We start from the raw sequence: 57,671 nt of genomic DNA, 5'->3' as shown, positions 1-57,671 counted from the left end.
AAGAGGAGACGTTTATATCTCTGGTTGATGCTCAGGTGGGGTTAAGAGAGCCTGTTCCCTTACAAGTAGCTAAAACCAAATTACAAATAAATTCAAAGTATTATGGTTTTGCCATACAGATTACTTCGGTCGCTTAGGCTCCCTCGTGGGTGACAGGTTTTCAGCAACTACATCCCTGCCAGCTCAGGTGTCATTGCGAGCAAGTCTTCGAGCGCGGCAATCTCAAACGTGTTGAGGCTAATCTTTAGTTACCCACAGGTTCGGTCCAAGGTCGCCCGGGTGAGGAGCTCCTAAGTAACTACAAAAAAACTGGACCCCGGATCAAGTCCGGGGTGACGGTTAAAGCAAACTATTACTCTTTATCGTCATTCCGGCGAAAGCCGGAATCCAGATTTTTTCTTGTTCCCAGGCTCCAGCCCGGGAACACCTTTTTTTGTGGCTCCAGCCACATTTTGAAGAAGCGGCTGGAGCCGCAAGAGTAAGACGTTCCCAGGCTGGAGCCTGGGAACGAGCGGTGTAAGTTGCTCACAGGCTCGCTTCCCGGCCTGCCCGGGTGTGGCGCTTCTATCTAACCATACCATTATTGATAATATCCTGAGAGATTTGTCTCGCATTTATGATTTGAGTGCAAAATACGTTCAGAAGTTCAACAGACCCTTCCCAGGTATCATTTTCTCCAATTTTTTCCAGCAAGCCTGCTGTTTTGCATGCCTCAACATCTCCAAACATGTTAAATGAGGATTTGAAAGAGTGCGCCACTCTTTTAAATTCAGATCCGTTTCTAATTTTACAAGCATCAGCCAAAGCTTGCATATAGGCAGTGCTGTGCTTGAGAAAACTTTGACACGCCTTGTGAATCAAGGCTGGATCTCCATTAAAAATTTTGTCCAAATTTTCAAAATAGTCATTTTTTTTGTTCATGGCAGCTTTTATCCTGTACAGTAACAGATAGACTGTTTTAAAAAATATTTTGTATTATTCAAGGCAGATTGCACGAGACAATTCACTAATGATTTTTATTGAGAAAACTTTAGGGATTTTTTGGGGCATCTTGGTAACCGGACAATCAAAAAATGATGTAGATACCAATTTTTATTATTTTTTTTGGCAGATAGATAAGTCTTTCGGGTCAGACGAGGTATCTATCCAAATATATTATTTGCACTTCATTCAACCAGGAACAGATAACCAGGGACATCACCGAACGCTGAAGTTGAATAAAAATTGCAAAAATCTTTACAAAATTACTTGATCTTTATCCATAAAAAATATTAACAGAATTTTAAAAGTTTTTTCAATATCCATGCCATACATCATGATTAATGAGTTACCATAGGGGGAACATTACTCGTTTCTGAAAAGTCAATTGGGGAGTTCCGGTGTCGTGCTGTCACAAATTGGGATTTAACCCCAAAAAAGCCATGACATACAACTCAAATTTACAGTTTTCAGAAATTCGTAATGGTCACGAAAGGATAACCCTAAACGCTTGATACAAGGATTGTTTCAGCTATTTTTCAAAAAAAGTGTATGCTTCCTAATGAGGGCTGTGACCACAACCCAACAAAAAAGATATTTTAACCGCCCGTTGGAAGATTTACCCTGAATATGGCTTTGCCGTAGACCGAAGGTCTATTCAACCCCAGTAAAAAACACCAGGGGGGACCCCGGTTTTACGGGGCAAGCCGGGCGAGCTCAAGACGCCCAGTTAAACCCTGCTGCGCAGGAACGCTTTCAGCGTTGTTTAACCGGGCAGGAAAGGGCGCAAAGTAAGAAATATCTTCTTTATTGTCTTTAACTTTGAGTTCTTCGCGTCTTTGCGATTCAAATTTTCGTAATAGTTTATCCATTTGCATGTGGCACGGGGACTGGCTCTTCCAGCCCTTGTTTTATTAAGTCTGTGTTTTACATCAACAAAAAACAAGGGCTGGGGTGCCTGTCCCCTGCTTTCCTTAGAAAAGGGCTAAACTATTACAAATTTTCTTGTTTTTACGACAGGGTTTCAGGAGTAAACTACTAAACCATGTGCTGAGAATACTGCTAATTTGCATCTGTTACAGGGGGAGGCGTGTTATGTCAAGACTGGATGTGGATTATGTTTTATTATTTGCCGAGGCTATTGCGGGTAGACAGGACACTGTAACAGTTTTGCATAATGCTTTGCCTCTGTTGAGAGATATTGCAGACTGTCAAGTCATAAGTGTATTTGAGAAAAAAAATGGCAGCTTCATCAGGGTAATGACTTTTCCCGAGATAGCAGGAAGGTGTAGCCTGACGCAAAAATCATGCGACGCTTCTTTTGATGAAGATCTAAAGGAAGGTAAAGATTGCGGTTATTATTACTCATCATCCTGTGGTGAATTGGAACGATATGGGTTCAGACTTGGCAGTTATGGGCAAATGGTAATGTGTCTGCAACACAGGCTCGATGTGAACTTTCTGGAAAATTTCATTCCTTTAATTGAAATTTTGGGGATCTGTTGCTCAAGGCTTGGTCATATCCGCAAAAATAATAATCAATACAGTCCGGGAAGGATGTCTGAAGCGCAAAAGACCAAAGCTCTGATCAATATAAATCATTTGATGGAACAGGAAGTATTAGAACGTAGAAAGCTGGAAATACAGCTTTCTCAGAGCAGACAAACGCTTCGTTCTGTTCTGGATGCTACAGCCCATCTTGTGTTTTTAATTGATTGTGATGGTGATATTTTGGCTGTGAATAAAAGTGGTGCTGCATCGTACCATGAAGTACCAGAAAAACTTGTTGGAAAAAATGTCAAATGCTTATTGCCCTGGAGGCGATTTGAATTTTTTATAAATAAGGTATGGGAGGTCATATGCTCACAAAAAGCAATTAGTTTTGAAAAAAAGATTGGAAGGGCATTATACAGCATTCAGATATCCCCTGTTCCTGCCTCAACTGGGAAAGCACATCATGTAGTTGTTGTCTTAAATAATATTTCTGAAATCATAAAGGCCCAAAAAGCTATTCAAAAGAGCGAACAGCGTCTCAGACTTCTGGTGGATAACCTTCCTGTTATAATTCACGGCCACGATGAACAAGGTAATTATACTTTCTGGAACAAAGAAAGTGAAAGGATTCTGGGATATACCTCCCGTGAGGTGCAGAAAAATTCTGATATTTTTCTTCGTCTTTATCCAGATAGGGTAAACAGGCAAAGAGCCAGTATGTGCAATGACACGAAAGTTCAAGGGGTAAATGCCTGCGAGGTTGAGGCAGTGACCAAGTCTGGCAAGAAAAAGCTTATTAGGTGGATTAAGCTTTCTGACAAATACCCCATTGCCGGATGGACTTCCTGGGAGGCAGGGATCGATATTACAGAATCCAGAGCTAATGAGAAAAAGCTTGAATCAGCCCTGGATGAGGTCAGGCAGGCCAGTGAAGCCAAAAGTCGATTTCTGGCCAATATGAGTCATGAAATTCGTACTCCTTTGAGTGGAATAATCGGGCTTGCCAGACAGGCATCTGCAAATGACAATCCAGTATATGAGAAGCAGCAGCAGACTCTGAAGAAGATACTTAACCTCTCTGAACATCTGCTTCGAATTATCAATGAGATCCTTGATCTTGCCAGTATTGAAGCAGGACGTTACAAGCTGCGGATCAGAGATTTCAATCTTGATGAAGTTCTGCATAAACTCCATGACGCGCTTTTGCATAAGGCTGAGGAAAAGAACCTGCATTTTTCCTGGTGCAGGGAGCGTGATGTTCCTGTTTTGCTGCGGGGAGATGACTACTCCCTGACACGTATTCTTTTCAACCTGGCAGGCAATGCAGTAAAGTTTACTTCCAAAGGTCGCGTGAACGTGGCAGTCAATATTGAACAATATGAGCAAAACAAAGTATTCCTGCGCTTCACAGTTGCAGATACAGGTATTGGCATTTCCGAGGATATGAAAGAAATAGTTTTTGAACAATTTACTCGAGCTGATGAAGGTTATGCAGGAATTTTCCCGGGGACAGGACTTGGACTGGCCATCTGTAAAGAGCTTGTATCCATTATGGATGGGCGGATTTGGGTGGAAAGCGTCCCTGGGCAAGGCAGCAGATTTATCTTTGCTGTGCCTTTTGAAAGGGGCAGTTTTAAAGAGATTGAAGATGATATATCAGGTGATATTCAAAAGCCCTTGAATCTCAAAGTGCTTCTTGTAGATGACTTTGAAATTAATCAGGAAATTATGCATGAAATTCTAATCCAAAAAGGTTGCACTGTTGACATAGCGGAAAATGGAAAAATTGCCTTAGACATGATTACACGAGGATATGATCTGATTTTTATGGACTTGCACATGCCTGTCCTGAATGGCTTTGAAGCTGCCAGAAAAATCAGACAGCATTCTGACCCGGCCATTTCGCAAGTGCCAATTATTGCACTGACCGCTTACACTGATGAAGTCCATGAACAAAAGGCGATAAAAGCTGGTATGAACGGTTATCTTATCAAGCCTGTAGGTCCTCAGGTCTTGATGAGGACCATAACAGATATTTTTACAGATGTTTGATTGATATGGAGTGTTTTTTCAAGAGCTCATATAGTCTGGCCCTGGAAAGTCCGGACACTTTGCAGGCCGTATTAAAATCCTTGGAAGTCAGGAGCAGCAAGTCTTTCAAATATCTGGGTTCCATTCTGTCCACAACATTCTTTCTGGACTGCTTGTAAGTAGGATATTTATCAATAGGTTTTGTCCTTTCCGAGCCTGATGTGACTGCTTCCTGATAGGGTTTGACTGCTTCTGGCTCAGGGGCATGTTTACAATCATGCCTGGTGTGCATCTTGGTTTTTGCCAGATACACTCTTATTTCCAAAGGTAAGTGGTATTGAAAAATGGTATCGTCGTCCAGAGCAGTGGAGCAGACAATATTTATGGTATTGACAAATTCTCTGACATTACCGGGCCAGTCATACCTGTAACATGCCTCAAGAAATTCGTCGGATATTTTTTTGGGAGCAATGTCCATTTCCTCACATATTTTCGGGATGTAGTGCTCCAGGAGCAGAGGAATGTCTTCTTTACGTTCCCGCAAAGGTGGAAGATGTATGTTCATGGTTCGCAGCCTGTAATACAGGTCCTTGCGGAATACTCCATCAGTGATCATTTTTTCCAGATTTCGGTTTGTAGCTGATATGAGTCGAAATTTACTTTCCTTTTCATCTTTTGATCCCAGAGGGCGAAACTTCTTTTCCTGCAATACTCTTAAAAAAGATTTCTGAACCGGCAGCGACAAATCACCGATTTCATCAAGAAAAAGCGTACCCTCATCTGCCTGCAGAAAAAGTCCGCTATTTGTAGTTGTAGCTCCAGTGAAGGAACCTTTCTGATGCCCGAACAACAAGCTTTCTGCCAGAGTCTCGGGGATGCTTGTGCAGTCAGCTACAATAAATGGCTTGCCTGATCTTTTGCTGTTGTTGTGGATGGTCTTGGCAAAAACTTCTTTACCGGTTCCAGTTTCTCCAGTTATAAGAACGTTAATATTTCCTGCAGCAGCCTGGGCAACCAGTGCAAGGCAGTCCAGAATTTTCGGACTTTTGCCGACTATGGAATCTCTATTAAGCTTTCTGGTATTTTCTGAATGGTGTTTGCTGAGTCTGTAGCGAAGTACTCTGGAGATAGTCAGTTTGATTGTGTTTACTGAAGCTGGTTTCTCGATATAGTCCCATGCACCGTTTTTGAGTGCTACTTCAGCGCCTTCGGGATCCCCAAAACTGGTTATAATGATAATTTCTGGAGCTGAGGGAGAGTTTTTCAAGGTCTGTATTTCCCTGAGTCCATTACCATCCGGCAAGGTCACATCAAGAAAAATTACATCATAAAGATTGGTCCGTGCCTGATTTATGCCCTTTTGCAGCCTGTCAACGGTTTCACAGTCATGCCCGAGGGAGTTCAGCTGTTCCTGCATCAATTCATTGAAAATAAGATCATCATCAATAACAAGAATATACGCCATGACATTTACCTGCAGACCTGTCTGGGTACCAATGAAGCCCTTTAAGTCAAGCAAAAGACACTCCGGCATTCAACTTCGCCAAAAAAATCTGACGTGAGTTATTGCCGATTTGAACACCTTATTGTCCTTGCGCCAGATGTACAGGACTTGATTGTGACCTGCTTGGAGGGTCGGTTTCAATGTGTGAAAGTAAGGTTGATCTAACCGCGTCCATATTTTATGGAATAATCGTGCCATCTTACTAACAAGATCTTCTATCCTGCCTATTGACTTGCCCCTTAAACCTTTCGCGTCTTCAATAAATTTTATTCCTTTTAAAGCGATTAATATTTTTTCGATAACTTCTTTTAATTTCCATGTCTACAGGAATTTCTGAAAAAAATGGAAAAAATCGCAATGTATAATCCATGTGATGTAACACAGGGAATGGTTCCTCCCGAACCTACGTGCCTCAGAATAGGCACGATTAACACATGGGTTATTGCTTAAGTGGGGCCCGGAGCTCCTGTTTCCTGTTTCCATAAAAAAGGTCTAAACTATTACAAAACAACTATCCTTAAGAAAAATATGCTTTAACTTGCTGAAATTTATGAGAAAATTTTACAAGGTCCGAAAATTGTAAACAAATTTTCAGGATAAACTTCAGGCATTCACAAAAATATCCATAAAAGAAAGACTAACTATCCAGGGCAGTCAGCCAGATTTTTACAGTAAAAATTTTCAGGGCAGTTATTCAATAATTGACTTGAGTGGCGGTTTGCTTTGGAAGCGTATGCCAAAGATTGAACATTTACGAATCAGGGAGGAACGAAGGATGAAAAGGATACTATTTGTTATGTATTTATTTGGAATGTTATTTTGCTCACTTGCCTGGGCCGATAATGAAAACCAGCAATACTTGTTGTCTCCAGGAGATATGCTTGAAATATCAGTCTGGAATGATGAATCTTTGTACCGTGAAGTAATGATCCGTCCCGACGGCAGGATTTCCTTTCCATTAATCGGAGACATGGTGGCAGCAGGAAAAACCGTAGAAAATGTTCGTATAGAAATGGAGGAAAGTATTGACAAATATGTACCAGGCACACCGGTGACAGTGATCTTGAACTATATCAGTTATCCTGTAGTGTATATTGTGGGCAAGGTGGTAAATCCCGGTCTCTATCTCATGGAGAAGGATACTACTGTGATTCAGGCGCTGGCCATGGCTGGAGGTTTGAATCCATTTGCTTCCAGAAACAATATTCTGATCATAAGACAAAACAGTAAAGAACAGCAGATGTTTAACTTTAGATATACGGATGTGGAAAATGGCAGATCTCTGGAACGTAATATCGCACTAAAAGATGGTGATACTATTGTAGTTCCATGAGATGTGATGTTTGGCTTCCTGTATCAAGCAGTAATGATCAGCACTGGAGCATAAGAAAATGAGCAGCAAGATCATCATGACAGCCCGGGCCCTGGTTACGGCAACGTTTATTACTCTGGCCATGCCCAGTTTTTCTCTGGCTGGGGACTGGACCATAACTCCTGAGATTTCCCTGACTGAAACTTATGATGACAATCTCATGTTCAAAGATATTTCAGACTTTGAGCATCGCATAACCCCTGCGCTTAGAGCTCAAATGAAGTCAGAGCGTTCAAGGCTGGACATTGGGGCCAGGGCTGATGTGATCAGGCTTTATGAATATGATGAGTTTAACAGGGATAATCAGAATTATTTCATAGGCGGTGAATACGATCTGACTGAAAGGCTTACCCTGAAAATGGGTGGCAGGTTCAGGGTGGATTATGCTTTTGATACCGAACTTGAAGAGTCAGGCATTGTGGCTGACAAAAGCAGAAGGACCCAGTTTCATGTTCTGCCGGGCGTAACCTGTCTGATTGATGAAAAAAACCGGATCAATATGGATTTGTGGTATACCCAACGGGATAACAAAGCCGAGGATAAGGCCGATTTCTGGACAACCGGAGGTAATGTTTTCTGGTCCAGAATGCTCAGGGATGAAAGGACCAGTATTTTGGCGGGAATAGGGGTTGAGCACGTGGACTTTGATTATAAAGCTAGCCAGGGTCAGCATACTGTGTACAGCTTGAGTACGGGATTTAACTGGGATTTGAACCAGAGGATAAGCATGAGTATTAAGGCTGGGCCATCCTGGACTGTATCCAGATTTGAGAGACAAGGTGAGAGAAAAAGTAAGGATGAGCCAGGTTTTATGCTGGATTCCGGGCTTAACTGGAAAATTATGGAAAAGACTGCTTTGGTTGTGGGTTACAATCATGGACAGTACCAGAGTATTTATGCTGAAAATAATATACGTGATCGTTTTCATGCCGGGTTGTCTCACCGCCTGACCGAGAGATTGAGCATGAGCCTGGATGGTACGTATATCCATACCAGAACTCAGGGCCTGGTGCGCAGAGAAAAGGTGCATAGCTGGCAGGCAGGTTTGTCGGCAAGTTACAATATCAGAGAAAATGTACTGTTTACAATGGGGTACAGATACCGGGAAAACCGAGACAGAATTCTTAAAACCAGAGAAGACGGAAACAGAGTTTATGTGCAACTGACTTTCCGATTTCCAAAAACTATATAAAACTGCAATGACACACCTTAAACCAGAGAAATTTAAAGTTTATGCAGGAAAAAAATATGGATACCAATACCAATGACCTGATCTATTTACAAGGCGTGCTCAAAAGAAGAAAGCTGCATTTTCTTGTTCCATTTGTCATCATCATTTTTATTGCAGCAGGAGCAGCTGTCATGCTTCCGTCAATCTACAGCTCCAGAGCGACCATTCTCATTGAGACGCAGAATATACCTGAAGAGATGGTCAGGTCTACTGTTACCGGATATGTAGAAGAGCGATTGCAAAGCTTGAGTCAGATAGTTCTAAGCAGGGTGAATCTTGAAGATATAATCACAAGACTTAACCTTTATCCGGAACTCAGGGAAAAAGAATCCATGGAGCAACTGGTAGTCAGAATGCGCAACAACATTAAAGTGACTCCCATTCAGGCTCAGGTAGCCAACCCAAGGATGGGCAGGACCATTACAGCCACCATTGCGTTTAACATAGCATATCAGGACAAAGATCCTCAACAGGCTTCCAGAGTGGCCGGAGCTTTAACCTCCCTTTATCTGGAACAAAATCTCAGGGCCAGAGAAGAAAAGGCTGCCGGAGCAGTGAATTTTTTCAGGCAGCAGCTAAGTGAACAACGCAAGGAAATAGATGCCAGGGAAGAAGACATCGCCAGATTCAAAGAGATGCATATTCTGTCCCTGCCTGAACTTTTGCAGTTTAATATGCAGATGTTAGAGAGGACCAAAAATGAAATTGATGCCAGACAAAAAGATGTTCAGAGTAGCATGAACAGGCTGATTTATCTTCAGGGACAAATGGCATCCATAGAACCGGTCAGGTTCAGATCAGGACCCAATGGTCGTTCAGCTTCTCTCGAAGATGAACTCAGATTTCTTAACAACCAGTACCTGAGCCTTAAGGCAGTCAAGACTGAAAACCATCCTGATGTTATTAGGCTCAAGAATCAGATAAACAGCCTGGATCAAGAGGCATTACAGCGTCATCACATAAGAGATCTGGTTGTCAGTCTGGAGGAAAAACAAAATGAACTGACTCTTCTGCAGCAGAGATATTCAGAGAATCATCCTGATGTAATCAGATTATCACGAGAGATAGGTAATCTCAATTCATTACTGGCAGATAAGAATACAAGCTGGTCAATATTGAGGGACATTGATAACCTGGAACAGGAAAATCCAGTTTATATTAATCTTCGAACTCAGATTGCATCAACCAGGCTGGAAATTGACAGTAACCAGGGCAAAATAAGGGAATTGGAAAGACATTTTGCCGACTATCAGCAAAGAATAGAAAATTCACCTGCAATTGAGCAGCAATTTAAGTTGCTGCAGCGTGATTACCAGAGTGTTCAGCAGGCATACCAGGAAACAATGTCCAGGATGCAAGCCGCCTTGGAGGCCTTGGAACTGGAAGAAGGTCAATTGGCGGAAAAACTGACAGTTATTGACCCCCCACAGGCTTCCAAAGTCCCTGTTAAGCCAAACAGAAAGGCCATTATTATGCTGGGATTTGTTCTGGCTTCAGGTTTAGGCGTGGGATCTACGGCCATGGCTGAGTATTTTGACTCAACTATACGTGATACAGGTAATTTGGCCAGAGTAACTGGACAGCCTGTACTTGGATCAATCCCCCCCCTCTTGAGCAAACGGGATATAATTATTAACTGGTTGTCAAGACTTGCCTGGCTTGTCCTGGTCTTATCCATGTGCGGTCTTGCTCTTGGGATGGTGCATTACTTTTATCAGCCGCTGGATAATATATGGGCTAAGCTGTTGGGGCTTATATTGCAGATAACAGCTCAGCCTCCATGGATTGAAGGTATCACTCCATGAAGGCTGATGGTTGAAACAACGGTAGAATTGGGAGCATTACGCGTTTCTGACAAATGAAAAAAATGATGTGTTTGTCACAGCTTTTTTGGGTTAAAAGCGGTTTATCATGGCTTGGAACGGCTCCCTGCCCGGAGGCTTACAGCCCGGAGGGGGACTGTCCCTGGCTTCAGGACTGTCCCCAGATGGCTTTTCAGAAACGCGTAATGCTCCCGTAGAATCGTTGCAGTGTTATTTATTGTCTATTTTAAATTATATTTTAAATCAGGAGAACAATGATGAGCAAGCTGGGCAAAGCTTTAGACAGGGCTCGGCAGGAGAGAGGCGGCTTCTCTCTTGGTCATGGAACAGTAGTACATGAAATAGATCCACAAAAACAGAAGAATGTTTATCAAAGCAATACAGGATACAAGTGCGCTGGTGAACGCTCCATGCCTGGATTTGTAGCTGAGCCCATGACAGAGATGGATGCAAAACCTGATTATACCTGTACCTCTGTACTGGATCCAGGTCGTGACTTTCCCATGAGTCAGAGATTAGTCAATATAATTGATAAAGCGGAAGTCAGGGACAGCTATGATTATTTGTGTACTCAGATTTTGCAGCGATGCAGGAAAAATAAATGGAACAGCATAATGATCAGCAGTGCCAGAGCGGGTGAGGGGAAAACTCTGACCTCAATTAATCTGGCCATGACCATTGCGAGAGAAGTGGGCAGGACTGCTCTGCTTGTGGGGGCAAACATCAGAAATTCCAAAATTTGTGAATATATGGGCATAAATGAAGAGATGAAGGGGTTGACTGATTATCTAATGAATGGAGTTGAGGTCGGTGATCTGCTGTTTTCTCCAGGAATGGATAAAATGGTGGTGTTACCCACAGGAAAGAAGGTAAGCGCCACCTCCAACATTCTTGGTTCACCCAGGATGAAGTTTCTCGTTGATGAGCTTAAAACCAGATATCCGGACAGATATGTAATCTTTGATGCCCCTCATGTCCTGGATATGCCGGACACGCTGGTTTTTTCATCTTATGTTGACGCAGTTCTGCTGGTGGTTCAGGCAGGCAGGACCCAGAGAGAAGACGTGGTCAGGTCTGTACAGGTTTTAAAAGATCGAGGGGTTGATATCCTGGGAATGGTTTTGAATAAAGCTGATGGAATAGGGTAATATGGTTTGCCATGTACAACATATTTTTTGGATTTCGTGAAAAGCCATTCAATATAGCTCCAAATCCGGGATTTCTATATCCCAGTTCCAGGCATTCCATGGCTTTGACCTACCTGGAATATGGTTTAAGCGAAAATATCGGTTTTATTCTGCTGACCGGTGAGATTGGAACCGGCAAGACCACTCTTGTGCGTCACCTGCTGTCCAGGATAGGTTCAGCTATGGAAGTGGCTGTCCTTTTTAATACCAATATTTCTCCTGAAGAGCTTATCAAGCAAGTGTTGCGGGAATTTGAGGTAGAATCAGCAGATGACAAGAGCGACAACTTGGATAGACTGAACAACTATCTCATCAGTTTGTTTTCAAGGGGAAAAAGGCCGTTGCTGGTCATTGATGAGGCCCAGAACCTTGGCATGGAAGTCTTGGAAGAAGTGCGCATGTTGTCAAACCTGCAGACGGACAAAGAGAGCCTGCTGCAAATTATGTTAGTGGGCCAGCCTGAATTGAGAGTCAGGATCAGAGATCCAAGGCTGGCTCAGCTGGCACAGAGGATTGCTGTCAGTTATCACCTTTCCCCCATGAACAGGGAAGAGTCAAAAGAATACATAATCCATCGCCTGAAAAGTGCCGGCAGTCTTAGAGAAGAAGTTTTCAGTGATGAGGCCATGGATATGATCTTTGAAAAAAGCAAGGGTATTCCACGTTCCATTAATATATTATGTGATGCTGCCCTGGTTTACGCTTACGCAGATGAGCAAAAAAGCGTGAGCACGGAAATAATGGAGCAGACCGTCCGGGACAGGGAGGAAAACGGTGTAGTCCCGGAAGGCGTGGTTTGGGTTGAAAGCACCTCTAACTCTGGAAATGGTAATGGCTCTGGAAAAATGGATATCTCTGAAGGTCGTCTGGCATTTCTGGAATCCAGGGTTGCAGATCTTGCAGCACGCCTGGAATGGCAGATAACAAATTACAAAGAAGAAAATGAAATGGGGCATGAGGCTATTGTCAGCAAGTTCTCCCAGTTATTGGATCAGGAGAGAAAAAAATGCGACAGATTACTTATTCAATGTTCACAATACAGGCTGAGGATACAGGATTTGAGCAATGAACTGGCTGATACGCAAGAAAGTTATGAAATGCATAAAGTCGATTCAAAAGAAATGGATCAGGTAATCTCAAGCTCAAAACCAGGAATACTAAGAAGGCTTTTTGGGGCACGTTAATTGCTTTATAATTACATGACCTGAGTTATTCTCGTGAGATTCGAGTTTTTTTTTGCGTGTTTGGTTAAGTATTCCCATTGCTACGCAGTGATGTGGAAGAAAAAATACGTTAATAACGGGGAGAAAGATCATGAAGAAAGCAATTAATTTTTCTATTAAAGTTGGACTTTATCTGTTTTTTTTGGCTTTGTTTCTGCCGCAATGTGGACTGGCAGCACTTATTAACTTTAAGCTTATTGGTGGTGGAGGGGCAGGAAACTATTACGGTACATTGGAAAACAACAAACTGACCATCTATAACCAGAAAGAGGATTCACTTCTGGCTGGATTTTATTTTTATTTTGAGAATAAAGATGTAAATGTAAATTATTCAGGGGCTGGTTTTAAATCCCCTGCCACTCCGTCTTTTCTGCCTGAATTGTATGCTCCTCCTAAAAAAGCGGACACTTCTTTTGGATTCAGCAGACCTGAGTACAGAATCGGATATGGAGAATCCATAACATTTGAATTCAACAATGATTTCGACAACGATGAACTGCTAAAACTGTTCATGGATGACCATATAATGGTAGGCATATTTGTACAGGATTATATTGGCGGTGAAAGCGCTAAGTTTGTTTCCTCAGCTGTGCCTGTTCCAGCATCTATTGTCCTGCTTATGAGCGGTTTGACTGGCATGATCTGGATGCGCAAGCGTTTAAAAAGAGAGGAATAGTATATTTTTTCATACATTATAAAAAAGTATCATGTGATTGATTAAATGCTTCCTTGATGTACCCGCATTTTTCATGGGGACATCAATACTGCATTGTAGTCATTTAGTAGAAGCCGGGCATAGTTTAATGTCCGGCTTCTTTGTTGCCGGGTAGCAGAGTAGCCCTGTGCATACGACATCGGGACTGGCTCTCCCGGAGTGTCTGACCATGCTCCCTGCCTATACACCATGCTTTGGGAACAGCCTGCATCCATATTTTTATCAGGCATGCGAACTCGTATTGGATAAAATAGCATATTAATTGCACAGCTATATGATGGAGTTGAATGCTCCCATTGGTAACTGTGTATGAACCTTATGAGGTTACGATGAAAGACCTTGAAATGGCCGATGTGGTCAACAGGATAATTCAGCTCACTGAAATAAAAAGAGCTGCCCAGGCTCTATGTAACACCAAACATAGAAACAGACGCGGGCTTTTGGTTACCAGTCCTCTCCCAGGTGAAGGCAAAACAATAATCACCGCTGGGCTGGCCACAAGGATTGCAAGCCAGACTGATCAGAGAGTTCTGGTCGTGGATTTGAACTGGAATAACCCAGCTCTTCATCTTTGTTTCCGAAAAAAGAGGACTTTTGATTATAACGAACTGACTGCAGAGGAAGATCCTCACAGGTTTGTCAAAAAGACTGATTTTTCCGGACTGGACATAATGACAGCCCCAGAGTTTCAAAATCCAGAGCTTGCTGGGGATCCAGTGCATGCCATAACTGGAAAGTTGAACAGCCTGGCTGATATGTATGATCGGGTAATCCTGGACTCAAGTGCAATCTTTCCAGTTAACAGGCAAATGATGGATCCGGTGTACTTTTCTGAATGGGCAGGTGAAACACTGCTGGTGATAATGGGAGGCAAAACACCAAGAGATATTATCCGTAAGGCAGTTCATATGTTTGATAAAGGTGAATCAGAACTTGTGGGAGTGATTATGAACCAGTGGAAGAATCCATTATGATAAATATCATAGCTTCGAGACTCGTAAGCGAATTACCAGGTGGGCCCGGGGCCTTACCTAAGAGTAACTATACGAGACTTTCACCTTTCTCGAAATCGGGACAATCCCCCCACTTCCACCTTGGAATAAATTGTCCTTTTGTACTTTTTTTTTGAGTTGTTTCAAACAATTTTACCAGGTTTGCAGGAAAGGAGCATGTTATGATGGATAAATTGGCGCAATTGACTGAAATTAAAAGGATTGCTTCTGTAATGGAAGAAAAATCCATGGGATCTGGTCCTGGTTTTTTTGTGGTCACCAGTCCATTTGTGGGGGAAGGTAAGAGCCTTATGGCTACAGGGCTGGCTATGCATAGAGCTGTTAATCTTTCTGGCAAGGTTCTGCTGGCTGACTTTAACTGGAGAACCCCTCGACTGCATGAGCTCTTTAACAGAAAACAGAACTTCAGTTTTCAAGATCTCAAATCCAGCGATGATCCATTGGAGTATGTTCAGAGGACCAACTATACTGGTCTTGAGCTTTTAACTGCACCCAAAAGTAAGGATTGCGATCAGTTTTCTGATTCATTGGATATTTGCAGATCAATATTGACCAATGCGCAAAAAACTTACGACAGAGTTATTGTAGATACTTGTTCCATGTTTCCGGCCAACAGATTTATGCTTGATCCAGTCCGTCTGGCCCGTGATGCCGCAGGAACAATGCTGGTTTTTATGGCAGGAGTAACACCCAGGGATATGGCCAAAAAAGCAGTCAGTATTTTCAAAGAGTATGAGCTGAGTCTGACTGGGATTCTTATGAATGACTTTAGAAATCCCATGCATGGCAGGGCTTGAGGATGTTTGGGGATGGTCTGGGGGCAGAAGTCAGAGATCAGAAGTCAGGGGTCAGGGGGCAGAGGTCAGGGGGCAGGTGGCAGGTGTCAGGGGTCAGGGGGCGGATGGCAAGGTGAGCCATGTCAATACTTAGCAGAAAAATACAGGAGAATAGCCATGTTGTTTCATTTTAGGATATTTTTATGCGCACTTAAAGAAAAAAAGAAGTATCTGGGACTGATAGTCATACCTTCAATTCTATATTTGCTGGTTTCAGCGTATATTCCCTACGAGTATCATATAGTTCAGGATATGAACGCAGAGGGAAGCACTTTGCTGGCCCTGGGCCCTAACCCAATGGAAATGAACACAGTGGAAAATGTAGTGCACAGGCCGGATATTCTTTTTACGGACAATCTTGCTCTAATGGACTTAAGAAATCATCTGCTGGTAAGTGGAGACCTTCACAGGCCGGAGTGGGCTTCCTGGCTGCCATCAAGCTTTGCGGTATTTGTTCAGCGCGCTGTGCAGGGAAGCTTTAGCCTGACTTCCGGCAGCAACAATCATTTTGCATTAGAATATAAAGGGCCGGATAAGGATCTGGGTATGGCTATGGTCAGCTTTTACTCCCATCGTCTTATTACAGGGTCCAGCAGGGCTGCAGAGAGAACGCTAATCATGGCAGCGATGGAAATGGGAGCAAGTGGTATTGAGTCTGGAGTGATCATGGCAGGCCCAGTTAATATCACTGCCTCGAGAGTATGGTACGCTCCAGAAAGAAATCTGCCTGCATTATGGATTCTGGGAATTTCAGCCTTCCTGATTCTGTCTTTGATGTGGGGGCACCAATATCTGAATCCCAGGCTGTATACACCGAGGCAGGCTTCAAGATATCTCCAGACCAGGGTTCTTGGAACAGTGCCCAATCTTAACAAGCTTAAATTCAATTAAGTAGCTATCTTATTCAATTGCTCACAGGTCTCCTCTACAGTCCTTCAGACGGAGAATGCTCTTAGAGGAATAAGTAAAAGGAGCTCCTGTGAGGTGGTTAAAAAATTCTCATCGGGAGCATTACGCGTTTTTGAAAAGTCACTTGGGGACGGTCTCAAAGCCAGGGACAGTCCCCCTCCGGGCTGTAAGCCTCCGGGCAGGAAGCCGAGCCAGGCCGTTATAATCGGGTTTAACATCTAAATAGCTATGACATAGAACTCAAAATTAAAGTTTTAGAAACGCGCAATGCTCCCAAAAATATTACAAACTGAATTCCAGGCAGGATAATACAATGAATACCTTAAGTAAAATTATCGGTAGCGCTACTATCTGGCTGTTTATGGTTCTTTTGTCCGGATTGTATTCTGCGGTAATGGCCTCGCAATATCATGTCAGCGGATATGATTTCTGGGCAGATGACAATAATCCCGGAACATCTGAGCAGCCGCTCAAGACTATCAGCGAGGGACTTAGAAGGGCCATGCCTGGAGATTCAGTAATTATTGGACCTGGAGTATACCGTGAAGTCATGGAACTGGTCAGGGGAGGTTTGCCTGACCAGTACATTACTCTAAAGGCAGAGACGCCTGGATCAGTTTTTGTCATGGGATCAGACATTGTTACAGGCTGGGAGAATGCCTTTGATCAGACATGGGTCAGGCACGGCTGGGAACACAACAGCCAGCAATTGTTTGCTGGGGGCATTCAACTGCAGCAAATAGGCCCTAACAGCCTATATCACAGTCTTGAACTGGAAGCAGGTCAGGCTTTGCCTATAATCGGGTCTGATCTTTCTGACATGTTTCCTGGTTCATTCTGGTATGATACGCAAATGGGAGCTCTTTACGCGTGGCTTCCTGATGGCTCTTCTCCCAATGAGCAGGTTATGGAGGCTTCTGTGCGTCCATTTCTGGTGGCACCCAATACCCTGGACCATATAATTTTTCAGGGGCTAATATTTGCTCATTCCAGCACAGGAACAACAGGAGACAGCGTATCCATGGTTAATGTTGGTGGAGATAACTGGCAACTCAAGGACAACTACTTTTTTTTGGCTGATATGTCAGGCCTTTCCATATCAGGAACGAACCATCAGATAATGGATAATACGTTTCTGCTCAATGGAATGGCCGGAATATATATGCCAGGTGGCATGAAAACGGATCAGTATGTAAGAAATGTCAGTCTCATGGGCAATGAAACCAGCATTAACAATACCAGAGGTTTTCATTTCAGTCTTAATCCAGGCGGTATCAGCCTGTCCGGGGATTGCAGCAGGGTGGATATTGAACGTCATCTGGCCTGGCGCAATCATATGTTCGGGATAGTATTGGACTCAGAATGTGAGATGATCTCCATAAAAAAATCCTATGTAGCTGACAATGTTTTGGGGGTTTTCGCCAGAGGAAGCAGGGAACTGTATTTGGGGAACAGTATTTTCAGTCGAAATATTTATGCTGTAGGTGCTGATTATATAAGCAATTCTCATGTATTTTTTAATACCATTCACTCCAGTTATTATGGGATTCAGTTCATGGACAGCAGTGCTGGAAGCCCGGGAAACAACAACAATACCATTTCCAGCAATATTTTCAGTGACAGCCTGATGATTGATCTGGGGCTTTACGATCCACATTTTATAACACGGAACAATACTTCTCAAGGCAATGCCTATCTGAGTCAGGACGAAATTTTTAATTTTTGGTTTGATGAACTGGGTTTTCCAAGACTTACCACGAGCTTGAATGACTTTCAGACCCAAAGCGGGCTTGAAATGGACTCAATTAGAGGCACTTCAATCTGGCAAAAAGATGAATACATGTTTTTTCCCCCACAAAATGCACCATTTCTAAATATAGGACAGTTTACAAACGTTGTTGTAGCTGATGATTTTTACAGCCAGTCCAGACCCTGGGGGACTGGACCTGACCTTGGTGCAGTAGAGTTTACCAGCACCATGGAGACTGCCAGTTATCCTCATGAACTCAAACTCATTGAACCGGTGCTGCCTGAGCCTCCTGCAGAACCTGAACCCCCTGTCTGGGAACTGACCATTCAGATATCAGGTCAGGGCAGGGTGGAACTTGCTCCGGACAAGGAACAGTATGACTGGGGAGACAGGGTTTCAATATCGGCTCTGGCTGATGAAAACTGGATATTTACAGGCTGGGGAGGAGATCTTTCTGGAACTGACTCTCCGGTTCAGATCGAGATGTATTCAGATTACATTATCACAGCCGGTTTTGAATATATGGAACCTGTTCCCGAACCGGTAGAAGAATTTTTTGTTTTTGATCCAGGCTCCTATCAAGCTGGTTATAATCCGGTGGGAGATGTTTTTCTGCACCGCAATGAAGGCTCCCTGGATTTTGGTACCGGTACAGGCATAGTTGAGTCAGCCAGTCCGGTGGGCAATCAGGTGATGCGTTTTACAACTGGTGAAACATCTAATTATGGCAATGGCGCTGACCGCTGGCTGTGGTGGAACGAAGTGCCTGATCAGGTAGAATTGGAGTATTTGTATCTGTTCCGAAGAAACAACGCCAGGGATAGTGAACTTCTCGGCTGTATGCGTTTGAGTGCTCAGGAAGGTTTAAACACCTATTGTGCGGGCCTGCGCAATAACGCACAGGAGATCAGGGGGCGCCGGGTGGTGGATGGCAATATATCCAATGCAGGAAATGTGAATCATGGCCTGGCAACAGACACAGTAAACGACTGGATATGGGTGCGAGGGCACATGGAAGCTGGCTCATACATCGTCAAGGCCAGAACCTGGCAGCATGGAAATGCTGAGCCGTCAGAATGGATGCTTGAATGGAGCGACCCGGACCAGAGTATAAGCAGTGGCGGAGCAGGGCTGCAGGTTTACCTGCGCACTCCAGGGGATGTTGTAGATCTGGCGTGGTGGTCGGTGGGAGTCGGAGGATTTGGGGCGCTGGAGCCTGAAGAGCTTCCAGTAACAGCTCCTGAGCCTGAGCCGGAGCCAGAGCCAGTTGAACTTTTTGGACTTGAAGTTGTGGTAGTTGGTGAAGGTGCAGTGATCGTAACTCCGGACTTGTCATTTTATGAGCAGGATGAGTCAGTACAACTCCTGGCAGAACCAGACGATCAATGGGTATTTTCCGGGTGGAGTGGTGATTTTGCAAGTACCGATCCAACGATAACCCTGGTTATGGATCAACATAAGCTGGTTACAGCCACTTTTGAATATGTGGAGGCAGAGCCTGAACCCCAGATTTTTGTGTTTGATCCTAATGCCTTTGAGTCAGGACATAATCCAGTTGGAAACAGTCTGGTCCAGCGTCGTTCCGGATCTAATGAGCTTGGTGTGGACACAGGCATTATTGGAATGAGTACACCTGTTGGTTCGAAGGTGTTACGCTTTACCACGGATGTAACAAGTGAATATAACAGCGGTGCTGACCGCTGGTTATTGTGGACTGAAGCTCCAACTGATCTTGAGGAGATAGAATTTCTCTACCTGTTCAGGCGCAGCCACGCAAGAGATACAGAACTTCTGGGTTGTTTACGCATGAGCGGTGAAGGCGAATTTGAAACTTATGCAGCAGGTCTTCGCAATAATCAAAATGAAATACGCGGAAGGCAAGTCTTAGGCAATGAGATATCCAATGCCGGAAACATAAATCATAATCTGACAACAGACACAGTTAACGACTGGATATGGGTACGCGGGCGTATGGATGCCGGTTCATATATGGTTAAGGCCAAAACATGGCTACATGGTCATCAGGAGCCGGAAAGCTGGATGCTTGAATGGCAGGACCCAATTCAAGGCCGATTAATAGGTGGTGCAGGATTGCAGGTGTACTTGCGTAAGCCTGGAGACAGCATTGACCTGGCCTGGTGGTCTGTGGGAAGCTTGGGGTTAAGTCCTGCTGAACCTGAAAATGAAAAATGGCAATATGGTAATGTGTACTATGTATCTTCTAATGGGGATGATTCCAGCCCTGGCACAAAGGATCAGCCCTGGCAAACGATCACTAAGGCCAATGCAGTATTAAAAGCCGGTGATTTAGTTTATATACGAGAGGGTATATATGTCGACCAGCAGATAGCGCCAGAAAATAGCGGCAGCGAGAACAGCAGAATTACATACAAAAATTATAATGAAGAAATAGTTATAATAACCGAAACCTATTTAGCTGTTGATTTAAATAACAGATCGTATATATCTATACAAGGCATACTATTCTATAATATTGATGTTTTTGGTAGGATTATTAATGGTAACCATAATTTAATCAAAAATTGTATATTTAAAAATATGCGTACATTTGAAAGATGGAGAGGGTTTTGGATTGGTGAGAACTCAAGTTATAATACAATTAGCGGTTGTACGATGGGTAAATATGGTGATTTTGTTGCATCTCATACTGACAGGCCAGTTGATCGTGGAGATATGATTGTGATAGGAGCAATTCCTGCAGGAAACAACTCACATAATTTAATAGAAAATAGCTATTTTTACCATGGTGGACATGCAGTTATTGTTCTAAACAGCAAATACAATATTGTACGTAATAACTACTTCCATAATGAAGAATGGTATGAAGATCAAGGGACGTTATATGGTAATAGAATAATGGAAATTAGAGCTGATGGTGGTGGTGCCTGGAATTTAGTAGAGGGGAATCGTTTTGCTGCCACAGGAGTTCCTAACGATACTGACTTCTCGGCAGGAATACAACTGACCTCGAATAATAATATTATTCGTAGCAATCACTTTTATGATAGCAAAGGCCCTGGTATTCACCTGCATACTACTCCCAGGCACTCTGCAGAATTTCTTGGCAATAATTATATATTTCATAATAATTTTTTCTATAATGGATATTCAAATATTTCTGGTCCTACTGGCAGAGAAGCTGGACTTTTGATTGCCGGCTCTATAGAAGGAACAGTAGTAAAAAATAACATCTTTTATTTAAACAAAAATGATAAAAGTATAGTAGAACAAGATTACCCTGTAAATTCAGTAATAGAAAATAATCATGAAGCAGGTGATCCAATGTTCGTTGATGCAGATCATTTGTTATTAAATCCTTTAAATAAAGGATACCCTGATTTCAACCTTGAAGCTGGAAGTCCATGTATAAACGCAGGTGCTTTTATAGCCAGAACAATTTCGAGTGGCAATAACACTACAACCATACCAGTTGATGATGCTCATTTTTTTACAGATGGCTGGGGCTTAATCGAAGGTGACCATATTAAGCTTGAGGGTTATAGTGAGAAGTTGCAGGTAGTTGGAATAGATTATGAGTCTAATATCCTGTATGTAAATATTCCAATTTATTTTTATGAAAATCAAGGTGTGAGCTTGTTATACTATGATGCGGCGCCAGATATCGGGGTAATTCAATATAAATAACAAAAAATGACGTAACAGTTTAGCCATTTGCATGTGGCACGGGGATTGGCTCTCCCAGTCCTTGTTTTATTAAGTCTGTGTTTTAGATCAACAAAAAACAAGGGCTGGGGTGCCTGTCCCCTGTTTACCTTAGAAAAGGGCTAAACTAATACCAAATGACTAATCAATTTAAGGTTTTATAAAGAAAACATGAAACGAGTACTAATGATTACACATGTTTTTCCCCCATATGGCACTGTTGGTGGATCAATACGGTTAGTTAAGTTTTTAAAGTATCTATCTCAGAATCAATCTAGGTGGACGCCAACGGTTTTGACTTTGCGCGATGATCTTGACTTACTGCTTGTTGGTCGCAATTCTGCTTTCAGCCTTGAAGAAGTCCCTGAGAATACAGATATTGTTAGGACAAACACAAGGGAATTCAGAATGCCATCATTGTTCAAAGGTTTGCTACGCAATATCCTTCGTAAGACAATGCTGGTGCTGGCCAAGCCAGCAGACAAGTATATTCTTGTTCCCGATGACAACCTATTGTGGAGTCGACATTTACTTGTTGCAGCCCGCAAACTTTTAGCCCAAAAAAAATACGATGTCATTTATGCCACTGCGCCTCCCTTCTCGACTTTGCTTTCAGCAGTAAGGCTTAAAGTAGAAACCGGTCTCCCCCTTGTCCTGGACATCAAAGATGACTGGATAGTTCCTGAGCGTTATAGTGGCATAAAGCGATTTCGGTTGCCTTTAGAAAGGCGTATGGAAGCCAAATGTATACAAGCAGCTGACCAGGTGATTACTGTGACAAAAAAAAGTCAGGATTCATACCAGGAGAAATATCCTCAAGTTGCAGACCGCATTAATTATATTCCAAATGGCTGTGATGTAGATGAATATTTACCATTCTGGGAAGAAACTATTGAAAAATTTCAAAAATTTACTCTTGTGCATGCAGGTGTCTTTTCATCAAGGCGTGACTTGTCAAGTTTGTTTAAAGCTATTCGTAAATTGGTAAATAACAACACAAATTTTGCTCAAAACTTTAAATTTATGATTATTGGTCGCGTCCCGACTGATCAGTGGCTTGCCATTCAGAGGTGTGGAATATCAGAGTACGTACATATAAAAGAATACTTACCTCGTAAAGAATATTTAGAGGTTTTGATGCGATCTCATGTGCCAGTAGCAATCAATTATAATATAAAAACACTAATTCCAGGCAAGGTTTATGAATATTGGGGAAGCAGGAATCGTATGTTGCTTCTTGATTCAAATGATAGTGCAGCAGCTGAAATCGTTAAAGGATACGACCTTGGTGATATAGTTAATCATAATGATGAAGAAGGAATTTACAAATCTATATATCAGTCTTGGTTGAACTATCAAAATGGCATACACAAGCAAGTTGCAGTAGATGATTTAATCTTATTTGATCGTAAAAATCTTGCAAATATGCTGGAAAATGTTTTAGATAAAGCATGATATTAAAAGTATATTAAATCATGAATAATTACTATTTAATAAAATTACGCGAACGTAATGTTTTTCAAATTTTAACTGGTGCATTTCTTTTAACCTGTAAAATCTTCAGAATGTTTAGAAAAAAAAGAAAAATAAAAAAGTTAGATTATTATAATATAAATAATCTATGTATTAATAATGAAAATTTATTAAAAAATAATATTGATAACTGGTTACTTTGTAATGATAGGAATGTTATGAGATACATAACAAGTAGGATACAAGATTTAAAGAAAAACAGTAGCTCTAAAAATGCATTATTGCAGGCAGCTGACGATGCTTGTAATGGAAAGTTTTATATTTATACAAAAAATTATGAATTAGGCCGTTCAATAGACTGGAGCACTGACCTGACTGGCTCAGGTGTTTGGCCACGTAAGTTTGTCCGCTGGTATCGCTTTCCAGATAATTCTCCTCTGCGAGGAGATTACCGACATATTTGGGAACTCAATAGGCATCACCATTTAATTCTTTTAGGGTTAGCCTGGAAAATTACAGAAAATGAACTTTATGCTAAAACAATACTTGATCATATAACAAGCTGGATTGATCAAAATCCTGTCTATTATACACTCAATTGGGCTAGCTCAATGGAGGTTTCAATACGTCTTATCAATTGGATATTTGCAGTTTCATTAATACAAAATAGTTCTTCTGCTGGTACCAAAAATATAATTTATGTGATGAAGGGTATAATTCAGCATCATAAGTATTTAGAAGATAATTTATCAATTAATATTCCACAAAATTCAGGAAATATCAAGTTACGTAATAATCATACAATTATAGAAATATGTGGACTGCTAATCTCTTCATCTTTTGTTAAGCATGTATCCGATGTAGATACCGAGAGGTCTTTAGACTCTTTAAAATCATTATTGTTAGAGGAAATATTATTTCAGACTTATAATGACGGCATGAATGTTGAGCAGTCAACTAACTACCAACGCTTTACTCTCGAAGGTTTGCTAATCACTGCTTTAACAAGCAGAGATCATGATTTTCGTAGTTCATTGATTAAAATAGCCGATAAGCATCTGAGTGCTTTGGATGCTTTAAAGATCAATGATAATACTTTTCTTTTAGTAGGAGATGAAGATAATGGTCATTGTTTTACTACTAAACCGTTTGCTAGGCCAGATGATATGACTGAAGCACTTGATATGTATAAAACTTTAAATTCTTCTTTTTCACCAATTAAACTGTTTGAACCAAGAGTGCTTCCAGATAGTGGACATTGGTGCTGGCATGGATTTTTCGGTGCAATGCCTGTTATAGTCTATTTTCGTGCTGGAAAAATGGATTTTCCACATTTACCAGGCTATGCCCCTCATGTTCATTGTGATTTACTATCATTTTCTATATTTATTAATGAAAGTCCTGTATTTGTTGATTCAGGATCTTACTCTTATCACTATATTCATGAGCGAAACATATTGCGTGATGACAGATCGCATAACACTTTTAAATTAAATGATATTGTTCAGATGCAAATTGTTGGTATGTTCAATACTAAAAATCATGCAGAAGCTAAATTGATTGATTATAATAATGTATCTGTTACAGGAACAATGAAATTGATTGATAATAATAAGATTGTCAATGTTCAACGCACGATGTCAATAGATATTACTACAAAAACTATAAATATAATTGATTCTATACATAATAATAATTCTTATCGTATCAAGTGGTTTTTGAATATACATCCTGACTTTAATGTAAATAATAGTTGTGTCTTGAATGGCGATATTGCTTTCAGTATAAATGGATTGCCAGAATTTAAAATTGAGAAGAGCCTTTATTCACCTGAATATGGTAAATTAGAAGATTCTTGTAGGCTTGTAGCAGTTGATTATTCTACTTCAAAATCTCAATATACACGTCACTGGCAAATAAGTTTATTGGATTAGTATGATACTTATTTTTTATCTACAGTAATAGTTTAGCCCTTTGCATGTGACACGGGAACTGGTTCTCTCAGTCCTTATTTTTTAAATAATGATTATTACGGCAAAAAATAAGTGCTGGGGTGCCTGTCCTCTGCTATCCTAAAAAATGCGAAACTATTACTATCAACAAAACAAATAATAATATGCTAAAGATTGTATTTTATATGCCTTCCTTTGCAGGTGGTGGAGCTGAGCGCAACAGCGTTTTAGTTGCAAATGAATTCACACGTCTTGGTCATAAAGTATCAATTGTTGTAGATAATCCATCAGGCCCTAATAAAAAATCATTACTTGATGATGTAAAAATTATAAGCCTTAATGGAAGTAAACACTTTGATCATATTTTTTCATTACGCAAACATATTAAAAATATAAAGCCTGATATTATTTTTGCACGAGTTGGACTTTCAAATATTAAAGTTTTATTTTCAACAATTTTCTGCATTTCATGGAAAAATTTAATTATTTCTTATGAGAATTTATACGAACCATCAGCTAAAACTGGTGGCAGGCTTACTTATGTGCTTTCTTTTTTTCTAACCAGGATCACTGGGGCTACAATTGCTGTATCAGAAGATGTTAAATCCGAACTAGTAAATCGTTTTAAGGCAAGCAGAAAGCGCATTCATGTTTTGCATAATCCAGTGGATCTGCAATGGATACATCAGCAAGCTATAGAAACTAAGCCTTCCTGGTTGGAAGGTAAGCAATATATACTGTCAGTTGGCCGTTTGATTTACCAGAAGGATTACCCAACATTGCTCAAAGCTTTTGCTCAAATTGCTGGGTATTGTGATTTAGACCTTGTTATTTTAGGCGATGGGCCTAAAAGAAAAGAAATAGAAAGTCTTGTACTTGAGCTTAATTTAAGCGGACGAGTGCATCTACCTGGTTATCTCGACAATCCATTTTCAGTTTATCAAGGGGCTGAGCTGTTTGTTCTTTCATCAGTTTTTGAGGGGTTTGGAAACGTACTCATTGAAGCCTTAGCTCTTGGCATACCAGTTGTATCTACCCGCTGCCCAGGCGGGCCAAAGGAGATATTGGATAATGGCAATTATGGGAAATTAGTTCCTGTCGGAGACCCAAATGCTTTAGCTGATGCGATTCTTTCTACTCTTGTTAATCCAGTTGATTCTAGCTCCCTGCGCTTACGTGCAAAAGATTTTTCTATTGAACATATCGCTGAAAAATATTTAAGCTTGTTGTCGGTCAGATCTCCCAGCAAAATATTATAGACGTATCACGGATAGATCAATTGGATGCATTTTTTTGCACAGCATTATTGTATGTAAGATGGCTCCATAGACTTAAGTTTAACAGTTAAACTCAGGTCAGACAATAACTGGACAATGGGTCAGCCCAGGGCCATGTATTCCATGATTTAGTTCATGGTCGACTCATCGTTCATCTCATTGATCACATCCGGGTTTACGCAAACATCCGCTTCAACTGAAGATTGTTGCTGGGAAGAATACCGCTCATGACAGGCAGGTTCAGGTCCAAACTTCTGGCCTTGTAATTCAGTGCCTGTACAGCCTTGAACTTGCATGATCAGCCAAAGGCGACTTTCATACAGGTCAGAATCTCAGATTTTCCTGGCAATGTTCCATAAAAACGCATGGTCACGCATTCCTTAATTTCATTGAAACCAGGAGAATACCATCCAGCCATGGGAAATTGTGATCCACGCAAAATCTGGACCTCCATAACAGGATCGATCAGAAGGTCGAGCCTGACCACCCCTCTGGCAATGGCAAGCCCATTGTCAATGGCAACTACAAGACACTCAGGATGGCAATGAAAAAAAAGCTCAACAAAACAATTACCTCTGGCCTCTATCTGGTCGGCAATGGTAAATGATGCGCTGCTTCTGTCCCAGACAACCTTTCGCACTACCTGGGCCTGGGGATTATTTTTGAGAAACGCGTCATGGCTGGCCGACCATATTATGCGGCCGCCTTGTTCCTGCAGGCTGTTTTCAGTAATGCGGTAGGGCCTGCCAAACATAAAATCCCCTGTTTGTCTGGAAAGTTCCTGCTGATTAAGGCGGATGGTGTTATGCGCGGCAGTGGATCTGAAATATTCCCTCCAGTTGCCTCCGCCGTGATAAAGATAGGTCCCTGGGTCAACCAATAATTCCATGCCATTCACAGAAAGGGTGAAGGAAAGGGCATCCAGGTGGCCATGGGCGTACAGAGGAGCCAGCCCCAGTGGCGTGGCATTGCCCACAAAAAGCACTTCTTTGGCCTGGACTTCATCCTTTATTACCGCCAGTCCGCTATGTTCATGCAGCCAGTATTCAGGCCTGTTCAGTAATTGGCGGTTTGGGGCTGGTTGCGGTATCTGCCCGGTAAGAAGCCATGTCTTTAAATCTGGCTGATCAGTGGCCAGTTCAGGCGCCTTGAACAAGACTGCGCAGGTATTAAGAATAGAACTAAAATTCCGGGTATTGCTAAGGCCAAAATTGACCAGGACGGCGCTGTCCTGATCCCCGATATTGGGCAGGTTGTCGTCCTTGTCCATTATGGAATGGATGAACAAACAGGCCTTTTCAAGACGCTCATCCACCACCGGGCTGTAACTTAGCCCGCAGAGCAGACACATATGCCGGTAGAGCAGAAAAAAATCAAAGACAAAGGAAAGATAAGTGGTGGAGTATTCAAAACTACCACCATCCGGCAGGATCTGACGGCCTGCCTCCGCGTCCAGTATCTGCCTTCCCTGTTTTAGCCATGAATTTGCCTCGGGCATATTGGGGAAATACAGGCCAGCCGCGAACAGCCCGAAACCTTCAGCCAACAGATGATTGTTTGCCGAGGAATGCCTGGAAGGATATCTGTGCAGACGAATGGCATGCAGCCAGACAAAACTGTTGATGGATTCCAGTTGTGCCTTGGAAAATGGGTAATCATGCAGAAAACTGAGGGCCCAAACCAGGTTGGCCAGTCTCACACCACTTTCAATACCACTGGACCAGTTAACGCCCATGGGGTAGGGATTACCTTTTAACCATGATGCAACTATTTCCAGAATTTTGTGCGCGTATTGCATTTCCCTGGTAATGCGGTAGGATAAACCCAGGGCAAACAGACAGTACAACCGATTGAACTCCCAGACGAACTTAACCCCACCAAAATTTTTGTCCCGATAGTTAATATCCCCCCAGAATTTGTTCGGCCAGGCCTTTTTGGTTATGGGATCAAGATGCCACTGAATCTCGTCCTGGAAGGCAATCGCAACCCCAAAAGCCTGGTACCGGTTCTCCATAGAAGCGCGGGCCACTGAGAAGTTAACATTAAGGCTTTCAGGAAAAAGTTCCTGTAACCTACCGACCTCGGCGTTTGCGCAAAGCTGAAAAATTTTGCTGTCAAAACTGGCGTTGCTGTCTGGACAGGCAAATACCTTTCGTCGGTCAATAATCTTTTTGGATTTTTCCAGAAGCCGCCACGGTATCTCAGACAAGGGCATTTTGGAAAGACGGTGCAAGAGCCAGGGGATGTTCATTTTACAACCAGTATAAGTGAAGGTATCATGTTCAGTGCTAAACTGCTGGTAAAAGCTAATGCTATCGAAATAACATAAGACGCCGGGCAAGATAGGGAATAAACGGACCGCGCTTGTGACGGTTGGCGTAAAGCCCCCTGAAAAGTGCTATTGGAGCGCTGGTATAAAGCCCGAGTACTCTCAAATAGTTTTTTTTTGTTTGAGCCATTTCATACCCAAGATAGTCCATCTCTGTCCTGCATATTTTTTGAGCAATCCAGGTCTCTTCCTTGCTCAACTGAGTTTTCCATCGTCCTACAGAGGTAGCAAAAATTCCCTTTCCCTTATCCCCGTAAGCACTGCCATAGGTTCCAACATCGAGCATTTCCTGTTCAAATTCCTCTCCAATCTTGACACATACCTCTCTCATTGTATTCTCAGGCTCAGTTACCAGGTCTTCATAGCGAATAATGTGTAAGTTTTCCTGAGCAACTATATTTTTAATGCCTGGCAGCAGATTTACACTGGATTTCCAGAGTAGAGAAGTTATCAGGGGATGGTAGAGTTTTTTCAGCCGTTCAACCTCTTCCGGGGCTGTAGCACGCCATTTTCCCTGGTACGACAACAAAAAATCACGCACATCTCGTACACAGACAAGAATTTTGGCTTGAGGAAAAAATTCTATTATTGTTTGAACATAAAAAATGTCTTTAGGTGTATTATTCCCCCAGCGTTTCTGGCCTTCATGAAGCATTTGCATTTCCATGAAGGTAGAAAAAACATCTTTATAAGAATTCCATCTTTTGATAATATTATTGCATAGTTGGGTATTACCCAGTAAAGCCTCAACCAGGGCCTGATCATCAGGCTCGTTATAACGGGCATACAATGTCTTTAGCCTCTCCAGGATCTTAAGACGGCAGGACTGGTCAAACTTACTGCCAAGATCCTTTCTCCTGGCCCAGATATCTTCGAAAAAATGAGTCTCTCCAGGCATGAAAAGGCGAGAATGTCTGCCTAATATTTTTGCGGTGAGGGTCGTACCGGAACGGGGAGTCCCGACTATGAAAATAGGTTTGCCAGCGTCTGAGTTATCGTCCATCAGTACTTGCCTCCAGGGTATTGCGGTATATCTCCAGTAAGTTCTTAACAACTTTAGGGGCCATTAAGTGTTCTTGGGCGAATTTATGATTAAATTTCGAAATCTTAGCCAGAGCTTCTCGATCAGAAGTAAAGGCCAGGAATTTATCAGCTATTGCATTAGCATCACCTGGAGCCACAAACGCTCCCATAACTCCGTCCTGAAATATATCTACCAGCCCTCCAACAGGACAAGTAATGACAGGCATGCCAAAAGCAAGGGCCTCCAGCACTGAGTTTGGCATGCCTTCACCATAGTAGGTTGGAAAACAGTAAAGGTCGTGCTCACTAAAAGCCACAGCCTTGTCATTACCTCTGACATATCCCAGAAATTTGATTGTTCCAGGAGGCAGCTCCAGATCTTGAACATAAGACTGAAGCTTTTCAAGTGCAGGGCCATCTCCAGCAATTGAAAGTTTAATTTGTAACCCCTTGTCAACCAGGCATTTTACTGCGTCCACAGTTTCAAAAATTCCTTTGGCTTTTTCAATGCGAGCCAAGTAAAGTACTCTTAACAGTTTATTGGCTTTAAGATTTAACATTTTTTGTTCAATGTTAAATCCATTTAAAAGATCTGGATCTACAGTGGTGGTCTGCAAATAAATTGGACCCGTAACTCCCCATTTCCTGAGCTTTTTCTTGAATTCGGAAGCCAAAACGATAAAAGCATCAGCCTTTCCAAACGTATAGCCAAAAATACTTAAAAAATACGAAGCAATGTATTTAGCAAATAATTCATCCCAGCCACGAAAAAAAACAAGTACAGGCAGACCATTCTTTTTGGCCTGTAAAATAAACAAACTGTCACGAACGAAGCTTTTAAAATTTAGAGAAGGGTTAATGTGTATTAAATGAATGTCATTAGTCTTTAGTAATCGTCTATATCTGAACTGATCGCTTATGAAATGAGCAAATCTACCTTTACCTTTGACTGAGCCAGATTCAAAATATTTTATAGAAAACTGCTTATCAACCAAGTAAGGCAGAAGAATCTTATAGTAATTGGCAACACCACCAAGTCCTTGAAAAGATGAAAACGTGATAATTATTTTATATTGTGGTGACATAAAGATAATTTATTTTTTTATAATTTGAATTGTTGTGTAATTACTATTAGGGTGCTTAAGCAAATGATCCATTTTTGATATTGTGCCGATACCCAAACCTACAAAGCAAAAAAGTATTGGAAAATTAAATCCATTGCCTTCTGCAATAAACCTGATTGATAATATTATTAAGTTTAATATACAAAAAATTAATATAATTATTCCGTCATTGATATTATTGGTAAGATTAATATATTTTCTTTTAAAAAAATACATTTTAATTGTTGATCCAAACAAAAAAATAAATAAATATATCCCTCCCAAAATTCCAAAGATAGCTAAAATGCTTGTATATGTACCATGTCCCCATGTTATATTAGAACTAATATAATTACCATCAGGACCGATCAACTGTATCTTGGTGCCAATTCCCTGACCTAACCAGGGCTTTTCTAAAAAATGATCAAGTAAAGCAAGCTGGAAAGCATGGCGATGTGGGGATAGCTCCTCCATGCCGCCTTCCAGATTAGAAATACGGCTAAATTGGGCATCTAAAGGTGCAAATATGGTTGCACTTAATATCAGGGTAAAAAATATAGCTATGATAAAAGCAAACCTTGCTAAACTTTTTTGAATTAAAAAAAAGAAAATAAGAACACAAATAAAAGCACCAACAGAAGCTGCTCTGCCTCCACTCATGACAATAAAAAAAGTAAAAATTGAAATGATTATGATAAATTTTAAATCAAAGCGATTATCATAGTAAACTGCCAGTAATGCAGCCAGACCGACTGTTCCAAGTTCTGCCAGGCCGCCAATTCTACCGCCCATCCCGGGATCTATGCTTATGGCAGTATAGGCAAAGCGACCTTCCCAAAAAGGTAAGTCAAAACCAGAAAAATGAGAGACGATTCTAAGTATGCCAAAAGCTACACATGCAATAATCAGCCACTGAAGAAACTTCATCCAAAAATTATCGCCAATAGGAATGAAATATCTGCTGACCCATAAACTATGGAAAAATATACAAACTCCAGTAAAAATTGAATAATATTGTCTTATGCCTGATTCACCACCGAAAAATGTACTACCGAAAACAGGATTAAGTATATAGTGAATAATTGCGACATGTATTAATATAAGTATGGCAGAAAAAAACAGAAAAGAGTGTCGTGGAATTAGCATATTGCCATGTTTTAAAACTTTAGCAAAGGTAAATAAAAACAAAACAGGTGTGATAAAATCAAGCAATAAGAAGTTGTTCAGTGGTATAACAAATGAAAGCGTAAATGGTATAAGTATTATCAAAAAAAACATATAATACTCTATCAGCTTGTTAATGTTTTTTGTATTATAAATACTAAGTGTATTTGAAGTATTATATGTATTTATCATTATTTTGTATTTATTAGTATCGAAATATTACTAAACTATATTATGGTTTACTGAGTATGGTGTAAATATTTGGTTCAAATATTTTATAATTTTGCAATTTAATTTTTTAAATAAAATCGATTTGCTATGATTTATAATTAAAAAATAATAATATATAACATTCGTAACAATGTTTGAATTTAAATGGGCAGCATGCTTAAAGTGCTTTTTTGCATTTTTTATGTTGCCTTTTTTATAGAAGTCCAACGCAATCAGTAAGTTCCAGTTAGCACGTTCAACGGGCAGCATAAAACTACCTACTTCATCCAGTAATTGCAGTTTTCCAAAAATTGCTTTATCGTTGCTGCTAGTAGAATCCGGAGTGTTATATATAACAGAGACAACTTCATGATGATGGGCAAAAGTATATTTTTGAGCCAAACGAAAACTCAACTCGATTTCCTGCATTGCTACCATTATTGGGTTAAATCCCCCAACTTCTTCAAGTAAACTCTTTTCAATCATCCAGCGGCTTGGAAAACCTACTTCTGAGCTTTTATGTACCTTCTTATCAACTTTTATTAATTTTCCGTTTGATCTGTCCCTGATTTCATACCAAGATACAATGAATCTTGCACCACTATTGCGCATAGCATTATACTGACTCTCAAATCTATGTTGCATGCTTATATCGTCATCATCAAGAAAGGCAATGTACTTTCCCGCAGCATTGGCAATGCCTAAATTGCGAGCAAAGTTGGCACCTTTGTTAGGATTTTTAAGACATCGCACGCGACTGTCTTTATTTTCATATTTCCTGATAACTTCCCATGTATTGTCAGTTGATTGGTCATCTACAATAAGTAGTTCCCAGTTTTTATAGGTTTGCCATAGGATGCTTTCTATAGCATCCATTACAATGTTTGACCTATTATATGTAGTGATAATACATGAAACTAAATTGTTGTTTGACATAGTATTATATTTTTACCATTTTTTATTATTGTATTAATGCCACACTCTTGGTTTTATTGTTTTTTTGAGCTTGAGATATATTTTATCACATCCTTTGCGTATGTGCGGAAAAGTGTCTATAGGTCTAAATATCTGCAATGCGATTAACATACCCACAAAAGCCCAGTTAACTCTTAATCCTATACTGTTAAGTTCATTGTGGTGGTATTTCCAATAATCAAGAGGTCTTAACTCAAAAAATCTTCTAGCCAGAAGCCTATGGTAGCCTCGTAACCTTTTAGTTTTATGATATTGCAGTACATTTGGTCTTAGGTAATACTGACCAAATTTTTCAAGTGCTCTGATTCTTTCAAGGACTTTTGTATCAAATAGATTTACATGACTGCTAACAGATTCGTTATGTCTTCTGGTGTAAGTAAGTACCTGATGTACAAAACCAAAGTCCCATTCCTTAAGAATCTTTAAGCATGCAAATGTATCAGCATGAACTTCATCCTCATCGTATAAGCAATTGTATTTTTTTATTATATCTGTTCTTATCAGTAACGCAGTTGGTGAACCAAAAACAAAAATTTCAGAGAGTAAATGTTTTCTGCATATTTCATGCCCTTTGAATACATTTGTGTCGTATCTTAACCCTTTAAGTGTGACTCTGTCTTCTTCAAGTCGATATGCACTAATGATTCCAACATTGGTATTGCCTTCGCCAACCTTTACCATCATTTCTATACATTCAGGGAAAAGCCAGTCATCTGCATGTAAAACCTTACAGTACTTGCTATCTAAATTTATTTTTTTTAATCCATTATTCCAGTTTTTTATTTGTGGTAAAAAATATTTATTTGAATATAATTTAATCCTGTTATCCTTTTTTACATATTCTGTGATTATTTTTTTAGTATTATCAGTGCTGCAATTATCGACAATTGTATATTCCCAGTTTTCATATGTTTGCATCAGAACGCTTTCTATGCATTCAGAGATATATTTTTCTGAATTATATGCTGGTGTAAATATACTGACTAATGGTTTATCACTGAGCATCTTATTTCACCATCCATTTTTTTTTCATCTCGTCCCATCGCTTTATCACTTTTGCAGGACTGCCATAGGCTATAGATTGATCAGGTATACTATAAGTTACAACACTGTTAGCACCAATTATTGAGTATTTTCCAATCGTAACGCCAGGCATAATAATACAATTATTTCCGATCCAGCACCCTTTTTTTATTTTTATTGGTTCAATCCTGAATATTGGTTGGTATTTATATGGTATATATGGATTATCATATCCATGCTGATGGTCACCAATAAAAATATTAGATGCGAGCATAACATCATCCTCAATAATTATCTCTTTCACTGCTGAAATCATCACATTGCTTGTCGCTGTAACGTTGTTGCCAATTTTTAGCAGGGGATTAAATATCTGTATTTTTTGTTTATATTTAGATGAACTCATTTTTTGAGTTGGATAATTTGTTATTGCGTAAAGTGTGCATCCTCGTCCAAAATTTACATTATCTCCGATAAAGATTCTTTCGGAATTGGCCAGATTTATTGGTTTTTTTATAGTTAGATTTATTGGTTTGTTAGCAAATTTAATTGTGCTTCCTGTTTTTAATAATAGAAAAATTTTTTGTAAATATTTTGCTATTTTCATTTTTTTCAGGTATGCATTAGTTGTATTCATTACTTTTCCTTTGAAGTGTGCATCTGTTCAAAGTTTATCCATCAGGTGCCTAAGCCTAAATAATGCCCAAAGCGCGACTTCCACTACCACAATTTTTCAATGGTTATGGTCATCCTTTCTTGATTTATAAATGGTCATTATGTTATGATTATATTTTTATTACTTAAACAGTAACTTCAGCTCCCAACCCTGTACAGCCTGTTATTGTGATTCCATTGTTTAAGTTCCAGGTTGTTCTTTGGGAGCATTGCGCATTTCTAAAAGTCAATTGTGGACTGTTCGGAAGCAAGTGACAGTCCCCCTCGGGGTTTTATGCCTCCGGGCAGGGAGCGGTGCCAAGCTGTCACATTCTGGTTTTAACCCCAAAATAGCTATGACATACAGCTCAACTTTAAAGCTTTCAGAAACGCTTAATGCTCCCTGTTCTTTATCGTTTATTTGCTTAATATAGGGCTTATATATCATTTGTTGAAACACCTATTGGTTTACTGCTACCATTTTTTGAAAGTCATTACTATTATTGAGCAGATGCCAATATGTTCCCTGGGCAGCCAGGCTACCATGTTCCAGGACACAGATTTGATCGCAGTTTTTAACTGTGCTCATGCGGTGGGCTATAATAATGATGGTCCGCGTCCCCTGCATATGTTCGATGGCCTGCATTACTGCTCGCTCAGTAACAGTATCCAGGGCGGAAGTCGCTTCGTCGAATACCAGCACCTGAGGGTCGTGGTACAGGGCGCGTGCGATGCCTATGCGCTGGCGTTGTCCGCCAGAAAGACGTATTCCGCGTTCACCCACCAGAGTATCATATCCGCAAGATAGTTCATTAATTATGAAATCGTGCACCTGGGCCAAGCGTGCGCATTTTTTTACCTGATCCATGTCTAAGTTTTCCTGTGCTATGCCCAAGGCGATATTTTCAGCTATTGAAGTGTCAGTCAGAAAGATATTCTGGGGAACGTACCCAAGGGCCTGTTGCCAGGATCTAAGCTTAGAGTGTGCAGACTCGGTGAAACCCCTGTCTGTCAAAAGGGCCCTTCTGTGCTGCTTCTTGGAGCAGTCACAGGGCATGAAGACCTGGCGCTTGAGTTTTGCATGTTCGTTTCCAAATATTGGATTATTATCGACGTATAACTCGCCCTGCTGGGGCTTGAGAAGTCCCAGCAGAACATCCACCAAAGTGGTTTTGCCTGCTCCTGTGGAACCGACCAGGCCCACTGATGTACCAGCAGGGATAGTTAAGTTAATGTCTTTCAGTGCAGGCTTGGCTGCATTGGGATAGGTGTAAGTAAGCTCCCTGAGAATAATTTTATCCAAGGGGATCAGGGGCTGGGGAGCCTTTTTATATATCTCGACCAAGGCCGTTCGCTGATAAAGATCATCACATATTGAATCCAAAGCAGCCATGCCGAAACGCAGTTGAGCAAAGCCCTGGAAAATGTGCTGGGCTGCAGGCAAGGTTTTATAAGCAGCAAAGGCAAAAAGGCCCAGCATGGGGAGAATTTCTCCTAAGGCATCTCCAGTCGCCCCGCCCTGAGCAGCTAAGAGCGCCAAAACCAGGGCGACTATGCCGCCAAAGGCCACTGCCTCGATGGCAAACTTGGGAACTTTACTGATTGTCAGGTTAGTGGCTTGATGCTTAGCCTGGCGGATGGATGGCCCGCTAAATCTGGACAGATAGGCATGCTCACGGCCCAGAAGCTTAATGTCTTTGATCCCGCCCAAGGCTTCGCTGGCAGCTGTGAAGCGTTCCTGGTTGGCTTTGGCTCTGTCCAATCCACTTCTGGCCAATATGCCGCGTACAGAGAGATAGATAATCAGGTATATCCCGCCTATGAACAGGATAACTAAGGTGGTCATTAGCGGGCTTATGAACATAAGCATTCCAACTATGCCCAGAATAATCACGCTGTAAGCGAGCATCAGCATTCCCGGCTGAAACATGTTGCCGATGACCTGGTCTACTTCTGAGAGGATATTTTTTGCCAAATCTCCGCTGTGTCTGTCCAGAAAGAACCAGTAAGGTTGGCGTAAGTAAGTTTCAAGCAGACGTTTGCCTATGCTATGTCGCCGCATTTGAGCGAAGCGATTCATGATGTAGTGAGTTAAAATGCGAAATATGGATGAGAAAATAATTACCATGAAGGCGCTGGCACCCAAGATTATGAGGAAAGTATCTACGGAATCAAACTTCAGGCCATAATAGACATTGGATAGTAACTGGTTGGTGTGAACAATATCGGGATTGCCCAGCACACTTAGGAATGGCATGATCGAAGCTACACCAATTGTTTCTAAAATCGACATGGTAATTACCATGACAAGCACCAGTGTCCCTCGCCGACGTTCTCTGGGGTTGAGAAGGAAAAGTATTTTGCGTGTTGTTTTCATAATATTTTATTGATGTAACTATTAATTACCTTTTTAGTTTGCAGAATATTCTGTTAGGTTCAGAAGAAAACATCCGAACTGACATCATCAGGATTCATGACCATACCTTCCAGGGAGCATTGCCTTTGGACCAAAGATTTTCAAGGTAGTATTTGTCTCTAAGAGTATCCATGGGCTGCCAGAAGCCTTCATGTCTGAATGCGGCTAAGTTTGAGTCTTTTGCCAGGTTTTCCATAGGTTCATTTTCCCAGTCTGTTTCATCTCCGCTAATGTAATCCAGGCATTGCGGTTCAAGTACAAAAAAACCTCCATTAACCCATGCTGCGTCTCCATTTGGTTTTTCTTTAAATTCAGTAATAATATTCTGCTTATCACCAAGCCTGAATGCGCCAAAACGTCCAGGGGGCTGGACTGCAGTGAGGGTGGCAAGAACATCTTGTTCTTTGTGAAATTTCAGAAGTGCTGTGATATTAACATTGCTTAAACCATCGCCATAAGTCATAAAAAAAGTTTCACCTTCAAGATGATCTTTGATCCTGAGCATTCTTCCTCCCTTCATAGTGTTTAGTCCTGTATCCACAAGGGTGACTACCCACGGCTCAATATTGTTTCTATGAATGCGCATCCTGTTTTTTTTGAGATTAAAGGTTACATCAGAGCGCATTATAAAATATTCTTCAAAAAAATTTTTAAGTGCTCCACCCTTATACCCGCAGCAAATAATGAATTCATTTACTCCATGAGCAGAATATATTTTCATGATATGCCATAGGATGGGCATGCCTCCTATCTCCATCATAGGTTTGGGTTTGACGGCTGTTTCTTCTGAAATCCTGGTTCCCAGTCCACCGGCTAAAATGACTGCTTTCATAAAAAACTCCTTAAGGTATTAAAAAAATAGAAAGATTATCAAATTGGAACCATTGTCCAAAAGTTCTTATGAAATTTTAATGCCATGTTTATATTGTGCCTTACAGATTTCAAACAGCACTACCAGTAAATGCGGCATGCAAGAGATAAACTTCATGGAACAGTCGTGGATATGACCGGCTGTAGTACTTTAGAACAAGGCAGCCAGGTAAACTTGTATAGCTTTCAGAATAGCCTTGAGCTGTTAGAAGTCCGCTTTTTTCAGTCAATATTCCATAAAAACTGGAGCTCAGAATGAGTAATTTCCTGGCGAACTGTGCCAGTTAATTATTCGACAAGTTATTAAGGGTAAAATTATTTACAGATTTTGCAGAAAATAGCAGTCATTTCAGGGGGATTTTCTGGATCGAAGTGGAGCCTGCATTAAGCAGGCTATTAAAATACAGCAGATGATTTTTCCTGAAAGGTTAAAAAAAAGCTTACGTTGCATACTATTTGCAAGTGGCAGCTAATGCGGGCTGTGCACACAACCCAGAAAAGATATTTTAACCGCCCGTTCCAAGATTTAGCCAGTTGAATACGGCTTTGCCGTAGACCGAAGCTCTATTCAACCCCAGTAAAACACCCCAGGGGGGACCCCGGTTTTACGGGGCAGGCCGGGCAAGCTCAAAACGCTTAGACAAACCCTGCTGCACAGGAGCAATTTCAGCGTTGTTTAACAGGGCAAGCAAAGGGCACAAAGGAAGAAAGAGTTTTTTTTCATTGTTTGGGAACCCAGTTAAACCCGCCTGCGACGGAGACTACGTCTGTTTAACAAGGCAGGCGGCAAATGAAAAGGCAGCCTTTTTGAAAACCGATGCCCGGTATTCAAAAATATCTTCTTTATTGTCTTGAACTTTGAGTCCTTCGCTCCTTTGCGATTCAAGTTTTCTTTTATTTGTGACTGGGTTTCAGGAGTAAGTTACTAATTCAAACAACAGGAGATATAGTATGAAAGTCAGTATTTTTGGCTTAGGTTATGTAGGAACAGTGTCTGCGGGTTGTCTTGCCAGAGAAGGACATGAGGTAATGGGAGTTGATCCTGTCAAAGTCAAGGTTGATATGATTAATAATGGACAGACTCCGGTTATTGAAAAGGATATTGGACGACTAATAAGCGATGGGGTAAACAATCGCCTGATAGTCGCTACTCAGGATGCGGAGCTTGCAGTGCAACAGACTGATTTGTCCTTAATCTGTGTAGGAACTCCCAGTATGGCTAACGGTAGCCTGGATTTGAGTTATATAGAATCCGTGTGCAGACAAATAGGCATGGCTTTGAAGAATAAGGAGGAATACCATGTAGTTACAGTTCGCAGCACAATGCTTCCAGGTTCCATGAGAAAAGTGGTTATTCCTGTTCTGGAAGAATTTTCAGGCAAAAAGGCAGAGACAGATTTTGCAGTATGCGTGAACCCTGAGTTTCTGCGCGAAGGAAGTGCTGTTCATGATTATTTCAACCCTCCCAAAACAGTGATAGGAGAAATGGATTCTACATCAGGTGAACAGCTTATGCTTCTTTATGAAAACATTGCAGCACCCATGGTGCGTGTTGATCTGGAAACAGCTGAAATGATCAAGTATACAGACAATGTCTGGCATGCACTTAAAATAGTTTTTGCCAATGAAGTCGGTTCGATTTGTCAGAGCCTGAATCTGGACCCGCATGAAGTCATGGAAAAATTCTGTATGGATACCAAGCTGAACATATCTTCTGCGTACCTGAAGCCGGGCTTCGCATTTGGAGGTTCATGTCTTCCCAAGGATGTGAGGGCTCTTTGTTACAAAGCCAGATCGCTGGATCTTGATCTTCCAGTGATCAGCAATATTATTGCCAGCAATAAAGCTCTTGTGGACAGGAAACTTAATGACATACTTGCCCTGGGCCAAAAGAGGGTCGGTATCCTGGGATTCAGCTTTAAGACTGGAACGGACGATTTGCGGGAAAGCCCTGTGGTGGAAATTATTGAAAGGCTGATTGGAAAGGGTTTCTCTATTAAACTGTATGATAAAAACGTAAACATTGCCAGCCTGATGGGTGCAAACAGGGACTATATACTCAACAAAATTCCGCATATTTCAAGATTGATGGTGACTACTATAAGCGGAGTGCTGGATCATGCGCAAGTAGTGGTCCTGGGCAACAATGACCCTGACTTCAGCCAGGTTCCTGAGATGCTGTCTATTGACCAGGTGCTCATAGACCTGAGCGGGGCTGCTGTGGCAGGCAGTCCTGACTGGGGGAACGTAAAGCACCACGTGCCAATGCTAAGCCATGCCCAGGATGTCCAGCTTCAAAGCCTTTAGACGCTTAGCAAAAATTCCAAACAAACAAATAGTACGTTTATTGCCTCAACTTAACGATCCCTGTTTAAATAGGGTTGTGGGCACAGCCAGCATTAGATCAGAAGGTGAACGGATATGAGTACCAAAAATCATAAAAAAAAATCAGTTCTCATTATTGTAGAAAATCTGCCTCTGCCCTTTGACCGCAGGGTATGGCAGGAATGTTTGAGCCTCAGGCAGGCCGGATATCAGGTTTGTGCTATCTGCCCCAAGGGCAGGGGATATGAGAAAAGTTATGAAGAACTGAGCGGGATTCATATTTACCGTCATCCCATTGTTTTGGAAGGAAAAGGTATTACTGGGTATCTGTTGGAATATTCATCTGCCTTGTTCTGGGAATTTATACTTGCGGCCAGAATCTGGAAGAAACATGGCTTTGAAGTAATTCAGGCCTGCAACCCTCCTGATTTGATTTTTCTCATAGCCATCATTTATAAATATTTGCTGGGGAAAAAGTTTATATTTGACCATCATGACATCAACCCTGAACTTTATCTGGCCAAATTTGGACGTAAAGATCTGCTTTACAGGTTGATGATTCTTTTGGAGAAAATGACCTTTTCCGCAGCAGATTATTCCATTGCCACTAATGAATCTTACAAAAAAATAGCCATAGAACGAGGCGGTATGGATGGAGACAGGGTGTTTGTGGTTAGAAGTGGTCCAAGTCTGGAAAGGTTTAAACCAGTACCTCCCAATCCGGCATGGAAAAATGGCCGGGAGTATATGGTGGGATATGTAGGTGTCATGGGTTGCCAGGAGGGTTTGGACCACCTCCTGGAAGCAGTGGGAATTGTGATTCAACAAAAAAAGCGCACAGACATTCAGTTTGTCCTTGTTGGCGGAGGTACTGAACTGGAGAAGTTGAAAATGCTTTGCGCCGATATGGGGTTTAATGATTATGTGACTTTTACCGGGAGAGTTCCCGATCATGTGCTTGCAGAGGTCCTGTGCACTGCGGATGTATGCGTTAATCCTGATATAGCCAATGAAATGAATGATAAATCTACCATGAATAAGATAATGGAGTACATGGCTTTAGGTAAACCCATTGTGCAATACGACCTTACAGAAGGCAGACGCACTGCTTTAGATGCATCCCTTTATGCCAGGCCTAATGATATTGTTGATTTTGCTGCAAAAATCACGTCTCTTCTAAGTAATCCTGAACTTAGAAAACGTATGGGTAATTTCGGAATAAACAGGGTGCGTGAAGAATTGCATTGGGGAATTGAATCTGTAAAGTATCTCGAAGTGTATAAGCTTGTCCTGCAGGTAGAAAAGTCTGATAGTATATATAAACATCATACACTGGTTGATCAGGGCTGAACCATGGATTAACTGAGTAAAATGATCATCAATAATGGCAGCATTACTCGTTTCTGAAAAGTCAATTGGGGACATCCCGGAGCCAGGGACAGTCCCCCTCCGGGCTGTAAGCCTCCGGGCAGGAAGCCGTGCCAATCCTCCACAATCTGGTTTTATCCCCAAATCAGCAGAATATACAATAAAAATTTACATTTTTTAGAAACGCGTAATGCTCCCAATGAAAAGGATATTCTTTATGAAAACATCAGCGGGCTTAAAGTCAAAAAGCACAAAGAAGAGAATACCGCCTGAATTAACAGTAAGCCATAAACCGGCTATTCTTAAATCCACCCAGTTTATCCTGGACAAAATGGGAATAGGTGTACTTCTTTTGGATGATCGTGAGAAAACTGTATTTATTAACCAGGCCTTTTATGATATTTTCGGATTTTCCAGAAATATAAGAGAATATCAGAGTGTATCTCCACTTTATGAACTGCATCCCCTGGGACAGATATTTGCCTCATTTAAAAAAGATCCTGACGATCAATATATTGAAGCTGTTCCAGTTAAAACAAAAACAGGTCGAATTGTGCATGTATCGGGCTTTATCAGACACATCACAAAAGGCAAAAAGCATATGGGAACAATTTGTGCGTTTATGAACATCAGTAGTTTAATAGACAATAAGATATATCAGAGCGATTATACTTTGCAGATGGAAATGGATATTGCCAAAAGAACTTCTAATCTCTCGCGGACCAATGAAATGCTCAGGAATGAAATTAGAAAGCAGTTGGAGCATGAACAGGAGCTTATGCAGGCCTTGCAGAGGTTCGAGTCCATTTTTCAGGAAACAATGAAAGGGCTTGGCAGGTTTACTCCGGATGGTGTGCTTGTGGAAGCAAACAAAGCCCTGGCTGTCATGCTGGGTTATGAATCAGCTCAGGATTTGAAAGAAGCAGTTAATAGACAGAATATGAGGATATTTTTAGATGAACAAGACTGGAATCGCATTTCCAGACAATTAGTCAGTGAAGACAAGATCATCAGAACAGAGATGCAAATCAGTTCATTCAACAGAGCCTTGTTCTGGGCTGAAATATCAGGGTTGAGCGTTAAGACCAAAAGAGATCAGTTGCTTTTTGAAATAATTTTTTCTGATATTTCACATCAAAAAATAATGGAAACAGATTTGTACAGAAAAGCTACCCATGACAGCCTGACCGGGGTGCCCAACAGAATTTTATGGAATGATCGCTTAGAGCAGGCTGTGAAAATGTCGAGAAGATATACTGAAGGGTTTGCAGTTTTGTTCATGGATCTGGATGGATTCAAGTCTGTAAATGATAAATACGGACACAAATGCGGAGATCTGGTGCTCATTGAAGTTGTCAAGAGGATTCTAAGTAAGATCAGAGAGTCAGATACTCTGGCCCGTCTCGGGGGCGATGAATTTTGTCTGCTGATGAATAATCCCGGAAGTAAGGATGATATGACAATGCTTGCCCAAAATATAATTGACTGTATGAAAGAAAAGATCGCCATAAATAAACACTGTGTTCAGGTAGGTATCAGCATTGGAATATTCATGTCTAAAGATGAGCAGACAGATCCTGATGAGATTATGAGCTTAGCTGACAATGCCATGTACATGGCCAAAAAAAAGGGTGGTAATACATACACTTTTGTATAAGTTTAAGGTTTTGCCTGCTGCACAGCAAAGGCGGACTGAAATTCGGTCCGCCTTTTTTTGTTCGAGTCTAATTATGGATGTCAGATATTCATGAACCTTCTACCGAATCCCACAAGTCCTGCCAGAGCAGAGCCCAGCAGCCAGAATGAAGCTGGCAAAGGAACGGGTGAAGCATCAGAAGAAATAAAAATTTTGTCCAAAAGGCTAAGTGAATACTGATCGTTGCCAGCCAGCAATGAGTAGGAATACTCGTAAACATTGCCGGCTCCGAGATCAAAACCCAACCAGAAGTGGGGCCTGGTTCCCAGGTTGAGAATATTGCCACCAAGGTTGGCAAAATAGTTGCCTCCACTTTCAGTATAATGGATGGTAGCCGCATTAAAAAATTGTGAATGATTAAAAACCGTTAATTCCTCTCCTGTGTCTTTGTTGTAAATGAAAAACCTGAAATTTGGATCAGGTGAAAAATCAGTAAAGGTTACGTTGAAATACTCTACTGATTGACTGGTGGGTGTCCATGCCCCACTGTACAAGGCCGCCCATGACGGGCAGGCAAGCAGTATAAAAGTACCTGCCAGTAAAACAGCCTTCACAAGCATGCTTGAAAAATTCTTCATAATTTCCTCCTGAAGTATTTGATTATAGTGCTGCATATTATAATGAAAAAAGCATGCCATTGAATAATTGTTGTTTAATTTCAGGTATTTATGTTTAAAGTTTATGTTTTAAAATGAACTGAAGTATTATGGGGATAATTTGTCTGTTAACATCAGACGTTTTGCAGGTTTTTTAAGAATAAAATGAGTTTTTTTCAGAGCAGATTACAGTCTGAGGATAATTTCGAGATATGTTTTATTATATGCTCAGGCAAGGCTTTTTTGAACATCTTTAACGGGCGGGCAGGGACCGACAAAAATGCGCGCTGCTCAAGTTTTAGACAGGGGGGCAGACTTTTGAGATGCGTCCCTTGCAGAATAGTGAGAGTGAAAAATTGGGGGACAGCAAAAAAGGTTGTCAGCCAATCTAAAACAGACTGAAATATAGTTGCATGGAGTTTTCGTCCAAAGCGTCTATTCCCATCCTGTTTTGAAAATCTTCAAGGATATTTCTGGCCTTTTGTCTTTGTCCGGTTTCCGCAAGAACCAAAGCAAGATGGTAGACAATTTCTTTGTTGTCAGGATCGCCGTGAAGGGCTTGATTCAGAGTTTTCAAAGCAAGTTCCATGTGGCCTAAACGATAATGAACCCATCCCAAGGTATCCAGTGCCAGGGGGTTGCCGTTTTTCGCAGCATGCTGGGCCAGGGCTAAGGCCTTCTCCAGGTTTTCAAATTCATCGTTTTGGGAATAGAGAAAAGCCAGGTTGTTGGCCGCAGGCAGGAAATCTGGATACTTTTCCAGGATCTGTTCATAAAGAAGCTGTGCCTGGTTTTTATGATTATTTTGCTGATAAAATACTGCCAGCTGAAACCTGACAGCATCAATATTGTGTGCACTTTTCAGTGCATGCTGCAGTATAGCTTCGGCCTTGTCCGGGTTTTGCATTCGTTGGTGGATTTCTGCTATCTTGAGGTATGGCAGTGACCAATCCGGTCTGAATTTAGAGGCTCTGGAAAAGTATTCAAGAGCTTGAATTGCATCTCCAAGATAGACAAAAATTTCACCTTTAATAAGCAAAGCTTCTGAGTTTTGAGGCTGGATTTCCAGGATTTGAGTAAGTTCCTGATGAGCTCGAACATAATCCATTCTTGAAGCGTGATATCTGACCAGTTCCAGTCTGGCCGGCACATATTCAGGATCAATGGACATAGCACTGCGCAAGTTTGCCACTGCCAACAGGGGTTCGCCAAGTTTAAAGTGGCACAGAGCCAGATAATAGTATGCTGCAGTGTTATCTGGATTTTCCCTCAGCACCACCCTGAAATTGTGAACAGCATCTGAAAATTTGTTTTGGCCAGCCAGCATCCTGCCCTTGAGCATCAGAGACTGCGCATCCAGGGGATTCTGTATCAGAACAGTTGCCAATTCCTTTTCAGCCTGTTCATAGTCGGCCCTTAGAAAGTAAATATTGGCCAGAAGCTTTCTTGACTCAAGACTTCTAAGGCTCTCCGGTTCTAAGGCAATTGATTGCTTGAGTGTTTTTTCAGCTTCTGTTTCGTGTCCAAGAAGCATGTAAACTCTGGCCAGTGCAGAGATCAGGTCATGATCTTCTCCAGCAAGACTCAATCCTTGCCTGAGAGTCTCAGCTGCCTGCTCTGTTCTGTCAGTCCCTGCATATAACTCTGCCAGTGTCAGGTAAGCTTTTTTGTCTCGGGGGCTGCCGGACAATATACTTAAAAGCTCATGTTCGGCAGCTTCAAATTGCCCAGTATCTCTGTAGTGCCTTATGAGTATTAACTTCAAGTGTTCATTGTCAGGGTCCTTAAACAACATCTCCTTATATGTCTGGGCTGCCATGTCGCTTTGACCTGTGGCTTGAAATGTTTCAGCCTTAACCAGGCTGATTGGTGTATTATCTGGATGTCTAACTAATCCTTCAGACAGGATGTTGAGTGCCTGTTCATAATCTCCTTTTCCGGATAACATCCTGGCCATAAGAATATATGGCTCTGCTTTTTCAGGGTAAAGTTCTACAAGTTTGCCTGCCAGGTTAAGACCCTGGTGAAATTGCTCCTTTTTAAGGTACACGTTGGTAAGGATAACCATGGCCTCAAAATTTTGAGGGTCAGCATCCATGATTTTGAATGCAAGCTCTGCAGCCTGATCAAGTTCTCCGGCCATGTGCAGAATTCGTCCCAGGTACATATGGGCCTCAAGTAGTTCCGGATTGAGTTGGCCGGCTTTTCTAAAGGAGTTATGAGCCCTTTGCCATTGCTTCAACTGATAATATGTCTTGCCCAGCATAAGATGCCCCATGTAGAATGACGAATCAATCCGGACTGCGTTTCTAAACTCCAGTTCTGCCTCTCTGTACTGCTGGGCTTCATAGTAGACCATGCCCCGATCATAATGGGCGGCCGTGCGTTCTTCAGGTCCGCTGCATCCCAAAAAGAGAATAATTCCTGCAAGGACTAAGGTTGTTAAGCAATATATTCTTTTCATTTTTTATTATCCTTTTTTGTGAGTTATGTATAATTTATACGGCTCCTTTTCTTCTCATCACCACCCAAAGCGTGAGCAGTAAAATCTTGATATCTGCTATGAATTTCCACTGATCAATATATTGCAGATCAAGTTTTACAACTTCATTGAAATCACTGATCTTGTTTCTTCCTGAAACCTGCCACAATCCTGTAATTCCAGGCTTCATGGATATTCTTCTTCTCTGCCAGACTTCATACTGCTTTACCTCGTCAAGGGTGGGCGGCCTTGTACCTACCAGGCTCATCTCACCTTTGACTACATTAATGAATTGAGGAAACTCATCTAAAGAGCTTTTACGCAGAAATCGGCCTACTTTGGTCACTCTGGGATCATTTTCCATCTTGAACATAAATCCATTCATCTCATTTCTTGATTCCAGATCTTTTTTTCTTTCTTCCGCATCAATATACATGGTCCTGAATTTATAAATCCAGAATATTCTGTTATTTCGTCCCACTCTCTGTTGTCTGAAGAGTACCGGGCCTGGGGAATCTATCTTTATGGCTATGGCTATAATGGGGTACATAAGACAAAATATTAAAAAGCCGATTATGCCAAACAAAAAATCCATTAATCTTTTATACACTAAACCTGATGCATTTATTCCTGTAGTTTCTTTACTTAATGCAGGTATATCCTGGATATGTTCCACACTCAGCCTGAAGGGAGAATAAGGATTGAACAAGGCTGGCACAATTCTATAGGGAATTCCCATTTTTTCACATAAATCAAGGTAGGACTTGATATCATTATTGAATTCAGGTTCTAATGCAAATATGACTTCGTCTATGCTGTTCTCTTGTAGAACTTTATTGAAATCCTCAAGCTTTCCAAGACAAGCAATCTCATGACTCAGTCCATTGTTGTGATCTGAGCTTAAATATCCAATAATCTTATGGCCCCAGCTTTTCTGGGTCATGAGGGCCTCACAAACCATTACAGCCCGCTTACCGTCGCCTGCCAGCATGATTCTTCTTGCACTGAAACCATTACTTTGAAATTTGTCCAGCAGGATATCAAATACAGCCCTGTTGAGTACTGTTCCAAGTAGTACAAACACAGCAAAAATACCCAGAAATCCTCTTGGAATAATGTACATTTTAAGGCCGTACAATGCGACGCCCACAATGGAAAAAACAATTATCACTGAGGCAGAAATACGTTTAATAACCGGCAGTATTGATGTATAGCGTCTGTCTGAATACAGCCCGAAGCCTCCCATGACCACATTGGAGGCAAACATAACAAAAAGTACAATCCCTGTAAGAAGATAATCATCAATATATCTTGTTCCACCGCTTGTAAGCCAGCGTAAATACATGGCGCTGTACCCTGAGATGACAATCATGAATCCATCCAGAACCATGAGCAGTGTAATTATCAGGGCTACCTGTTGTCTGTACATATCTCCTCCAGTTGACCAAAAATCTTATTACTTGAGCCATTTTTAAGGTTGTCAGGGGACAGGCACATTGGAGTCCCAATTTTCGTAAAGGAAACCCGCTTTAGTTGCTCGAAGGTTTGGTCTCGAACCTCACGGACGAAAAGCTTCAGAATTCCTTGATTGTGCCTGAACTGATGCTCCACGTGAAAGGACAATGTTCTTGTTGTCAAAAAATTACGGTGCTTTCATGATTATCACCAGGTACATAAATAGCTATTTTTTCCTTAAGCTCACCAAGGAAGTTGTTTAGTATCGTCTGGCCCTCTTCAATAGTCTGTCCAGGCTTGAGGTACATTTCCACCCGAACCAGCGCACCGTCTGTTCTGTTTCGTGTTAAAGCATCCCAGAACAGATAGAATTTATTGAGATATTCGCTGGTGATATGCCTGCCACGCTGCTCAAACCAGAAGTTTGACAGGATTTTGCTGTCCATCTGCTTCATGACCATGGAACGTACACTAAAATCCCGACCATTATCAGGGTCTGGTTCAGACAGGGTTTTGCTGAGCAGAATCCATCCTCCACCAAGCAGGCATGAAGTAGGTGCATGAGCAGTTTTTCGAGTTGTCTGGGTCTCATAATATGAGACAAGCAGGTAAAGGGAGTTGCCTGTGACTGGATTGATGTAAGTACCCGATATATAATCATCAGCCCAGAGGGAATTTAGTATTTGAGGGGAAAGATATGATCTTTTGCCATGCCATTCACCAATGCTTTCCGGGAATGTACTGAAATTCTGCCTTGCAGGAATAATCTGGTTATTGATAAGCTGGGATTGAATCAGAAAGCCGGAAATTAGAAATATTGAAGTCAAAATTGCTTTGTAAGGAACCAGAGATATCCATGAATCGTCATTAACACTTTCACGCTTTTTCCTGTCTAATGACTCTTTGCCCACTGAGTGGTGGACTTGCCAGTCATTTTTTACTTCTGCTTTACTTTCAATTCTTCTCAGAACTGCCAGCATACCAGCCAGCAGGGTCAACATAAACATGTAAACCAGCCATCCTGAAAAATCGTGGAAAAAACCTTCTGCAAGTGCGGGATCTATTATTCTTACAAGTACACCGGTAACTGCAATTCTAAGAGAGTTTGAAACAAGGCATATAAATGGACTTATGATCAGCAAAACAAGTCTGGCGCTGGTGGTTTTCAAGAAAAAATGGCCTGCCAGAAGAGCCAGAAAAATAGTAGGAAAAAGATAACGCAGGCCACTGCAGGCATCCACGACCTGAAGCCTGGCAATGCCTAAATCAATAATATTTCCTTCTCTGTAGACGGGTATGTTAATTACCTGCAGAAGATGCACTGCCAGATACGATGACCATAATTTAAGCTTTAAACTTATGATATTATTTATAAATTGAGGTAATGGCAAAGCAAAGATAAGTAAAATAAATGGGAAGGCAGCAAACCTTAAATTCTGATATCCAAAAAATAAAATAAATATTCCCAATAAAGATATCCACATGGAGATATAGATCAATGTTTCTAAAGAACCAAGTCTGCCAACGAGTAAAAAAAGCATAGATGATAGAAGGACAAGGATTGAAATAATCCATGAATTTTCTATTTTTTGAATATAATATTTTTTAGCTTGCCACATTAAATATACAAAAACTGGCAGAACAAGGTAACTATGGCTGTTATCCTGATTATTCCACTGCTTTATAAGGCCAGGAAAGTAAGAATAATAAACCAGCAGCCATGCGCTGAGCAAAATTAGAGAACTGAATACCAGCACAGGGTGTGACAAAAATTCTATTATTGTACTATGTTTGTGTTTCATTCCAATAAAAATGCAAATTAAATGCCCTGCTGAATGGTCCTTTATCAGTAGCCTTTGGAGTGAAATTCCAAATAATTAATACTCCTGTATCCAAAATTTATGGATTTTTTACTGATAAATTCGGAGTAACTGGATTATTATATATGGTTTGATCAGATAATTTCAGTGAGATCCTGGAACGAGAGCTGGCCCTGATTGACTTTCAAAAAATGCATAATGCTCCGCTCTTCGGGAGCCTGTTTTACTCAAAAATTAGACGTATAAAACATCGGATTTGCTCATGTAATGTCCGGAGTTCCTGTCCTCTGCTTTCCTCAGAAATGGGCTGAACTGTGATAAGAAATTCAAGGCAGACTGTGTCAGCAAACCAGCTGCCAGTTGTAACCTCCTTCCCAGGGGGCCGGGACCGAACCTGTGAGTAACTTGAAATAGCCTTAGCGCGTTAGGGATTGCCGCGCTCGAAGACTCGCTCGCAATGACACCTGAGCTGTCAGGGATGTAGTTGCTCAAAACCCCCTCGCCCACGATGGAGCCTGAGCAACCAAAGCGATCTGTATGGTAAGACCATAATATTCTGAATTTATTGATTATACGGTCAAGTTACTTGTAAGCTCAGTGATCCTGATAAAGAATGACTGACTTTGTGGCACCAATCTTTCATATAACTGATGATAGGACTTCATCGTCAGGAAAGGGAAGTATTATGTTTTTTGACTGCTAAAACAGGATGTACCTTAGCAGTGTCAGCTGAGAAAAGTATTTAAAAAATTCACTTTTTATTACGTGGGGTTGTGCAAGGCTTCAGTCCTGGACCCAAACGGATTGTCAAAAAGCGTAATGCTCCCATGTCACTCTTAAACAAAGGAGCTCAATTTATGAAAGCTGTAATTCTCGCTGGAGGCCTGGGCACCAGGCTTTCTGAAGAGACAACAATCAGGCCTAAACCCATGGTGGAGATAGGTGGCATGCCCATATTATGGCATATTATGAAAATATACTCAGCACATGGAGTTAATGAATTCATAATCTGCTGTGGATACAAGGGCGAGGCCATAAAGCAATTTTTTGTAGATTATGTCCTCAAACGCTCCGACTTAACCTGTGACCTTAAGAACAACAGGATGAATATTCATCGTAACGATGTAGAGCCATGGAAAGTCACACTGGTGGATACAGGTCTTAAGACTATGAAGGGGGGACGCATGCTGAGAGTACGCGAATACATAGAAGATGAGACTTTTTTCATGACCTATGGTGATGGTCTAAGCGATGTGGATATTGCCGATCTTCTTAATTTTCATCAAAAACAGCAGGTTCTGGTTACTTTGACTGCTGTGCAGCCTCCAGGCAGATTCGGGGCATTTAGACTGGCCAAAAAACAGTGCATAATCAAAGGGTTCAAGGAAAAACCCAATGGCGATGGTGCCTGGGTCAATGGCGGTTTTTTTGTTTTGGAGCCTGAAGCCATGAATTATATTGCAGGCGATGAAATGGATTGGGAAAATGAGCCTATGGAGCACCTGGCCAGGGAAAGTAAGCTGGCAGCATTTAAACATACTGGATTCTGGCAGCCCATGGATACACTGAGGGACAAACATTATCTTGAAAACCTCTGGTCATCAGGAAAGCCTCCCTGGAAGGTGTGGCCATGAATTATGGATTCTGGAAAGATAAAACAGTTTTGATTACTGGAAATACTGGTTTTAAGGGGAGTTGGTTGACTATATGGCTTAAGATTCTGGGCTGCAGGGTTGTGGGCTATTCACTTGCACCACCTTCGGAACCCAGCCTGTTCCAGGTTTCCGGTGCAGGTAATAACACAGAGATGATCATGGGTGATGTCCGTGATAAAACTCTGCTTGCCAGGACCATTTTAAAATATAAACCCGATATTGTAATTCACATGGCTGCCCAGTCCCTGGTCAGACCATCATACCACCAGCCAGCCCAGACTTATGAAATCAATGTCATGGGCACGGTTAATCTTCTCGAAGCATTGAGAGTTCATCCTTGCGCAAGGTCTGTATTAGTCGTTACCAGCGACAAGTGTTATGAAAACAGGGAGTCAGGAAGACCGTTCAGAGAAAATGATCCCATGGGCGGATATGATCCTTATTCCAGCAGCAAGGGTTGCGCTGAACTGGTGGTTGCAGCCTACAGACAATCATTTTTTCCGGAAAATGAATACTCGGAACACCAGGTGGCTCTGGCCAGTGCCAGGGCTGGAAATGTAATCGGCGGCGGTGACTGGTCCAAGGACAGACTGATAGTGGATGCCATGAATGCCTTTATTTCCGGAAAAAAGCTGTACATCAGAAATCCAGAAGCTGTGCGTCCCTGGCAACATGTTCTGGATCCTTTGACAGGCTACCTTATCCTGGCAGAGAAACTCTGGACACATGGGCCGGCATATTCAGGTGCCTGGAACTTCGGTCCTGATCTTGAAGATTCAAGGCCTGTTGCCTGGGTGGTGGACAAACTGTGCAGATTTTGGGGTGGTGGAGCAAACTGGAGGCACGACAAAACCTGTTCGCCTCATGAAGCAGAGCTGCTTTTTCTGGATTCTTCCAAAGCCAGGCTGAAACTGGAGTGGCACCCAAGACTCAAGATTATGTCTGCACTGGCCTGGACAGCAGCCTGGTACAGGGCCTTTCAAAGAGGCGCGGACATGAATGCCATGTGTCTGAAACAGATTGATCAATATGAGGAACTTAAAGTGATCATTGATCTCACTAAACACCAGAAAAAGGAGAAGCCCGTGTCCTCAAGCAAACATCAATTCCTTCAATCCAGTTCAACATCTTTTAACATTGCTATGCCAGAGACAAAAATCTATGAAAATCATCACAACCAGCCTTAATGGCGCATTTATAATTACTCCCGAAAGAATAAATGATGAACGGGGTTTTTTTGCCCGGGTATTTTGTCGCAGGGAATTGGAGAAGATCGGGCTTATCCCGGATGTTGTTCAATGCAATATTTCGTTTAATCTTAAGAGAGGAACTCTTAGAGGGTTGCATTTTCAGAAATCTCCATATGGCGAGGTCAAGATAATTCGCTGTACCAGCGGGGCAGTTTTTGATGTGCTTGTTGACCTTCGGTCTGACTCAGCAACATACCTCAAGTGGTTCGGAACAACTCTCAGCCATGACAACCGTAAGATGATTTATGCTCCCAAAGGCTTTGCTCATGGCTATCTGACCCTTAAGGATAACTCTGAAGTATTTTATCAAGTTTCAGAATTTTACAGTCCTGACCATGAAGCAGGTGTCCGTTGGGATGACCCGCTCTTTAAAATCAGCTGGCCCGAGCCTGTATCATTGATCAGCAAGAAGGACAGTTCATATCCTGATTATAAAATCAACGAAATAGTTTAGCCATTTTAAGAAGGCAGTGAACAGGCACTCCGGGATCCACTTGAGCAATAACCGATGTTTTAAACGTGTCTTTTATGAGGCATGTGGATCCCGGGAGAGCCAGCCCTTGTAACGCATGTAAAAGTCAAAACAATTACAATTAACAATAGCGTGGTGTAATTATGATAATTCTGGACACAGCCTTAAATAATCGTCTTAAAGAAAATAACCCTGTCAAGGTAGGTATAATTGGCGCAGGGTATATGGGCAGAGGACTGGTTTTCCAAATAGAGAGGTCCATCAGGGGTATGCGTGCTGTCGCAGTTTTTAACAGGCATATTTCATCAGCAGCATATGCTTATGAGCTGGCTGGAATTAAAGATCCGGTAGTTGTGGATAACCTGGAACAGTTAGAAAGTGCCCTGGCTTCAAACTACTTCTGTATTACAGACAATCCGGAAATAATTTGCATGGCTCAGGGTATAGACGTAATAATGGAAGCTACCGGTGAGATTGATTTTGCCGCTGATATTTGTTTGAAAGCCATGGATCATGGAAAACATGTCATACTCATGAATGCTGAACTCGATGCCACGGTAGGTCCTATTCTCAAAGTCTATGCTGACAGGGCAGATGTGATCATCAGTAATTGCGACGGAGATCAGCCCGGGGTGATTATGAATCTTTTGCGTTATGTGAAGACCATTGGTTGCAGACCAGTTCTGGCTGGTAATATCAAGGGATTGCATGATCCATATCGAAATCCTGACACTCAAAAGTCCTATGCTGAAAAATTCAGGCAGAAACCAAGAATGGTCACATCCTTTGCTGATGGCACAAAGATATCATTTGAAATGGCAGTAGTAGCCAATGCTACTGGGTTTAAATGTGCCAAAAGAGGCATGCACGGCCCCAAATGTTTTCATGTATCTCAGGCAGCACACCTGTTTCCTTTAGATGAAATGCTGGAGCATGGTCTGGTTGACTACATCCTGGGTGCTGATCCCCCGGGAGTTTTTGTGCTGGGATATAACGACAGTCCTGTGATGAGGCAATATATGGATTATTATAAGATGGGAACAGGGCCTGTTTATGTCTTTTATATTCCTTATCACCTGCCATCAATTGAGGCACCGTTGACAGCAGCCAGGGCTGTACTTTTCAATGATGCCAGTATTACCCCGCTGGCAGGTCCTGTCTGTGAGGTTATAACTATTGCCAAGAGAGAGCTCAAGGCTGGTGATATTCTGGATGGAATTGGGGGGTTTGACACTTACGGAGTCCTGGAAAATATGCCTGTAGCCATGGGGGAAAACCTCTTGCCCATGGGGCTTTCCAGAGGTTGCTGGCTCAAGAGAGACATAAAAAAAGATCAAGCCATAACTTATCATGATGTTCATGTCCCTGAAGGAAGACTTGGAGACAGGCTCAGGCAGGAGCAGATTGTGCATTTTGGACTGGCGTCCGATAGAGCCATGCCTGGTAAAAAGATTCCAGACCATGGTTTTGCATCAAATCAGGCTCAGGTATAAAGTACTGGCATTTATAATATATCCTTTCTCAGCAGTTAACCCGTCAGGTGGTCCCGCCTGACGGGTACTTGATGCTCATATCAATTTATGAGCATGCCTTGAACTCGCATATGATTATGATGATTTCCTTTTCTTGCGGGCATGTTCCAACTCCGCCATGATTTCCTGCCATTGGTTGCTGGGGCAATGTTCCTCCACTAAAATTTCAAAAAATTCCCCTGGTTCGAGTTGTAATTCATGCCGGTCCGGATGATGTTCTCGAAGCCATTTCAACGCTTCCTGTGCTTCAGTCATACTGTTTGCCGTAAAGCAATCAATTGGCAAAGGGTTTTGATTAGCACGGCATTTCATCAAAAGATAGCGCTTATCCATAGGTATATCCTGTTCAATAAAGTTTGTTAAAAAAGTAATTGATTGGCTGTTTGTAAGTTTCTACAGGGCAGGCTGGAACCATTATGGGGTCCTGAGCAGTCTACTGGGGGCAGTCCTGTAGCAGGACAGTCCCTGTGCCAAACCATAATATACAGCTTTTAACCCAAAAATTGCTATATCAAACAGCTTGTAACTATCTGTTTTTTTGAACAAATATAATCGATTATAAGTTTCGCTTTAGGGTTAATTAAGCTCTAAAATGTCTGTTTCCAGCTGATACCTGTGATTAATACTGCAAGCCCTGAGCCATAAGTAGAATGATATTTTGCATGGTGTGACATTGTATGCTTCTGAAAAGGTAACGGTAGCAGGCTTGAACACGAGACGCATAATCAAGCACATATTAGTTATTTACTGCCTCAATCCTGTAGAAAAAATCAAAAAAAATTTTTAACCCTGACGAGAGCAATAACATTCAAGATCCCTATTCTTCAGCCTTCTGCCTTCAGTCTGAAAATTATGTCTATCGCCCCAACTTAACGATCCTTTTTTATATTGGGTTGCGGGCAAAGCCCGCCTAAGTTACATATATGTTCCCCAGCAGTATGGCTCGTAATACTAAACAGGAAAGTGAATCCTGTCCTTTGTTCCAGGGTTGGAATCTAAGGAACAAGGTCTATGGAGATAAATATTAAAATTGGAAGCCAGTATTGTTAAAATATGTTAATAAACTAAAATTGTGACAGTTCATTAGTTTCATTTTAAAAAAAGCCCTCCATCTATAGCATGCTCTGAAAATTTCGGAAATCCTGAAAATTCTGATTATTCTGAAAATACAGTAATCGTAAACCATTTGCATGTTGTATCACGGAAATTGACTGACGGTGATCATTGCGTGTTTCTAAACAATAAAAATGAGTTGTATGTCACAGAAATTTTGGGGTTTAAACCTGATTATTGCGGCTTGAGACAGGGACTGTCCCTGATTTCAAGGCTGTTTCCAATTGATTTTTCAGAAACGTGTAATGCTCCAGTGGACAACTATTGTTCAATAATGCTTGATCTTTTCACTGCTTACCACACACAGGCATTAGCATCAAAATGGTGGCATAATCTTTGTACATAGATAAACAATGAGCTTTCGTTAAATACAGTAAACGATACACATTATACGTAAACTATTGGGTATAATTGGTTGTCACAAGGACTGATTCACTGTCTGTGCTACATGCAAAAGTCTGCACAATTAAAAAGTGATATTATTTTTAAGCTCCTCACCCAGGCGGACCGTGACCGAACCTGTGAGTAACTTATACCCTTCGTTCCCAGGCTCCAGCCAGGGAATAAGAGCAATAAGGAAGTAAACATTTAGATCAAACCACCCCCAACCCCTCCTTAACTAAGGAGAGGAGTACACCGTGCTGTGCTCCAAATATGACAGAGCTTTGTAACATCAACCTTCTTAAATAATTGACATAAAACTGTAGTTACTTCTAAGTATCTAAAGCCAAATTGGTAATAAATTCAGAGCATTATGGTTTTACCTTACAGATTGCTTCGGTCGCTTAGGCTCACTTGTGGGTGACAGGTTTTGAGCAACCACATCCCTGACAGCTCAGGTGTCATTGCGAGCGAGTCTTCGAGCGCGGCAATCTCAAACGCGCTAAGGCTATTTCAAGTTACTCGCTAGTTCGGTCCCGGTCCCCCCCGGGTGAGGAGCTTATATGTGTTTTAATTGATACACTCTGAATAATCTTCAATTTATAATAATTATTTTAACAGGAGCAACTAAAATGTCCAATAGCCTTAAAAAAGAAGTTTATATTGATGAAAAAATACTGGATCGATTAGAATCTGTGGCTAAGAGAAGCGAATTACGGTTAAGTACATTGCTGGATCAGATACTTAGAACATATATTGAGGATAATGAAGTGAACAGTCCCATAACTGACGAAAAAAGAAAATTTAAAAGAAAAAATGTGGTTATACCAGCCATGGTCTACGAAAAATCACAAGAAGCCAACGTGGGCAGGTATTATTCAACAACTGTGCTGGATATTTCCATTGGCGGAACACGACTGGCCTTTCCTATTGACAGGGATGGGAAAATCGAATTTATACGAAGCAATTCAGATTTCGAGGTTATTTTGTATCTTACTGATACAGAAGTTTTATCAAGGTTCAAGTGTAATCTTAAGCATGTGGAGAAAAATGATTACACCATAAAGGTGGGTGGAGCTTTTACCCAATGTGATGAGTTCAGCAATGATCAGCTTAACCAGTACTTTATGCAATAATGAGTTGCCAGCATTTAACCTACATGGGGATTTTCCTGGTTCAAGGATCGTCCCCAGTAACTTTTCATAAAACACCAATGATTATTGACATATAGGTCAGGGGGGAGGAGACAGAGGGCACAGGAGTCAGGAAACAGGAGTCAGGAGACAGGAGACAGGAGACAGGAGACAGGA

Annotated in this window: 39 protein-coding genes; 23 read left to right on the top strand and 16 right to left on the bottom strand. The window is 41.4% G+C overall.

Annotation, left to right across the window (positions count from 1 at the left end; genetic code table 11):
* Positions 1 to 564: 564 nt before the first annotated feature.
* Positions 565 to 921, bottom strand: a complete 357-nt coding sequence (locus tag LZ23_RS18275; RefSeq protein WP_045216510.1) for an Hpt domain-containing protein — start codon at positions 919 to 921, stop codon at positions 565 to 567.
* Between the two features lie 1,152 nt (positions 922 to 2,073).
* Between LZ23_RS18275 and LZ23_RS22935 the strand changes: the two genes are divergently transcribed.
* Entirely contained in the window at positions 2,074 to 4,524 is a 2,451-nt protein-coding gene (locus tag LZ23_RS22935; RefSeq protein WP_052507504.1) for a PAS domain-containing hybrid sensor histidine kinase/response regulator, read from the top strand.
* Here LZ23_RS22935 and LZ23_RS18255 read toward each other — a convergent pair.
* Positions 4,511 to 6,022, bottom strand: coding sequence for a sigma-54-dependent transcriptional regulator (locus LZ23_RS18255; RefSeq protein ID WP_232300539.1), 1,512 nt, complete (start codon positions 6,020 to 6,022; stop codon positions 4,511 to 4,513). The two genes, LZ23_RS22935 and LZ23_RS18255, sit on opposite strands and share 14 nt — an antisense overlap.
* 718 nt (positions 6,023 to 6,740) lie before the next feature.
* On the opposite strand from LZ23_RS18255, the gene LZ23_RS18250 reads away from it, so the two are divergent.
* The 14 genes from LZ23_RS18250 to LZ23_RS18190 all read left to right on the top strand — a co-directional run bounded on the left by LZ23_RS18250 (position 6,741) and on the right by LZ23_RS18190 (position 26,434).
* The gene (locus LZ23_RS18250; protein WP_332308296.1) at positions 6,741 to 7,340 is read left to right on the top strand and encodes a polysaccharide biosynthesis/export family protein; all 600 of its coding nucleotides are present in this window, start codon (positions 6,741 to 6,743) and stop codon (positions 7,338 to 7,340) included.
* 58 nt (positions 7,341 to 7,398) lie between these two features.
* The gene (locus LZ23_RS18245) at positions 7,399 to 8,571 is read left to right on the top strand and encodes an outer membrane beta-barrel protein (RefSeq protein ID WP_045216504.1); all 1,173 of its coding nucleotides are present in this window, start codon (positions 7,399 to 7,401) and stop codon (positions 8,569 to 8,571) included.
* 56 nt (positions 8,572 to 8,627) lie between these two features.
* Positions 8,628 to 10,415, top strand: a complete 1,788-nt coding sequence (locus tag LZ23_RS18240) for a GumC family protein (protein ID WP_052507503.1) — start codon at positions 8,628 to 8,630, stop codon at positions 10,413 to 10,415.
* Between the two features lie 272 nt (positions 10,416 to 10,687).
* Positions 10,688 to 11,581, top strand: coding sequence for a CpsD/CapB family tyrosine-protein kinase (locus tag LZ23_RS18235; RefSeq protein ID WP_084591138.1), 894 nt, complete (start codon positions 10,688 to 10,690; stop codon positions 11,579 to 11,581).
* Between the two features lie 11 nt (positions 11,582 to 11,592).
* Positions 11,593 to 12,804: an XrtA/PEP-CTERM system-associated ATPase gene (locus LZ23_RS18230; RefSeq protein ID WP_052507502.1), complete on the top strand. Its 1,212-nt coding sequence runs from the start codon at positions 11,593 to 11,595 to the stop codon at positions 12,802 to 12,804.
* A gap of 130 nt (positions 12,805 to 12,934) precedes the next feature.
* Positions 12,935 to 13,519: a VPLPA-CTERM sorting domain-containing protein gene (locus LZ23_RS18225; RefSeq protein ID WP_045216499.1), complete on the top strand. Its 585-nt coding sequence runs from the start codon at positions 12,935 to 12,937 to the stop codon at positions 13,517 to 13,519.
* 368 nt (positions 13,520 to 13,887) lie between these two features.
* Positions 13,888 to 14,532, top strand: coding sequence for a P-loop NTPase family protein (locus LZ23_RS18220; RefSeq protein WP_198146047.1), 645 nt, complete (start codon positions 13,888 to 13,890; stop codon positions 14,530 to 14,532).
* Positions 14,533 to 14,732: 200 nt separating this feature from the next.
* Entirely contained in the window at positions 14,733 to 15,368 is a 636-nt protein-coding gene (locus LZ23_RS18215) for a P-loop NTPase family protein (protein ID WP_045216496.1), read from the top strand.
* Entirely contained in the window at positions 15,334 to 15,501 is a 168-nt protein-coding gene (locus tag LZ23_RS24280; protein ID WP_157493323.1) for a hypothetical protein, read from the top strand. The genes LZ23_RS18215 and LZ23_RS24280 overlap by 35 nt, the downstream gene beginning before the upstream one ends.
* 23 nt (positions 15,502 to 15,524) lie before the next feature.
* On the top strand, positions 15,525 to 16,298 hold the full coding sequence (locus LZ23_RS18210) for a hypothetical protein (protein WP_045216494.1): 774 nt from the start codon (positions 15,525 to 15,527) through the stop codon (positions 16,296 to 16,298).
* A gap of 331 nt (positions 16,299 to 16,629) precedes the next feature.
* Positions 16,630 to 21,732, top strand: a complete 5,103-nt coding sequence (locus LZ23_RS18205; RefSeq protein ID WP_045216493.1) for a right-handed parallel beta-helix repeat-containing protein — start codon at positions 16,630 to 16,632, stop codon at positions 21,730 to 21,732.
* 204 nt (positions 21,733 to 21,936) lie between these two features.
* A complete protein-coding gene (locus tag LZ23_RS18200; RefSeq protein ID WP_198146046.1) occupies positions 21,937 to 23,205 on the top strand; it encodes a glycosyltransferase in 1,269 nt (422 codons plus the stop codon).
* 20 nt (positions 23,206 to 23,225) lie between these two features.
* Positions 23,226 to 25,157 carry a heparinase II/III domain-containing protein gene (locus LZ23_RS18195; protein ID WP_045216490.1) on the top strand — a complete coding sequence of 644 codons (1,932 nt, stop codon included), beginning with the start codon at positions 23,226 to 23,228 and terminating at the stop codon, positions 25,155 to 25,157.
* A gap of 182 nt (positions 25,158 to 25,339) precedes the next feature.
* Positions 25,340 to 26,434: a glycosyltransferase gene (locus LZ23_RS18190; protein WP_045216488.1), complete on the top strand. Its 1,095-nt coding sequence runs from the start codon at positions 25,340 to 25,342 to the stop codon at positions 26,432 to 26,434.
* A gap of 316 nt (positions 26,435 to 26,750) precedes the next feature.
* Here the strand turns inward: LZ23_RS18190 and LZ23_RS18185 are convergent, their stop codons facing one another.
* The 9 genes from LZ23_RS18185 to rfbF (LZ23_RS18145) form a co-directional block, all read right to left on the bottom strand.
* On the bottom strand, positions 26,751 to 28,703 hold the full coding sequence (locus tag LZ23_RS18185) for an alginate lyase family protein (RefSeq protein ID WP_198146045.1): 1,953 nt from the start codon (positions 28,701 to 28,703) through the stop codon (positions 26,751 to 26,753).
* 61 nt (positions 28,704 to 28,764) lie between these two features.
* The gene (locus LZ23_RS18180) at positions 28,765 to 29,784 is read right to left on the bottom strand and encodes a sulfotransferase family protein (RefSeq protein ID WP_045216487.1); all 1,020 of its coding nucleotides are present in this window, start codon (positions 29,782 to 29,784) and stop codon (positions 28,765 to 28,767) included.
* Positions 29,774 to 30,889 carry a glycosyltransferase family 4 protein gene (locus LZ23_RS18175; RefSeq protein WP_045216485.1) on the bottom strand — a complete coding sequence of 372 codons (1,116 nt, stop codon included), beginning with the start codon at positions 30,887 to 30,889 and terminating at the stop codon, positions 29,774 to 29,776. The genes LZ23_RS18180 and LZ23_RS18175 overlap by 11 nt, the downstream gene beginning before the upstream one ends.
* Positions 30,890 to 30,898: 9 nt before the next feature.
* Positions 30,899 to 32,185 (bottom strand): O-antigen ligase family protein, encoded by a 1,287-nt coding sequence (locus LZ23_RS18170; protein WP_045216484.1) that lies wholly within the window; start codon positions 32,183 to 32,185, stop codon positions 30,899 to 30,901.
* A 108-nt stretch (positions 32,186 to 32,293) separates the two neighbouring features.
* Entirely contained in the window at positions 32,294 to 33,217 is a 924-nt protein-coding gene (locus tag LZ23_RS22930) for a glycosyltransferase family 2 protein (RefSeq protein WP_084591136.1), read from the bottom strand.
* Positions 33,218 to 33,250: 33 nt separating this feature from the next.
* The gene (locus tag LZ23_RS22925) at positions 33,251 to 34,261 is read right to left on the bottom strand and encodes a glycosyltransferase family 2 protein (RefSeq protein WP_052507500.1); all 1,011 of its coding nucleotides are present in this window, start codon (positions 34,259 to 34,261) and stop codon (positions 33,251 to 33,253) included.
* A gap of 1 nt (position 34,262) precedes the next feature.
* The gene (locus tag LZ23_RS22920) at positions 34,263 to 34,913 is read right to left on the bottom strand and encodes an acyltransferase (RefSeq protein WP_052507499.1); all 651 of its coding nucleotides are present in this window, start codon (positions 34,911 to 34,913) and stop codon (positions 34,263 to 34,265) included.
* A 477-nt stretch (positions 34,914 to 35,390) separates the two neighbouring features.
* Positions 35,391 to 37,307 (bottom strand): ABC transporter ATP-binding protein, encoded by a 1,917-nt coding sequence (locus LZ23_RS18150; RefSeq protein WP_045216482.1) that lies wholly within the window; start codon positions 37,305 to 37,307, stop codon positions 35,391 to 35,393.
* 94 nt (positions 37,308 to 37,401) lie between these two features.
* Entirely contained in the window at positions 37,402 to 38,178 is a 777-nt protein-coding gene (gene rfbF, locus LZ23_RS18145) for a glucose-1-phosphate cytidylyltransferase (RefSeq protein ID WP_045216480.1), read from the bottom strand.
* 989 nt (positions 38,179 to 39,167) lie between these two features.
* Here rfbF (LZ23_RS18145) and LZ23_RS18135 point away from each other — a divergent pair.
* The 3 genes from LZ23_RS18135 to LZ23_RS18125 all read left to right on the top strand — a co-directional run bounded on the left by LZ23_RS18135 (position 39,168) and on the right by LZ23_RS18125 (position 43,566).
* Complete coding sequence (locus LZ23_RS18135; RefSeq protein WP_045216477.1) at positions 39,168 to 40,523, top strand: nucleotide sugar dehydrogenase; 1,356 nt, start codon at positions 39,168 to 39,170, stop codon at positions 40,521 to 40,523.
* A gap of 114 nt (positions 40,524 to 40,637) precedes the next feature.
* Positions 40,638 to 41,891: a glycosyltransferase family 4 protein gene (locus LZ23_RS18130; protein WP_045216475.1), complete on the top strand. Its 1,254-nt coding sequence runs from the start codon at positions 40,638 to 40,640 to the stop codon at positions 41,889 to 41,891.
* 235 nt (positions 41,892 to 42,126) lie between these two features.
* The gene (locus LZ23_RS18125; protein WP_045216473.1) at positions 42,127 to 43,566 is read left to right on the top strand and encodes a diguanylate cyclase domain-containing protein; all 1,440 of its coding nucleotides are present in this window, start codon (positions 42,127 to 42,129) and stop codon (positions 43,564 to 43,566) included.
* A gap of 80 nt (positions 43,567 to 43,646) precedes the next feature.
* Here LZ23_RS18125 and LZ23_RS18120 read toward each other — a convergent pair whose 3' ends face one another.
* From LZ23_RS18120 to xrtD, 4 genes are all read right to left on the bottom strand, one after another.
* Positions 43,647 to 44,183, bottom strand: a complete 537-nt coding sequence (locus tag LZ23_RS18120; protein ID WP_045216471.1) for a VPLPA-CTERM sorting domain-containing protein — start codon at positions 44,181 to 44,183, stop codon at positions 43,647 to 43,649.
* Between the two features lie 406 nt (positions 44,184 to 44,589).
* Entirely contained in the window at positions 44,590 to 46,665 is a 2,076-nt protein-coding gene (locus tag LZ23_RS18115) for a tetratricopeptide repeat protein (RefSeq protein ID WP_045216470.1), read from the bottom strand.
* 34 nt (positions 46,666 to 46,699) lie between these two features.
* On the bottom strand, positions 46,700 to 48,112 hold the full coding sequence (locus LZ23_RS18110) for a sugar transferase (protein WP_045216469.1): 1,413 nt from the start codon (positions 48,110 to 48,112) through the stop codon (positions 46,700 to 46,702).
* A gap of 205 nt (positions 48,113 to 48,317) precedes the next feature.
* Positions 48,318 to 49,940: a VPLPA-CTERM-specific exosortase XrtD gene (xrtD, locus tag LZ23_RS18105; protein ID WP_045216468.1), complete on the bottom strand. Its 1,623-nt coding sequence runs from the start codon at positions 49,938 to 49,940 to the stop codon at positions 48,318 to 48,320.
* An 875-nt stretch (positions 49,941 to 50,815) separates the two neighbouring features.
* Here xrtD and rfbF (LZ23_RS18100) point away from each other — a divergent pair.
* The 4 genes from rfbF (LZ23_RS18100) (at position 50,816) to LZ23_RS18085 (ending at position 54,828) form a co-directional block, all read left to right on the top strand.
* Positions 50,816 to 51,592, top strand: coding sequence for a glucose-1-phosphate cytidylyltransferase (gene rfbF / locus LZ23_RS18100; protein ID WP_045216467.1), 777 nt, complete (start codon positions 50,816 to 50,818; stop codon positions 51,590 to 51,592).
* Positions 51,589 to 52,800 carry a CDP-glucose 4,6-dehydratase gene (rfbG, locus tag LZ23_RS18095; RefSeq protein ID WP_198146044.1) on the top strand — a complete coding sequence of 404 codons (1,212 nt, stop codon included), beginning with the start codon at positions 51,589 to 51,591 and terminating at the stop codon, positions 52,798 to 52,800. Before rfbF (LZ23_RS18100) ends, rfbG begins: the two co-directional genes overlap by 4 nt.
* Positions 52,775 to 53,317, top strand: a complete 543-nt coding sequence (gene rfbC, locus LZ23_RS18090) for a dTDP-4-dehydrorhamnose 3,5-epimerase (RefSeq protein ID WP_045216466.1) — start codon at positions 52,775 to 52,777, stop codon at positions 53,315 to 53,317. The genes rfbG and rfbC overlap by 26 nt, the downstream gene beginning before the upstream one ends.
* Positions 53,318 to 53,478: 161 nt before the next feature.
* Positions 53,479 to 54,828, top strand: coding sequence for an NAD(P)H-dependent oxidoreductase (locus LZ23_RS18085; RefSeq protein ID WP_045216464.1), 1,350 nt, complete (start codon positions 53,479 to 53,481; stop codon positions 54,826 to 54,828).
* Between the two features lie 114 nt (positions 54,829 to 54,942).
* On the opposite strand, the gene LZ23_RS18080 is transcribed toward LZ23_RS18085, so the two are convergent.
* Positions 54,943 to 55,200, bottom strand: coding sequence for a hypothetical protein (locus LZ23_RS18080; protein ID WP_045216462.1), 258 nt, complete (start codon positions 55,198 to 55,200; stop codon positions 54,943 to 54,945).
* 1,793 nt (positions 55,201 to 56,993) lie between these two features.
* Here LZ23_RS18080 and LZ23_RS18075 point away from each other — a divergent pair.
* Positions 56,994 to 57,497, top strand: coding sequence for a PilZ domain-containing protein (locus LZ23_RS18075; protein WP_045216461.1), 504 nt, complete (start codon positions 56,994 to 56,996; stop codon positions 57,495 to 57,497).
* Positions 57,498 to 57,671: the final 174 nt, after the last annotated feature.

Source organism: Desulfonatronovibrio magnus (assembly GCF_000934755.1).
Lineage (GTDB): Bacteria > Desulfobacterota > Desulfovibrionia > Desulfovibrionales > Desulfonatronovibrionaceae > Desulfonatronovibrio > Desulfonatronovibrio magnus.
This window is presented reverse-complemented; position numbering and strand designations above follow the sequence as displayed.

Coding starts and splice junctions, on each gene's coding strand:
- LZ23_RS18275 (WP_045216510.1), bottom strand. CDS start 921: ATGAACAAAAAAAATGACTATTTTGAAAATTTGGACAAAATTTTTAAT.
- LZ23_RS22935 (WP_052507504.1), top strand. CDS start 2,074: ATGTCAAGACTGGATGTGGATTATGTTTTATTATTTGCCGAGGCTATT.
- LZ23_RS18250 (WP_332308296.1), top strand. CDS start 6,741: ATGCCAAAGATTGAACATTTACGAATCAGGGAGGAACGAAGGATGAAA.
- LZ23_RS18245 (WP_045216504.1), top strand. CDS start 7,399: ATGAGCAGCAAGATCATCATGACAGCCCGGGCCCTGGTTACGGCAACG.
- LZ23_RS18240 (WP_052507503.1), top strand. CDS start 8,628: ATGGATACCAATACCAATGACCTGATCTATTTACAAGGCGTGCTCAAA.
- LZ23_RS18235 (WP_084591138.1), top strand. CDS start 10,688: ATGATGAGCAAGCTGGGCAAAGCTTTAGACAGGGCTCGGCAGGAGAGA.
- LZ23_RS18230 (WP_052507502.1), top strand. CDS start 11,593: ATGTACAACATATTTTTTGGATTTCGTGAAAAGCCATTCAATATAGCT.
- LZ23_RS18225 (WP_045216499.1), top strand. CDS start 12,935: ATGAAGAAAGCAATTAATTTTTCTATTAAAGTTGGACTTTATCTGTTT.
- LZ23_RS18220 (WP_198146047.1), top strand. CDS start 13,888: ATGAAAGACCTTGAAATGGCCGATGTGGTCAACAGGATAATTCAGCTC.
- LZ23_RS18215 (WP_045216496.1), top strand. CDS start 14,733: ATGATGGATAAATTGGCGCAATTGACTGAAATTAAAAGGATTGCTTCT.
- LZ23_RS24280 (WP_157493323.1), top strand. CDS start 15,334: ATGACTTTAGAAATCCCATGCATGGCAGGGCTTGAGGATGTTTGGGGA.
- LZ23_RS18210 (WP_045216494.1), top strand. CDS start 15,525: ATGTTGTTTCATTTTAGGATATTTTTATGCGCACTTAAAGAAAAAAAG.
- LZ23_RS18205 (WP_045216493.1), top strand. CDS start 16,630: ATGAATACCTTAAGTAAAATTATCGGTAGCGCTACTATCTGGCTGTTT.
- LZ23_RS18200 (WP_198146046.1), top strand. CDS start 21,937: ATGATTACACATGTTTTTCCCCCATATGGCACTGTTGGTGGATCAATA.
- LZ23_RS18195 (WP_045216490.1), top strand. CDS start 23,226: ATGAATAATTACTATTTAATAAAATTACGCGAACGTAATGTTTTTCAA.
- LZ23_RS18190 (WP_045216488.1), top strand. CDS start 25,340: ATGCTAAAGATTGTATTTTATATGCCTTCCTTTGCAGGTGGTGGAGCT.
- LZ23_RS18185 (WP_198146045.1), bottom strand. CDS start 28,703: ATGAACATCCCCTGGCTCTTGCACCGTCTTTCCAAAATGCCCTTGTCT.
- LZ23_RS18180 (WP_045216487.1), bottom strand. CDS start 29,784: ATGGACGATAACTCAGACGCTGGCAAACCTATTTTCATAGTCGGGACT.
- LZ23_RS18175 (WP_045216485.1), bottom strand. CDS start 30,889: ATGTCACCACAATATAAAATAATTATCACGTTTTCATCTTTTCAAGGA.
- LZ23_RS18170 (WP_045216484.1), bottom strand. CDS start 32,185: ATGTTTTTTTTGATAATACTTATACCATTTACGCTTTCATTTGTTATA.
- LZ23_RS22930 (WP_084591136.1), bottom strand. CDS start 33,217: ATGTCAAACAACAATTTAGTTTCATGTATTATCACTACATATAATAGG.
- LZ23_RS22925 (WP_052507500.1), bottom strand. CDS start 34,261: ATGCTCAGTGATAAACCATTAGTCAGTATATTTACACCAGCATATAAT.
- LZ23_RS22920 (WP_052507499.1), bottom strand. CDS start 34,913: ATGAATACAACTAATGCATACCTGAAAAAAATGAAAATAGCAAAATAT.
- LZ23_RS18150 (WP_045216482.1), bottom strand. CDS start 37,307: ATGAAAACAACACGCAAAATACTTTTCCTTCTCAACCCCAGAGAACGT.
- rfbF (WP_045216480.1), bottom strand. CDS start 38,178: ATGAAAGCAGTCATTTTAGCCGGTGGACTGGGAACCAGGATTTCAGAA.
- LZ23_RS18135 (WP_045216477.1), top strand. CDS start 39,168: ATGAAAGTCAGTATTTTTGGCTTAGGTTATGTAGGAACAGTGTCTGCG.
- LZ23_RS18130 (WP_045216475.1), top strand. CDS start 40,638: ATGAGTACCAAAAATCATAAAAAAAAATCAGTTCTCATTATTGTAGAA.
- LZ23_RS18125 (WP_045216473.1), top strand. CDS start 42,127: ATGAAAACATCAGCGGGCTTAAAGTCAAAAAGCACAAAGAAGAGAATA.
- LZ23_RS18120 (WP_045216471.1), bottom strand. CDS start 44,183: ATGAAGAATTTTTCAAGCATGCTTGTGAAGGCTGTTTTACTGGCAGGT.
- LZ23_RS18115 (WP_045216470.1), bottom strand. CDS start 46,665: ATGAAAAGAATATATTGCTTAACAACCTTAGTCCTTGCAGGAATTATT.
- LZ23_RS18110 (WP_045216469.1), bottom strand. CDS start 48,112: ATGTACAGACAACAGGTAGCCCTGATAATTACACTGCTCATGGTTCTG.
- xrtD (WP_045216468.1), bottom strand. CDS start 49,940: ATGAAACACAAACATAGTACAATAATAGAATTTTTGTCACACCCTGTG.
- rfbF (WP_045216467.1), top strand. CDS start 50,816: ATGAAAGCTGTAATTCTCGCTGGAGGCCTGGGCACCAGGCTTTCTGAA.
- rfbG (WP_198146044.1), top strand. CDS start 51,589: ATGAATTATGGATTCTGGAAAGATAAAACAGTTTTGATTACTGGAAAT.
- rfbC (WP_045216466.1), top strand. CDS start 52,775: ATGAAAATCATCACAACCAGCCTTAATGGCGCATTTATAATTACTCCC.
- LZ23_RS18085 (WP_045216464.1), top strand. CDS start 53,479: ATGATAATTCTGGACACAGCCTTAAATAATCGTCTTAAAGAAAATAAC.
- LZ23_RS18080 (WP_045216462.1), bottom strand. CDS start 55,200: ATGGATAAGCGCTATCTTTTGATGAAATGCCGTGCTAATCAAAACCCT.
- LZ23_RS18075 (WP_045216461.1), top strand. CDS start 56,994: ATGTCCAATAGCCTTAAAAAAGAAGTTTATATTGATGAAAAAATACTG.